The organism is Ruegeria sp. AG1, from assembly GCF_056541705.1.
The window spans coordinates 230,687-288,357 of sequence record NZ_JBQFYU010000006.1; the positions used below are offsets into that span (position 1 = coordinate 230,687).

General features: G+C 55.2%; 51 protein-coding genes and 1 tRNA gene (2 of these 52 running past the window's edge). 30 read left to right on the forward strand and 22 right to left on the reverse strand.

The window, feature by feature from the left end; genetic code table 11:
* Window positions 1-648, forward strand: partial view of a LysR family transcriptional regulator gene (locus ACR0B5_RS11260; RefSeq protein WP_480540427.1) — the 3' portion only. It extends 252 nt beyond the left edge of the window; 648 of the gene's 900 nt are visible here — the last part of the coding sequence; its start codon lies off the left edge, out of view; its stop codon occupies window positions 646-648.
* 16 nt (window positions 649-664) lie between these two features.
* Window positions 665-1,156 carry a P-loop nucleotide/nucleoside kinase family protein gene (locus tag ACR0B5_RS11265; RefSeq protein ID WP_480540429.1) on the forward strand — a complete coding sequence of 164 codons (492 nt, stop codon included), beginning with the start codon at window positions 665-667 and terminating at the stop codon, window positions 1,154-1,156.
* A 467-nt stretch (window positions 1,157-1,623) separates the two neighbouring features.
* Here the strand turns inward: ACR0B5_RS11265 and ACR0B5_RS11270 are convergent, their stop codons facing one another.
* Window positions 1,624-1,818, reverse strand: coding sequence for a hypothetical protein (locus ACR0B5_RS11270; protein WP_480540431.1), 195 nt, complete (start codon window positions 1,816-1,818; stop codon window positions 1,624-1,626).
* On the opposite strand from ACR0B5_RS11270, the gene ACR0B5_RS11275 reads away from it, so the two are divergent.
* From ACR0B5_RS11275 to ACR0B5_RS11295, 5 genes are all read left to right on the forward strand, one after another.
* A complete protein-coding gene (locus ACR0B5_RS11275; protein ID WP_480540433.1) occupies window positions 1,802-3,652 on the forward strand; it encodes a bifunctional 2',3'-cyclic-nucleotide 2'-phosphodiesterase/3'-nucleotidase in 1,851 nt (616 codons plus the stop codon). The genes ACR0B5_RS11270 and ACR0B5_RS11275 overlap by 17 nt on opposite strands.
* Window positions 3,653-4,047: 395 nt before the next feature.
* Window positions 4,048-5,175, forward strand: coding sequence for an efflux RND transporter periplasmic adaptor subunit (locus tag ACR0B5_RS11280; protein ID WP_480540435.1), 1,128 nt, complete (start codon window positions 4,048-4,050; stop codon window positions 5,173-5,175).
* 1 nt (window position 5,176) lies between these two features.
* Window positions 5,177-8,320 (forward strand): efflux RND transporter permease subunit, encoded by a 3,144-nt coding sequence (locus tag ACR0B5_RS11285; RefSeq protein WP_480540437.1) that lies wholly within the window; start codon window positions 5,177-5,179, stop codon window positions 8,318-8,320.
* Window positions 8,321-8,484: 164 nt separating this feature from the next.
* The gene (locus tag ACR0B5_RS11290) at window positions 8,485-8,946 is read left to right on the forward strand and encodes a Crp/Fnr family transcriptional regulator (protein ID WP_480540439.1); all 462 of its coding nucleotides are present in this window, start codon (window positions 8,485-8,487) and stop codon (window positions 8,944-8,946) included.
* A 554-nt stretch (window positions 8,947-9,500) separates the two neighbouring features.
* Window positions 9,501-9,689: a hypothetical protein gene (locus ACR0B5_RS11295; protein ID WP_480540441.1), complete on the forward strand. Its 189-nt coding sequence runs from the start codon at window positions 9,501-9,503 to the stop codon at window positions 9,687-9,689.
* 423 nt (window positions 9,690-10,112) lie between these two features.
* On the opposite strand, the gene ACR0B5_RS11300 is transcribed toward ACR0B5_RS11295, so the two are convergent.
* From ACR0B5_RS11300 to ACR0B5_RS11315, 4 genes are all read right to left on the reverse strand, one after another.
* Window positions 10,113-11,066, reverse strand: a complete 954-nt coding sequence (locus tag ACR0B5_RS11300; protein ID WP_480540443.1) for a BMP family protein — start codon at window positions 11,064-11,066, stop codon at window positions 10,113-10,115.
* An 89-nt stretch (window positions 11,067-11,155) separates the two neighbouring features.
* Window positions 11,156-12,088 carry an ABC transporter permease gene (locus ACR0B5_RS11305; RefSeq protein ID WP_480540445.1) on the reverse strand — a complete coding sequence of 311 codons (933 nt, stop codon included), beginning with the start codon at window positions 12,086-12,088 and terminating at the stop codon, window positions 11,156-11,158.
* A gap of 3 nt (window positions 12,089-12,091) precedes the next feature.
* Window positions 12,092-13,177: an ABC transporter permease gene (locus ACR0B5_RS11310; RefSeq protein WP_480540447.1), complete on the reverse strand. Its 1,086-nt coding sequence runs from the start codon at window positions 13,175-13,177 to the stop codon at window positions 12,092-12,094.
* Entirely contained in the window at window positions 13,174-14,733 is a 1,560-nt protein-coding gene (locus tag ACR0B5_RS11315; RefSeq protein ID WP_480540449.1) for an ABC transporter ATP-binding protein, read from the reverse strand. Before ACR0B5_RS11315 ends, ACR0B5_RS11310 begins: the two co-directional genes overlap by 4 nt.
* 133 nt (window positions 14,734-14,866) lie before the next feature.
* Between ACR0B5_RS11315 and gcvA the strand changes: the two genes are divergently transcribed.
* The 7 genes from gcvA to ACR0B5_RS11350 all read left to right on the forward strand — a co-directional run bounded on the left by gcvA (window position 14,867) and on the right by ACR0B5_RS11350 (window position 22,618).
* Window positions 14,867-15,793: a transcriptional regulator GcvA gene (gene gcvA / locus ACR0B5_RS11320; protein ID WP_480540451.1), complete on the forward strand. Its 927-nt coding sequence runs from the start codon at window positions 14,867-14,869 to the stop codon at window positions 15,791-15,793.
* 196 nt (window positions 15,794-15,989) lie between these two features.
* Window positions 15,990-16,574, forward strand: a complete 585-nt coding sequence (locus ACR0B5_RS11325) for a DUF1989 domain-containing protein (RefSeq protein ID WP_480540557.1) — start codon at window positions 15,990-15,992, stop codon at window positions 16,572-16,574.
* Between the two features lie 142 nt (window positions 16,575-16,716).
* Window positions 16,717-18,075 (forward strand): amidohydrolase family protein, encoded by a 1,359-nt coding sequence (locus ACR0B5_RS11330; RefSeq protein WP_480540453.1) that lies wholly within the window; start codon window positions 16,717-16,719, stop codon window positions 18,073-18,075.
* 15 nt (window positions 18,076-18,090) lie between these two features.
* On the forward strand, window positions 18,091-18,978 hold the full coding sequence (locus ACR0B5_RS11335) for a polysaccharide deacetylase family protein (RefSeq protein ID WP_480540455.1): 888 nt from the start codon (window positions 18,091-18,093) through the stop codon (window positions 18,976-18,978).
* Window positions 18,975-20,246 (forward strand): amidase family protein, encoded by a 1,272-nt coding sequence (locus ACR0B5_RS11340; protein ID WP_480540457.1) that lies wholly within the window; start codon window positions 18,975-18,977, stop codon window positions 20,244-20,246. The genes ACR0B5_RS11335 and ACR0B5_RS11340 overlap by 4 nt, the downstream gene beginning before the upstream one ends.
* 95 nt (window positions 20,247-20,341) lie before the next feature.
* Complete coding sequence (locus ACR0B5_RS11345; RefSeq protein ID WP_480540459.1) at window positions 20,342-21,001, forward strand: FMN-dependent NADH-azoreductase; 660 nt, start codon at window positions 20,342-20,344, stop codon at window positions 20,999-21,001.
* Between the two features lie 270 nt (window positions 21,002-21,271).
* A complete protein-coding gene (locus ACR0B5_RS11350; protein WP_480540461.1) occupies window positions 21,272-22,618 on the forward strand; it encodes a dihydrolipoyl dehydrogenase family protein in 1,347 nt (448 codons plus the stop codon).
* 292 nt (window positions 22,619-22,910) lie between these two features.
* On the opposite strand, the gene ACR0B5_RS11355 is transcribed toward ACR0B5_RS11350, so the two are convergent.
* The gene (locus ACR0B5_RS11355) at window positions 22,911-23,831 is read right to left on the reverse strand and encodes an SMP-30/gluconolactonase/LRE family protein (RefSeq protein ID WP_480540463.1); all 921 of its coding nucleotides are present in this window, start codon (window positions 23,829-23,831) and stop codon (window positions 22,911-22,913) included.
* 126 nt (window positions 23,832-23,957) lie between these two features.
* Here ACR0B5_RS11355 and ACR0B5_RS11360 point away from each other — a divergent pair, with 126 nt between their 5' ends.
* From ACR0B5_RS11360 to ACR0B5_RS11370, 3 genes are all read left to right on the forward strand, one after another.
* On the forward strand, window positions 23,958-24,239 hold the full coding sequence (locus tag ACR0B5_RS11360; protein WP_170336851.1) for a winged helix-turn-helix transcriptional regulator: 282 nt from the start codon (window positions 23,958-23,960) through the stop codon (window positions 24,237-24,239).
* Between the two features lie 213 nt (window positions 24,240-24,452).
* Window positions 24,453-25,754 (forward strand): DUF3300 domain-containing protein, encoded by a 1,302-nt coding sequence (locus ACR0B5_RS11365; protein ID WP_480540465.1) that lies wholly within the window; start codon window positions 24,453-24,455, stop codon window positions 25,752-25,754.
* A 1-nt stretch (window position 25,755) separates the two neighbouring features.
* Window positions 25,756-26,646 carry a DUF2950 family protein gene (locus ACR0B5_RS11370; protein WP_480540467.1) on the forward strand — a complete coding sequence of 297 codons (891 nt, stop codon included), beginning with the start codon at window positions 25,756-25,758 and terminating at the stop codon, window positions 26,644-26,646.
* Between the two features lie 795 nt (window positions 26,647-27,441).
* Here the strand turns inward: ACR0B5_RS11370 and ACR0B5_RS11375 are convergent.
* From ACR0B5_RS11375 to ACR0B5_RS11385, 3 genes are all read right to left on the reverse strand, one after another.
* On the reverse strand, window positions 27,442-28,212 hold the full coding sequence (locus ACR0B5_RS11375; protein ID WP_237217125.1) for a VOC family protein: 771 nt from the start codon (window positions 28,210-28,212) through the stop codon (window positions 27,442-27,444).
* 4 nt (window positions 28,213-28,216) lie between these two features.
* Window positions 28,217-29,299 (reverse strand): ribosome small subunit-dependent GTPase A, encoded by a 1,083-nt coding sequence (gene rsgA, locus ACR0B5_RS11380; protein ID WP_171181864.1) that lies wholly within the window; start codon window positions 29,297-29,299, stop codon window positions 28,217-28,219.
* A gap of 390 nt (window positions 29,300-29,689) precedes the next feature.
* Window positions 29,690-30,325 carry a cation efflux transmembrane domain-containing protein gene (locus ACR0B5_RS11385; RefSeq protein WP_170459099.1) on the reverse strand — a complete coding sequence of 212 codons (636 nt, stop codon included), beginning with the start codon at window positions 30,323-30,325 and terminating at the stop codon, window positions 29,690-29,692.
* 72 nt (window positions 30,326-30,397) lie between these two features.
* Between ACR0B5_RS11385 and ACR0B5_RS11390 the strand changes: the two genes are divergently transcribed.
* Both ACR0B5_RS11390 and ACR0B5_RS11395 read left to right on the forward strand, forming a co-directional pair.
* Window positions 30,398-30,814: a MerR family transcriptional regulator gene (locus ACR0B5_RS11390; RefSeq protein WP_480540469.1), complete on the forward strand. Its 417-nt coding sequence runs from the start codon at window positions 30,398-30,400 to the stop codon at window positions 30,812-30,814.
* A 375-nt stretch (window positions 30,815-31,189) separates the two neighbouring features.
* On the forward strand, window positions 31,190-34,978 hold the full coding sequence (locus ACR0B5_RS11395) for an autotransporter domain-containing protein (RefSeq protein WP_480540559.1): 3,789 nt from the start codon (window positions 31,190-31,192) through the stop codon (window positions 34,976-34,978).
* Window positions 34,979-35,264: 286 nt separating this feature from the next.
* Here the strand turns inward: ACR0B5_RS11395 and ACR0B5_RS11400 are convergent, their stop codons facing one another.
* Window positions 35,265-35,387: a hypothetical protein gene (locus ACR0B5_RS11400; RefSeq protein ID WP_480540471.1), complete on the reverse strand. Its 123-nt coding sequence runs from the start codon at window positions 35,385-35,387 to the stop codon at window positions 35,265-35,267.
* Between the two features lie 353 nt (window positions 35,388-35,740).
* Complete coding sequence (locus ACR0B5_RS11405) at window positions 35,741-36,673, reverse strand: LysR family transcriptional regulator (protein WP_480540473.1); 933 nt, start codon at window positions 36,671-36,673, stop codon at window positions 35,741-35,743.
* A 333-nt stretch (window positions 36,674-37,006) separates the two neighbouring features.
* On the opposite strand from ACR0B5_RS11405, the gene ACR0B5_RS11410 reads away from it, so the two are divergent.
* The gene (locus ACR0B5_RS11410; RefSeq protein WP_480540475.1) at window positions 37,007-38,686 is read left to right on the forward strand and encodes a BCCT family transporter; all 1,680 of its coding nucleotides are present in this window, start codon (window positions 37,007-37,009) and stop codon (window positions 38,684-38,686) included.
* Between the two features lie 295 nt (window positions 38,687-38,981).
* Here ACR0B5_RS11410 and ACR0B5_RS11415 read toward each other — a convergent pair whose 3' ends face one another.
* The 10 genes from ACR0B5_RS11415 to ACR0B5_RS11460 form a co-directional block, all read right to left on the reverse strand.
* Window positions 38,982-39,761: a methyltransferase domain-containing protein gene (locus ACR0B5_RS11415; protein ID WP_480540477.1), complete on the reverse strand. Its 780-nt coding sequence runs from the start codon at window positions 39,759-39,761 to the stop codon at window positions 38,982-38,984.
* 402 nt (window positions 39,762-40,163) lie between these two features.
* A complete protein-coding gene (locus ACR0B5_RS11420; RefSeq protein ID WP_480540479.1) occupies window positions 40,164-40,799 on the reverse strand; it encodes a hypothetical protein in 636 nt (211 codons plus the stop codon).
* Between the two features lie 31 nt (window positions 40,800-40,830).
* Window positions 40,831-41,358 carry a helix-turn-helix domain-containing protein gene (locus ACR0B5_RS11425; protein ID WP_480540481.1) on the reverse strand — a complete coding sequence of 176 codons (528 nt, stop codon included), beginning with the start codon at window positions 41,356-41,358 and terminating at the stop codon, window positions 40,831-40,833.
* A 514-nt stretch (window positions 41,359-41,872) separates the two neighbouring features.
* Window positions 41,873-42,085, reverse strand: a complete 213-nt coding sequence (locus tag ACR0B5_RS11430; RefSeq protein WP_480540483.1) for a MerR family transcriptional regulator — start codon at window positions 42,083-42,085, stop codon at window positions 41,873-41,875.
* A gap of 122 nt (window positions 42,086-42,207) precedes the next feature.
* Window positions 42,208-43,239, reverse strand: a complete 1,032-nt coding sequence (locus ACR0B5_RS11435; RefSeq protein WP_170663026.1) for a hypothetical protein — start codon at window positions 43,237-43,239, stop codon at window positions 42,208-42,210.
* Window positions 43,236-44,420 (reverse strand): tyrosine-type recombinase/integrase, encoded by a 1,185-nt coding sequence (locus tag ACR0B5_RS11440; RefSeq protein WP_480540485.1) that lies wholly within the window; start codon window positions 44,418-44,420, stop codon window positions 43,236-43,238. Before ACR0B5_RS11440 ends, ACR0B5_RS11435 begins: the two co-directional genes overlap by 4 nt.
* A 148-nt stretch (window positions 44,421-44,568) precedes the next feature.
* Window positions 44,569-44,645: transfer RNA gene (locus ACR0B5_RS11445), tRNA-Arg, on the reverse strand.
* Window positions 44,646-44,709: 64 nt separating this feature from the next.
* Window positions 44,710-46,092, reverse strand: a complete 1,383-nt coding sequence (locus tag ACR0B5_RS11450; RefSeq protein ID WP_425083726.1) for an ATP-binding protein — start codon at window positions 46,090-46,092, stop codon at window positions 44,710-44,712.
* 18 nt (window positions 46,093-46,110) lie between these two features.
* Window positions 46,111-47,529, reverse strand: coding sequence for a dihydrolipoyl dehydrogenase family protein (locus ACR0B5_RS11455; RefSeq protein WP_480540487.1), 1,419 nt, complete (start codon window positions 47,527-47,529; stop codon window positions 46,111-46,113).
* A 5-nt stretch (window positions 47,530-47,534) separates the two neighbouring features.
* Window positions 47,535-48,293 carry a TVP38/TMEM64 family protein gene (locus ACR0B5_RS11460; protein WP_480540489.1) on the reverse strand — a complete coding sequence of 253 codons (759 nt, stop codon included), beginning with the start codon at window positions 48,291-48,293 and terminating at the stop codon, window positions 47,535-47,537.
* A 269-nt stretch (window positions 48,294-48,562) separates the two neighbouring features.
* On the opposite strand from ACR0B5_RS11460, the gene rpmH reads away from it, so the two are divergent.
* Genes rpmH through yidD form a run of 3 tightly spaced genes read left to right on the forward strand, consistent with a single transcriptional unit; the run spans window position 48,563 to window position 49,382 of the window.
* Entirely contained in the window at window positions 48,563-48,697 is a 135-nt protein-coding gene (gene rpmH / locus ACR0B5_RS11465; RefSeq protein ID WP_005980833.1) for a 50S ribosomal protein L34, read from the forward strand.
* Between the two features lie 26 nt (window positions 48,698-48,723).
* Entirely contained in the window at window positions 48,724-49,149 is a 426-nt protein-coding gene (gene rnpA / locus ACR0B5_RS11470; protein WP_480540491.1) for a ribonuclease P protein component, read from the forward strand.
* A complete protein-coding gene (yidD, locus tag ACR0B5_RS11475) occupies window positions 49,146-49,382 on the forward strand; it encodes a membrane protein insertion efficiency factor YidD (RefSeq protein WP_480540493.1) in 237 nt (78 codons plus the stop codon). The genes rnpA and yidD overlap by 4 nt, the downstream gene beginning before the upstream one ends.
* Here yidD and ACR0B5_RS11480 read toward each other — a convergent pair.
* Window positions 49,379-50,314, reverse strand: a complete 936-nt coding sequence (locus ACR0B5_RS11480) for an alpha/beta fold hydrolase (RefSeq protein WP_480540495.1) — start codon at window positions 50,312-50,314, stop codon at window positions 49,379-49,381. The two genes, yidD and ACR0B5_RS11480, sit on opposite strands and share 4 nt — an antisense overlap.
* 113 nt (window positions 50,315-50,427) lie before the next feature.
* Here ACR0B5_RS11480 and ttcA point away from each other — a divergent pair, with 113 nt between their 5' ends.
* The 7 genes from ttcA to ACR0B5_RS11515 all read left to right on the forward strand — a co-directional run.
* On the forward strand, window positions 50,428-51,321 hold the full coding sequence (ttcA, locus tag ACR0B5_RS11485; RefSeq protein WP_170768333.1) for a tRNA 2-thiocytidine(32) synthetase TtcA: 894 nt from the start codon (window positions 50,428-50,430) through the stop codon (window positions 51,319-51,321).
* Between the two features lie 66 nt (window positions 51,322-51,387).
* Window positions 51,388-52,923, forward strand: a complete 1,536-nt coding sequence (locus ACR0B5_RS11490) for a putative bifunctional diguanylate cyclase/phosphodiesterase (RefSeq protein ID WP_480540497.1) — start codon at window positions 51,388-51,390, stop codon at window positions 52,921-52,923.
* A 126-nt stretch (window positions 52,924-53,049) separates the two neighbouring features.
* Complete coding sequence (gene yidC, locus ACR0B5_RS11495; protein WP_170644162.1) at window positions 53,050-54,879, forward strand: membrane protein insertase YidC; 1,830 nt, start codon at window positions 53,050-53,052, stop codon at window positions 54,877-54,879.
* Window positions 54,876-55,613, forward strand: a complete 738-nt coding sequence (locus ACR0B5_RS11500; protein ID WP_480540499.1) for an MOSC domain-containing protein — start codon at window positions 54,876-54,878, stop codon at window positions 55,611-55,613. The genes yidC and ACR0B5_RS11500 overlap by 4 nt, the downstream gene beginning before the upstream one ends.
* On the forward strand, window positions 55,610-56,263 hold the full coding sequence (gene yihA, locus ACR0B5_RS11505) for a ribosome biogenesis GTP-binding protein YihA/YsxC (protein WP_170375944.1): 654 nt from the start codon (window positions 55,610-55,612) through the stop codon (window positions 56,261-56,263). Before ACR0B5_RS11500 ends, yihA begins: the two co-directional genes overlap by 4 nt.
* Window positions 56,260-56,628, forward strand: coding sequence for a DUF2946 domain-containing protein (locus ACR0B5_RS11510; RefSeq protein ID WP_425083735.1), 369 nt, complete (start codon window positions 56,260-56,262; stop codon window positions 56,626-56,628). The genes yihA and ACR0B5_RS11510 overlap by 4 nt, the downstream gene beginning before the upstream one ends.
* A 105-nt stretch (window positions 56,629-56,733) precedes the next feature.
* Window positions 56,734-57,671 carry the 5' portion of a PepSY-associated TM helix domain-containing protein gene (locus ACR0B5_RS11515; protein ID WP_480540501.1) on the forward strand. The gene runs 430 nt beyond the window's last position, so 938 of the gene's 1,368 nt are visible here — the first part of the coding sequence; its start codon is at window positions 56,734-56,736; the stop codon falls past the right edge of the window.

Genomic DNA, 57,671 nt, shown 5'->3' on the forward strand with positions numbered 1-57,671 from the left:
ATTTCTCTTACTGCGACAAGCCAGTCGCAAGCTGTTGAAGGGCAAGTCAGGATTACTGCATCCGATGTGATGTCTGCCTACCAGCTGCCACCGATACTGAAAAAGATTCGACTTGCAGCACCTCGACTAGAGATAGACATCGTTGCTGCAAATGACATACGAGACATACAGCGACGTGAGGCTGATATCGCGATCCGACATGTACGCCCAACTCAGCCGGATCTGACAGCAAAGCTTGTCGCCGAGGCCAGCGCCCATTTTTACGCGGCACCTTCGTATCTTGATCAGGTCGGACGGCCTAAAAATGAAAATGAACTTGCGAAATTGGACTTTGTCGGGTTCGGGGACATCGACACAATGATCGGCTTTCTCGATCCGGCGGGCATTAAAGTCACCCGAAAAAGCTTCAGGATTGGCTCACAAAGCGGGATAGTATCCTGGGAATTGGTGCGCCAAGGGTTTGGCATAAGTGTAATGTCGGATGATGTGGCTGCCTTAACGCCGGGTGTGGAGCGCGTGCTTCCCGACCGCGAGCCGTTTAAGTTCCCGATTTGGCTGGCGACGCACTCCGAATTACATACCGCACGAAGGATCAGGTTGGTGTTTGATCAACTGGCGGACCAACTTAGCGCAGTGACCATCAGGTAATCCGGGAGTTCGCTTTATGTCACAGGCTATTCCAACGCTTCACTTGCTATGCGGCAAAGTAGCTTCCGGGAAATCAACTCTGGCAGCAGAACTCGCCGAAAGAGACGCGGCTGTGCTTATTTCAGAAGATGAATGGCTTAGCACCCTGTTTGGCGACCAGATGAAGTCCCTTCAGGACTATGTGAATTGCGCTTTAAAACTGCGACCGGTCATGGGGCGTCACGTGGCTTCTCTGCTGAAGGCTGGCGTTTCCGTTGTTCTCGATTTTCCAGCGAACACAATTGAAAATAGAGCCTGGATGCGCGACCTGCTGGAAGACACTGCTGCGAAGCACTACCTTCACTTTTTGGATGTGCCAGATGAGGTTTGTCTGCACCGGCTGCGCGAGCGCAACAAAGAAGGCGCGCATGCCTTTGCAGCAACGGAAGATCAATGTCGCCGAATTGCGCGGCATTTCGTGCCACCATCACCCGAAGAAGGTTTCAACATCATAACTCACCGTCAGTAGTGCCCGAAATTCAAAGCGTCGCGGCGGCTCCAAACATTGTTCCGCCCCCTGCTCTGGATCGACGGATGGCGAATGCTCACAGACAACTTTCACGGGGTCTTAAGCCCGGATTTCGCACGATAATAGGAGTCGCATGCCAGTGGGTCCTTCATGGGTCAAGGCGGAGGCAACACCGGCAATGTTGCTCACGCCGACTATCGGTCAACGTACGCCACTGGCGGGCCTGGGCAACACACCGGCCAGAACAAGCTCCAGCAATCCCCTTCAGAATAGTTTTGCGCCATCATTGCAGCACGGACAATGTTACGAAGCACCGAGCAAGTTACACATAAGCTATCAAAACACTCATGGCTTGGTTTCACCTGAGACAATCACTGAGCAACTTCGAAGGAGTAGGTGCATGGTGCTTGTCCAAACCCCCTGAAATAAGTCTGCAAAGTGTGGTAGAAAAAACTGTCATAAGATCGTTATGCAAAAGCGGCAACAATTCTCGTTGCCAGCCAATTCGAAAGGTCACCCATGTCATTTTCCAGCCGCTCGTCAATTTCGCGTCGCCAATTTCTTGCAACAACTGCCGGAGCAGCGGCTATAACCTTACATCCTTTTTCAGTTTTGGCTGCCAACAACCAAGCGCATTTGCGCATAATGGAAACAACGGACATCCATGTTCATGTGTTCCCTTATGACTACTATGCTGACAAACCCCGTGACACCGTGGGCTTGTCCCGTACGGCCTCAATCATCACCAAAATTCGATCTGAGGCGACGAACTCGATCTTGGTCGACAATGGTGACTTTCTTCAAGGGAACCCAATGGGCGACTACATCGCCTATGAGCGCGGTATGAAAGAGGGGGACGCCCACCCTATAATCACCGCGTTCAACACGGTTGGCTATGACGCCGCCACTCTGGGCAATCACGAATTCAACTACGGGCTGGATTTTCTGGAAAAATCACTCGCAGGCGCAGAGTTCCCAGTCGTTTTGGCCAATGTTTCAAAGGCACAAGGCGCAACGCCTCGTGACGACAAAACGCTGATCAAACCTTATGCAATCATCGACCGTGAAATCGAAACGGGCGACGGGGCCAAACACTCAATCAAAATCGGCGTAATTGGCTTTACACCGCCGCAGATCATGAACTGGGATCGAAAGCACCTGGAAGGCAATGTTCAAGCCCGTGATATCGTCGAAACTGCTCGGGCATACGTGCCAGAGATGAAAGAACAAGGGTGTGACCTAGTCATCGCCCTTTCACATTCTGGGATCGGCGACGCCAATCATATCGACGGTATGGAAAACGCATCCGTCGTTTTGGCGGGTGTTGACGGGATCGACGCATTGGTCACCGGCCACAATCACCTTGTCTTCCCCTCGCCGACATTTTCAGACCGACCCGGAATCGATGTCGAAAAGGGCACCCTAATGGGCAAACCAGCTGTCATGGGCGGCTTCTGGGGTTCACATCTTGGTTTACTGGATTTGTTGCTGGAACGGGACGGAAATGAGTGGCGCGTGGTTACCACGACGTCAGAGGCCCGCGCGATTTCTCAACGCAATGAAGACCGTTCAATCACCGCTTTGGTCGAAGACGATCAAAAGGTTCTCGACTCGGTTGCGAAGGATCACGACGAAACGCTCGCCTATGTCCGTCGCGCAGTCGGAAAAACATCTGCTCCATTGCACAGCTATTTCGCACTGGTTGCTGACGATCCGTCTGTACAGATCGTTTCAATCGCGCAGAAATGGTATGTCGAAGAAATGCTGAAAGGCACCGAGCACGAGGGTTTGCCGATCCTGTCAGCGGCGGCGCCGTTCAAGGCGGGTGGTCGCGGAGGCCCCGACTACTACACCGACGTCCCTGTCGGGGACGTTGCTATTAAAAACGTGGCTGATCTGTATCTCTATCCAAATACGGTGCGCGCGGTGCGCGTGAACGGTGTTCAGCTGCGTGGTTGGCTGGAGCGTTCGGCCGGAATGTTCAACAAGATCGAGCCAGGCTCAGAGGACGCGGTTCTACTGAACCCAGAGTTTCCATCTTACAATTTCGATGTAATGGATGGTGTGACATACCAGATCGACCTTTCACAACCGTCGCGCTTTGGACCAAAGGGCGAAGAGGTGAATCCCGACGCAGCCAGAATTGTGAATTTGTCCTTCCAAGGTAAACCGGTCACTGATGACATGGAGTTCATCATCGCCACCAACAATTATCGTGCATCGGGCGGAGGTTCATTCCCCGGCGCACTGGGTGATACAATTGTATTCGAGGCCCCGGACACAAATCGCGACGTCATTGTGCGCTATATTGTTGAACAGGGAACGATCAACCCAAAAGCGGACGCCAATTGGTCTTTTGCACCTCTTGAGAACACAACCGTGCTTTTCGAGACCGGTCCTAAGGCCCGAGACTACATTGGCGAAGTCAAAGGCGTTTCAATCGAAGACACCGGAAATGGCACAGACGGTTTCGCGGCTTTCCGCATCAAGCTCTAGTGCAATCTCATTTGCATGTTTTCAGGAAGCTAGGGGTCAATTGAAGCAGCTACCATCGGGCTTGTGCTGACCGCCCTCCTGCGATGTTCAAAGGCTATTACTGACCAGCAAGAACGACTGCTTTGGGCTCGTAGCAGTCATTACTTGAGTTCAACGTAGTGTCTGCTCTGCGGACAGCAGCTGTAGCACCAAGCCTCGGGTGTGCGCGCCCGCTTTGGGCCAAACTTATGGTTCGCTCACTGCTAAAAAATTGGTCGTAGTTCGCTGAATGCGGTCCAGAAATGGAGCAGAATGATCACTAACATCAAATCAACTAGACCCTTTGTGCTAGAACACTCTAAAGTGTTCGATGGCAGATTTGACCTTAAGTCATCATCTATCCCGGGGGCATGAGCATGATCATCAGGGTTTTTCCTATCGCCACCGTCATTTTGATCGCCCTCTCAGGCGCTCTTATGGCTCAGCAGGGTCCTCCACCCGTGACGGTGGCAAAGCCGGTTGTGAAGTCCATAGTTGAAGATGATGAGTTTGTCGGTCGCTTCGGCGCCGCGGCTGACGTGGACGTCCGAGCGCGGGTTTCCGGTTTTCTGGACCAAGTGCATTTCAAGGACGGAACTCTCGTCGAACAGGGCGATTTGCTCTTTACGATCGACCAGCGTCAGTTTCGCACCGCACTAAGACAAGCCCGGGCACAGATCAGCATTGCTGAAGCAACAAGTGCCTTTACGACTGATCAGCTCGAACGTGCCGAGGCTTTGATCAGAAATGGCAACATCGCGGAGAGCGTGGTGGACCAACGTCGCGAAGCTTTTCTTGCAGCGCAAGGTGTTCTGGAACAAGCGCGCGCTGCACTGGAATTGGCCGAGCTTGATCTGGAGTACTCGGAGATCCGAGCACCAATGTCAGGGCGTATCGATCAGGCCCGGGTTGATCCTGGAAACCTGATCATAGCCCAAGATACCCTTTTGACATCAATCGTCTCGACCGACCCGATTTATTTCTATTTCGACATAGATGAACGCTATTTTCTGGCATACGCGCGAGACGCGCGTGCCCGGGGTTCCGTTCTGCAAGAAGGCGCAGACAATCTCCAAGTTCAGGTAACAGTGGCTGACCGAAGCATACCGCCTCAGAACGGAATACTGGATTTCTCAGAAAACCGCATTGATGACGAAACTGGCACGATGCGTGTACGCGCAGTTCTGCGAAACCCGGATGAGCTTTTGACACCTGGTCTGTTCGGACGCGTCAACGTTCCGGGATCGCTTCCCTATGAGGGCATTCTGATCCCGGATGAGGCGATTGCTTCTGATCAGAACCGAAGACTTGTGATGACAGTGGACGCTGAAGGCAATGTCATACCAAAGGAAATCCGACCGGGCCCCAGAATAGACGGCTACAGGGTCGTGCGTGAAGGTTTGGATGGGTCGGAGACGCTGGTCATCGAAGGTCTTGTTCGTGCTCGTCCGGGCACCGTCGTTGCTGCGGAATTGATCGAGCTGCCGTTAGTCGCAGAAAACTGATATGGGGCGTTTTTTTGTCACCCGCCCCATCTTTGCGATCGTTGTCGCGGTTGTGACAACCATCGTTGGGTTGCTCGCGTATTTCGAACTGCCCGTTGAGCAGTACCCGGAAATCGCGCCTCCATCGATTGTGGTCAGGGCGAGTTACCCCGGAGCAGACGCTGAAACAATTGCCGCCACGGTCGCAACCCCGTTGGAACAAGAGATCAATGGGGTTGAGGGCATGCTCTACATGTCTTCCTATTCGACGGCTGACGGGTCTATGTCGCTGACGATTACGTTTGAACTGGGCACCAATCTCGACGCTGCCCAGGTTCTTGTCCAAAACCGCGTTTCCATCGCTGAACCCCGCCTTCCACAAGAGGTAAGAGCGCTCGGCGTGACGACGAACAAGTCTTCACCCGACCTCATGATGGTCATCCATATGCTCTCGCCCGATGAGACTTTTGACCAACTTTATGTATCCAACTACGCCCGTTCGCGTGTCAGAGATCGCCTTGTGCGTCTTGATGGTGTTGGCGATCTGATTATTTTCGGTGAACGGGAGTTTTCGGCGCGCGTGTGGTTGGACCCGGACCGGCTTGGCTCGCTAGGATTGACGTCCGGAGATGTCGTCGCGGCGCTGCGCGAACAAAACGTTCAGGTTTCGGGCGGTTCCTTGGGATCACCGCCCAATGCGACCGACAGCGCCTTTCAAGTGACGCTCACAACGCAAGGTCGATTGGAAGATCCACGCCAATTCGGTCGCGTTATCGTCAAGTCGACTGACGACGGGCGCGTCGTACGAGTTAGGGATGTGGCGCGGGTTGAAATCGGAGCACGCTCCTACGTGACAAACTCGTACCTTAACAACAAACCGGCTGTGGCCCTTGGCATTTTTCAGCGACCGGGTTCGAACGCATTGGCATCGGCAGATGAGATATTGACCGTAGTTGAAGAGCTGTCACAGGATTTCCCATCCGGGCTTGAGTATCAGGTGGTCTACAACCCTACAGAATTCATCGAAGCCTCGGTGAACGCGGTCTATCGAACTTTGTTCGAAGCCGTATTGCTGGTTGTTGTTGTGATCGTTGTTTTTCTTCAGAGCTGGCGAACGGCCATCATACCGTTGATTGCCATTCCCGTATCGCTTATCGGGACATTTGCAGTGATGCTGGCGCTTGGATACTCTCTGAATTTGCTGACGCTGTTCGGGCTTATTCTGGCGATCGGGATCGTCGTGGATGATGCCATCGTTGTGGTCGAAAACGTTGAACGAAACATCAAAAACGGCATGTCTCCGAAGGATGCGTCTGCCCGCACCATGGACGAAGTCCAAAATGCAATCATCGGAACGACACTGGTTCTGATTGCTGTCTTTGTGCCAGCCGCTTTGGTTCCCGGCATTACCGGCCAATTCTACAGGCAATTTGCTGTTACGATTTCCGTCGCAACAGTTATTTCGACCATCAATTCACTTAGCCTTTCGCCAGCGATGGCCGCCGTGATTTTGAAGCCAAACTCGAGTGTACCAACAAGAAACCCGCTGGCCTTTGTCACAGACCCACTTAGCAACGGTTTCAACAGGGGGTTTGACGCAATGGCGTCCGCTTATGGTCGGACCGTGCGCGCATTGTCTGGTTCAACCGGGATGCGCAGCATCGTTCTGTTGGTTTTTGCCGGATTGATGGGCGGAACATATTGGATCACGACAAAAGTACCGACCGGGTTCATCCCGGAAATGGACCAAGGATACGCCATCGTCGTGGTGCAACTGCCAGATGGTGCAGCACTGGACCGGACCGACGATATCATCAGGCAAGCGACTGAGATAGCATTGGAAACACCCGGGGTCACAAATGCTGTGGCATTTGCGGGTTTCTCGGGGGCGACGTTTACCAATGCAAGCAATCAAGGTGTTATTTTCACCACCTTCGAGAGCTTCGAAAGCCGTCAGGAAAACGGGCTGACTGCAGGTGCTATTGTGGGCCAACTTTTTGGCCGGATGCAGGCCCTGCGCGAAGCCTTTATCATCGCCATTGCACCTCCTGCGGTCCGCGGGGTTGGCACTGGTGGCGGTTTCAAGCTTCAGCTTCAGGAACTTGAAAGCGCAGACATGTCCCGCGTGTTGCAATCTGCCTATGCAGTCATGGGCAGTGCAAGCCAGTCGGACAAGGTTCAGGGCGTGTTCACAACCTTTTCGTCCGGATCACCGCAGCTGTACCTTGAGATCAATCGCGTTCGGGCACAAATGCTCAATGTCCCGATTGGCGAAATATTCGAAGCACTCTCGATCAACCTCGGGTCTGCCTATGTGAACGACTTCAATGCTTTCGGGCGTCTTTTCCAGGTGCGCGCGCAGGCGGACGAGCCGTTCCGTCTGAACCAGAGTGATATTCGAAGTCTGCGAGTCCGTTCCGCAACAGGAGCTTTGGTTCCGTTGGGCACCTTGGTTACCGTCCGCGAAACCGCGGGGCCCGCCTTGGTTCAGCGCTATAATCAACAGGTGTCTGTGCCGGTTCAGGGCTCGCCAGCACCCGGTGTGTCAACGGGTCAGGCATTGCTGGAGATGGAAGCACTCGCAGAAGCCGTCATGCCGCCGGGGTTGGACTTTGAATGGACCGAGCTTGCTTTGCAGGAACGAAATCAGGGCAATACGGCAGCATATATTTTTGCATTTTCGGTGCTGTTTGCCTTTCTTTTTCTCGCGGCGCTCTACGAAAGTTGGACGCTTCCGTTGGTCATTATTTTGATCGTTCCACTGGCTGTATTGGGCGCGATGCTGGGGGTGATGTTTCGAGGTATGGACAACAATATTCTGACGCAGGTTGGATTGATTGTTCTTGTGGGGCTTGCCGCAAAGAATGCCATTCTGATCGTGGAGTTCGCCAAACAAGCGCAGGAAGAACGTGGGTTGTCGGCTATTGATGCCGCTGTCGAGGCCAGCCAATTGCGCTTGCGGCCAATACTGATGACTGCATTCGCGTTTATACTCGGCGTTGTGCCCTTGATGATTGCAGTCGGTCCCGGTTCAGAGATGCGACAGGCTCTTGGAACGGCAGTATTCTTTGGCATGTCGGGTGTAACTCTGCTTGGACTGTTTTTCACACCTGTTTTTTATGTGGCCATGCGCACGGTATTCCCGATGCGGCAAACCACGACGTAGGCCAATGGTGCAGTGACCGTTGCATTGCATGGCTCATTGCACGGGAAACAGCATGCGAAACGTCGGCAGTTCTAAGGCGGAAGCCTTAGTGCCGAATGAAAGGGTGAAAATCTCGAAATAGCCGCTAGGTCTTGTAGCAGCGCTGATCGTCAGGAGAACTGCACATGGAGAGCCTAGCTGCCAATCTTCGCGAAATGACGCGAACGCCTTTGCACCAGAGCCATGTCGAAACCTTGAAAGCGTTAGGCACTGAAGTGAGTTTTGAAGCAGGCCAAATGATCGCTGAGGTTGGCGATCCAATGGACCAGTTCATCTACATTGTCAGCGGTCGGGTTGAGGTAATTGATCCACAAACGCGAGAGGCTTATCTACCTACGTCCCTTGGGCCGACGCAGTTCCTGGGAGAGATCGCGTTTCTCAGCGGCGGGGTCTATTCGCTGCCTATGCGTGCCAGAGAGAACACACGTGCCATCTCTGTCCCGCGCGAGAAGATGCTGGACGCAATGTCGCGCATTCCGGAGATGTCAGATATCGTCATCACTGTCTTTTCCGCGCGCCGCCATCTGGGTCCTCATCGCTCCATTGTCCAATTTCGTAAACACCCTGCTTTTTCATGCGACGTATGAACGCTAGGTAGTTAACTACGCGGTCGATCTCATCCAATTCTCCAGTGGCATAGGCGACCGCAATCATCTTGAATTGGGCCTCAAGATCTTCCGCAATTTTTTCGTCTCGTCGAGCCAGACCCTTTCCAGCCCTCAAAGAAACAGTAGTTGTTTCGTCTTCGCTCCACATCTCATCGAGATAGGCCTTTAGATTAAGCTCGGGACTATTCGCGCCCAGCTTGCCTACGGCCTCCCATATTGGTTGAAGCCGTTCAGTGAGATTTCTTCGACTGCTAGTCATGTTTCTTTACCTCGCAGTACAGCAGTTCAACGTAGTTGCCCCAATCGATAGACCGCCACTTTTACCGATGAGCATGTGTGGCGGAGCATCAACCTTTCTCCGCCGCCTGCTTATCTTGGTTCCAACTGTCGTGGAGACAGTCTGTTTGGATCGAAGTTTTGCCCCCCATCGTCATTTCCCGAACCACGTCCCGTGTCTCGTTCGGGTACGCACGAACAAACCCAGCCTCGCAGGGGATTGTCTCAACTTCTCTGCGATCCAGTGCTGGACCCAAATGGATCGCGGCGATCTCAAACTGCTCTGCCATTTGGCCCAGCGTTACATAGTGTTTTTCAAAAGCCTGAATACTCTCTTCAGTGATGTAGTAACGATAGTGCTGCGTGTCCGGGTTTCGCAGCTTTACCTGCTTCAGGTAAATTCAAAGGCGTTTGCTTTCCTGAGCGATGCTTTTTCGACCACCTAGGCCAGTTTCTCACACGCCCGAAGTTCTTAAAGGGCTGACTGGTAAACCTGACGGTATGAACAACTCCTGCGGTCCCATGGCCAAAGGTCCACAAAGCAGACAATCGAACCTGGCGCAGCGAACGACCATATTGAGCCCAGTTCGACCGATGCTGCAATGCGCAGGAATGTCTGGTCACAGATTTTGCAAGGACGATGTTGATTGAGCGTTTTGCATGGTTGGATCTTAGGCAGTCCTGGAGTTGTTTATTTTCGGACATTGCAGAACTACAAACCATCAATAGAAAGCACAGCGACTCTGACGAAATCGGGGAAAACACAGTCCCACGCGGTACAAGCGAAAGGCTTCAGTCATTGATTTCTCTGACAAAAAAGCCCCCAGACTTGGAGGCGAGAGTAAAAGGAGTAGCGATTATTGGGGACGCTATTGTGGATTTACAACCAAAGTGCCTGACTTCATGGCGTCGATCAGATTGTTGACTTCATCCACAACGTCCACCGGGATATCTGAATGGAACGACCCGATTCGCATGGCCAATTCATTGCCCATATCCGCCCGGTAGAGTGCACCTTCCAGTTTTCCAGCAGCTGCCAGTTCCAGGTAGGACCGCATGTTGCCTCGGACATCCAAGATTGCGGACTGTAGGATTTCCGGCCATTCGTTGATCGCATCACGATAGATGCCGATGCCATAGACACCTTTTTCCTGAACGGCCTGCATGGAGCCCAGCGTCGCACTGTCCATTGTCGGCCAGACGACATCGGCGCCTTGGGAAATTTGGTTCAAGGCAGCTTCTTTGCCCTTGGCGATGTCATCCCAGTCGCCGGTCCAGGTAACCAGAACTCTGACGTCCGGATTGGCCGCTATGGCGCCCGCTTCGTAGCCAGCAACCGTGTCGGTCGTAAACTTGAACTGCTGCGCTGCGATGATGCCGATGGTGCCTGTGTCTGACATGGAGCCTGCAACGTAGCCCATCAGATAAGCTATTTGGCTGAAATAGAAATCCGCGTTGGCAATGTTATCTTTGGTGCCCAGTCCGTTGTTCACCATGAACATGGTTTCCGGGAAGCGTGCAGCGACACGTTCCACGGCGTCCTGGAATTCTCCGCCGTGACCGATCACAAGGTCATACCCCCGGCGTGCGTAGTCGCTCAGGACTTCGATTTGTTCGGGCTGATGCACGCTTTCGGAAAAAGCGGCTTCAAAGCCGAGCGCTTCACCTGCCTTGGTGAGGCCTTCAAATCCGGCTTGGTTCCAGCCATTGTCAGAAATCGATCCGGGCATAACGATCGCGGCGCGTTCGATCCCGTCAGCAACCGCAGAACCTGCCAACATCAGTGCCGCAAGCCCTGCCAATAGTTTGGACTTCAATTGCATTGTTGTTCTCCCATATTGGATATGTGTTGTTAGAGTGACGGGGGGATCGCGACGTGAAAAACGATGGTTTCTCACGTCACGGCTGAGATTTATCGATGCTCCCGGTCGTAGGGCAATCCGACGCTTGCAGGTGCGCTGGCCTTGGCGGCGAGGACCACGAGTGCGATGAGCGATGCCAGGTAAGGCAAGATCAGGAAGAGCTGATAGGGAATCTCTGGCGAGGTGAATTGCAGTTTGAACTGCACTGCATCACAGAAGCCGAAGAAAAGCGCCGCGCAGATCGCGCCGATGGGCGACCAACGTCCTAAGATGATTGCCGCAAGCGCAATGAAGCCCTTGCCCGCGCTCATGCCTTCTGCAAACACATAGACTTGCGACAAGACCAGATGCACTCCGGCCAGCGCCGCGAGGGCACCACTGACTGTAATTGCGAGATATTGCATGCGAAAGACAGGAACCCCGGCCAAGTCCGCGGCCTTTGGGTTTTCGCCAACGGCGCGCAGGTCCAAACCCTTGTAGGATTTCATCAGCCAGAACCAGGCTGCTATTGCCAATCCGATCAATAGGTAGAACAGCGGATCTTGGGAAAAAAGGGACGGGCCAACAACCGGCAAATCTGACAAGAAGGGAATATCGATCTGCGAAAACCCGTTTACCCGCGCCCCTCCGGCCTGAGCTCCGAATATCTGACGGGACAGAAAAGCTGTTAGTCCGGCCAGCAGCAGGTTGAGCGCGATACCGCCAACCAACTGGTTGATGCGCAGCCGGATCGACATATACCCAAGCAGCAGGCCAGAGATCAGGCCGCAAATGATCCCGCATCCGAGCCCGATCACGGCGGAGCCCGTTGCGAAAGAACCAGTAGCAGCGCCAAGCGCTCCAGCGAGGATCTGACCTTCGAGGCCGATGTTGTATAGCCCGCCACGTTCCGCGATCACCCCGCCAAGGGCAGCAAAAGCAATTGGCGCACCCAATCGGGCGGTTCCGGCAAGGACGTCGCCCAGTAAAACAAGATCAATCATAGCTTATGCCTCTTTCTTTTGGCGTTGTGTTTGGCGGCGCAGCCGCAGGTTTTTTGCCAGTAGTTTCAGAATGGATTTTGACCTAGTTCGCGGTGTCACGAGGGCGGCAGCGACAAAAACCACGACGAGCCCCTCGACCACTTCGATGACAGAACTGTCGACCCCGACGGCACGTTGCATCGTTCCCGCCCCGGAAGAGAGCCCGGCAAGGAACAGCGCGGTCAAAGGCGCGACAATTGGATTAAGAGCCGCAAGGAAGGCGACGACAATCCCGTCATAGCCGTAGCCATCGCTAAACAGGTGGAATAGGCGGTACTTCAACCCGATCACCTCGATCGCGCCGGCCATACCGGCAAGGCTGCCGCCAATCAACATGGCGCGAATGATGGTCTTTTTCTGGTCCACACCGGCATAGGCCGCAGCGCGCGCATTGCGCCCCACAAGGTCCAGTTGGAAACCCGATGGCGTGAAGCGCAGCCAGAAATACAAGATGATCGTCATGCCCAGCCCGAATACAAAGCCCGCATGGGTATCAGATTGCGGCATCAGAATAGGCAGGCGATAGGCTTCTGAGACTTCCTCCGAATAAGGATAGGGCGCGCCTTCAGCCAATAGCGGCCCAGCCACGGCATAGCTGACGATGTGTATCGCAATGAAGTTCATCAACAGCGTGACAATGACCTCATTCGTGTCCCGATAGGCTTTGAGGTACGCAGGAATTGCCGCCCAGAACGCCCCGCCGCCAGCGGCGGCGATAAATATCAGCGGCACGCCCAATAGACCGGGCAGATCGGGGATCGCCAAGGCAAAGACGGCACCGAACAACCCACCAATATAGATCTGCCCCTCGCCACCGATGTTGAACACACCGGCGCGCATCGGAATGATCACGGCCAGCCCCGCTAGAAGCATCGGCGAGGCTTTGACCAAAGTATTGGAGAAACCCCAGTAATTCAGGAAGGATTCCAGAAACAGAATCTTATAGGCCTCAAACGGGTTGTGCCCGTCGAGCAGGATCAGCACGCCGCCAACGCTCAGCGCTAAAAGTAAAGCAATCGCAATCCGGCTTTGCATGGTGAATCTGTTCATTGTACCTCCTCCGGCGCTGCGGTCATCAAGAGCCCGATGTCTTGAAGAGTTGTGTTTTCTGGATCGACAACACCCGTGATCCGACCAAAAGCCATCACGACGACGCGGTCAGAGATGTCGAGCACATGCTCAAGTTCAGTGGAGATATAGAGAACGCCCACGCCGCTTTGGGCGACAGCACGGATCTGGTTCTGAACAAATTCCGTTGCGCCGACATCAAGCCCTTTTGTCGGCTGTACGACGACCAAGAGATTGCGCGCCCGGGCCACTTCGCGGGCCAGAACGATTTTTTGCTGATTGCCGCCGGACAAAGCTGAGGCGTTCAATTTCGGGTCTGGGGGCCTAATGTCAAAGGCCGCGACCACGTCGCACGTGATCTCGTGCATCGCGCGCCGGGAAATCAGACCGCCAGACATGAACCTGTCTTCGCCAATGGATCGAAAGGCCATATTTTCTTCGACACTGAGCGACAGGACCAAGCCTTCGGCATGGCGGTCCTCGGGCACAAAGCCTATCCCATCTGCAATGCGCGAAGCGATGGAGGCGCTTGATATCTCCGTGTCATTAAGGTGGATGGCGCCGCTGGTTTGTCTTTTGAGGCCGGTGATCACCTCGCTCAACTCCGTCTGGCCATTGCCGTCGATCCCGGCGATTCCGAGAATTTCGCCAGCCTTCACGGAGAGGGACACATCCTGCAGGATTTCCACGCCGCCTGGATCGATCAGGCAGACATCAGATACAACCAGAGCGTTCGGTGCTGAGCTGGTGTCGTTGCGCGCCTTTTGGGCCTTGGGTGTCTCGACCGTTTCGTAGGTCGACTTTTCTCCCATCATAAGCGCTGACATCTGGGCCATAGGCGTGGTTGCAACCGGAAGAACTCCCTCGACACGCCCATGGCGCATTATCATGACGCGATCGGCAATTTCGCGGATTTCATCGAGCTTGTGACTGATGAAAAAGACGAGGCAGCCGTTGGCGACCAGCTTGCGCACCCCCTTGAGAAACGGAGCGACTTCAGTCGGGGCAAGTACGCTGGTGGGTTCATCTAGGATCAGGATCGCTACATCGCGAAACAGCGCCTTAAGGATTTCCACCCTTTGCTTCATACCCACAGGCATTTCCGTGACGCGGATGTCGAAATCGACGTTAAAGTCAAAGTCGCTGCAAAGCTGCCGAATGCGCGCCCGCGCTTCGGCACCCCTCTTTGTGCTGGGCAAGCCGATGAGAATGTTCTCTTCGGCTGTCATTGCGCCGACCAGGCTGAAATGCTGGTGGATCATGCCGATCCCATGCTCAATAGCTTTTGCTGGGCTGGTCACCGAAACAGGTATTCCGCCCAGTTTGATTTCGCCGTTATCGGGCTGATACAGACCGATCAAAACGCTTGCGAACGTGGTTTTCCCCGCTCCGTTCTCGCCCAAAATCGCAATGCACTCGCCCTTCGATGCCAGCAGATTGACGTTGTGCAATGCACGAACGGCGCCAAATGACTTGTCGATGCCGGTGACTTTCAAAAATGGATCCAAGACAACCTCCCAACTTTCACCCAAATTCAAGAGAGAATGCCCTGTCTTCTCAAATTAGATGTTTTCACCTCACAGCTGAGAATTTTGCCCACATATGAACTGGCAATCCGGTTAGAGTGGAGTGACGAAATAGCATCGCATCAGGAGAGCAAAACCGCGCGTCATGGCGAAGATACCGTCGTTGAAAAGCATTCAGGCCTTCGAAGCAGCCTGCCGGCATCTGAGTTTCAAGGATGCCGCCGATGAATTATGCGTCACTCCGACTGCCGTTTCCCATCAGATCAAATCGCTGGAGGATCAACTTGGGGTGCCCCTATTTCACCGGCTGACCCGCGCCTTGAAACTGACGGAGGATGGGGCCAACTACGCGCCCCACATCATTGAGGCCTTCAAGAACATCGAAGCCGCCTCGCTCGCGCTGGAGGAAGACGACCTTGCGGGCACATTGACAATCTCAACCACCGGGTCTTTTGCCGCCAACTGGCTTAGCCCGCGACTGCGAGCCTTTTACGAGAAATACCCGGAGATTTCGGTAAGGGTTCTGTCAAGCGATCAGCTGGCGGATTTCAAGTCCAGCGATGTGGATGTGGCCATCCGGTATGGCTTTGGCGATTATCCTGACAGCAATGTGGCATGGGTCTTGAATGACTGGGTGGCACCTGTCTGCAGCGTGGAAAAGGCGAAGTCACTGAGTTCCGCCGAAGATCTTCTGAAGTCTCGTCTGATCGAATACCAATGGAGCGGGTTTTCTGATGCGGATCCGAGTTGGGAGCGCTGGATGGACGCGGCTGGCTTGCAGACTGGTGATGTCGAGCCCTATGTCACCTATTCCGAGGAACATATCTGCTTGCTGACGGCAAGCGATGGTCATGGTGTGGCCCTGGTCAGCCTTTTGGCCGCTGCGCGTTTTCTGGAACGTAATATGCTGGTCGCCCCCTTTGACACGGCATTGAAGAACAAGAGCTATTTTCTCGTCTGCCCGGAGACTTACGCCAATCGTGCACGCGTTCGTGTGTTCCGGGAATGGCTATTGGACCAAGCAGATGAGTTTCGCGACAGCGCCGTCGGTCAAAGGTTTTTTGAAGATTAGCGCGTCCGTAACGATCTAATCCGTCGCTTGAATTTTTGTCATTTCTAAATTGCCAAGAACCATGCGTTTCTGAACCCCTAATTAGGAGTTCTTACGCATGCAAAGTTTTGACCCGTCCCAACCCGATGTTTTCAATCAAACACTGGACAGCGCGGTCTCTTCCGACGGCGTCCCGGTCATAGCAGTACGGTATACAGTGCCAGCACGTTGCGGTGTCGCAGTACGTTTGACAGCCGGGCAGACTTTGACCATCACCAATCCGACCGGCTGGCAAGTCTGCGATTTCTGGGCGTTCAATGCGGCGGAGCTGCATGAATATTTGTCTATGCCGCATGTGCATACGGATCTTCTGTCTGTTTTCCCAAAGATCGGTGACAGGTTGGTCAGCAATCTGCGCAATCCTCTTCTGACGCTGACCCAAGACACATCGCCGGGTGTTCATGACACAACGATCGCCGCTTGCGATGCCAACCGGTACAAGCAATTGGGCGTCACTGATTGCCACGACAATTGCGCCGACAACTTGAGGCAGGCCTTGCTTGCTATCGGGAAAAAAGCACCACAAGTGCCAGCGCCCTTCAATCTGTGGATGAACGTACCAGTTCACCCTGATGGCAGCCTTGCTTGGGCTGCGCCAGTGTCAAAGCCGGGGGATAGCATAACCTTCAAAGCTGAGATGCCAGTCTACGCCGTGATGTCGGCCTGCCCGCAAGATATCACTCCAGTCAACGGGGACGAAGGCAAGCCGAGCGCGCTGGAATTTGTTGTTCATGACGGATGATGGCGGCGACATATTTTCTGCCCGCTGGATCATCGAAGATGCTTTTCACAGTCACAACGACTTCGCTCTTTTTGTTCTAGACGGTAGAATAGGTGGCTTAGCACCTCTGGCCGTATTGAAGTCACGTTATCCCAGCGCAAGGGTGCACTCGGACACGAACACGGCGATCCTGCCCGGGTTTGTGAATGCTCATCACCATTGTTATGGGGTGAACCTGATCAACCAAGGGATACAGGATGACCTGTTAGAGCCTTGGGTTTTCGCCTCCGCTGGCGCAGCCGACATTGCGCCGCGCCTCGCCACCGAATACGCGGCAATGCGCTTGCTGAAGAATGGGGTAACGGCTGTTGTGGATGCTGGCACCGCGGGTCAGACAGCGGCCATTGCCGAAGCGAAGATAAGGGACAAAATCGCCGTATATAATGGGCTTGGCCTGTCCTGTGCCATCGCGCCGGGCGAGAGATGGCACAACCAGCTTGTGCATCCATATGGGCAAAGCCAGTCGTTTCTGACCACCTTGCCCGAAGTTCTGCGATGCAAACTGCAACGCCAACACGTTGCGCGTACACGTATTGCACCGCAAAGCTTTGTGCGGCTTCTGTCCCGGATGCATGACGAATACGCGGCATCTGAATGCGCTGATGTTTGGTTTGGCCCCACGGCACCGCATTGGACGGGCCGAGAGATCCTTCGCGACATTGCCAGGGAGGTTCGCGAAAGCGGCCAGCGCATTCACACCCATGCCGAGGAGTCTCGGCTGCAACACCTGTCGGCTACAGCCTGGAGTTTTCAGGGTGCCATCGCAGAATTGGGCAAAGCTGGCCTGTTCACTGACGGCTTGTCCTTGGCGCATATGGTCTGGGCGGACGAAAAAGATTTGGCGCGAGTGGCCGAGGTGCGCGCGCATATCGTTTGCAATCCCAGCTCCAATTTGCGGCTGCGCTCCGGCATCGCACCCGCGCCATTAATGAAGAGGATGGGCATCAACCTCGCACTGGGGATGGATGGGACCAGTCTGGCAGGCGATGACGATATGTTCGCCGAAATGCGTCTGGCGCATAGCCTTTATTGGTCAAGTGATCGGGCAACCCCTAGCCTGACCGCGAAGGATGTTTTCGACATGGCCACTTTGGGTGGCGCGCGTTTGATGGGAATGGATCACAGCATCGGAAGCCTGTCCGTCGGCAAACGCGCTGACTTTGTGATCCTGCGCCTGGACCGTCTTGAAGGTCCCTGGTTGGACCCCGGCATTGATCCGGTTGAGCTGTTGATCAGCTCGGCAAAATCCACGGACATCCAGAGCGTTTTCACCGGCGGACAACTGGCCGTTTCGCACGGCGAGGCCCAAAAAGGCGACGAAAAGATAATTCTTCAGAACATCACCGACGGCATGCAGCGCGCCGCGGATCAAAGGCTGAGCGCCAGTGATTATGCCGCCGTCAAATCCGCATTGCAGCGCTGGTATGACGATTGGCTAACGAACAACGCCCCGCAATTATGACAGAGGAGCAAAACCATGCAGAAGAAGATAATCTGGCCAAACGGCGCGCGATGCGCCTGTGCGATCACCTTTGATATAGATGCGGACAGCCTTGTCCATATCGCAAAGCCGGTCGACGGGCATGATCGCCTGTATCCGATCTCCATGGGACGATACGGGCCGACGGTTGCCATCCCTCGGATTCTAGAAACCTACAAACGTCTCGGGCTGAAACAGTCCTTCTTCGCCCCCGGATGGGTCGTGGAGCAATATCCGGATGCTATGCAAGCCATCCTGAAAGATGGTCATGAAATCGGCCATCATGGCTATTTGCACGAAGACCCGACAAACCACAGCGCGTCTGAACAAGTCTATTGGTTTGAACGCGCGCTGGAGTCGCATAAGCGGGTTCTGGGCAATGTGCCAAAAGGCTATCGCGCACCGGTTTATAATGTGACGCAAACCGTCATCGACCTGCTGAACAAGCATGACTTCGACTATGACAGTTCGCTGATGGCGGATGATGTGCCATATCTCTTGCGATCCGGCGGGCGGACTTTGGTCGAACTACCATCGCATTGGGGAACCGACGACTGGCCGCAATTTGCCCATTTTGAGGAGATTGGCTACATGATGCCCGTCGCCGGGCCACGCGCCGGGCTGACCCCATTTTGGGAGGAATTCGAAGCCCAATACGAAGAAGGTGGCTTCTGGATCGGCATCTGGCATCCCTTCCTGACCGGGCGTTTGGCGCGGTGGCGGCAGGTGGAAGACTGGATGGAAACCGTCTTGAACAGGGGTGACGTCTGGTTCGCCACTCTCGGAGAGATCGCGCAGCACGTGCGCACGCAATATGAGGCAGACCGGCAAAGCGTACGGGTTGAAGAACTGCCCTATTATCAGGCTCCGGTCCTGACGACATGAATATCCTTCGACGGGCGCGCGACTTCCTGGCTTCGCTCGACGCGCAGCGCGAGGTATTCCTTGGCGTTGCGCCAGATAGAGTGTTGCAGGATGCCCGATCCGCCGCCGCGCGACAGGCCGCAGGGAGGCTGCTTGGCTCGTTGGACGGCCAGTTTCTTGCGGTGAAGGCCAATATCGACGTGCATGCACTCCGCAGCAATGCGGGATCGTTGGCCATCGATCCTCAACCAGCAGACACTGACGCCCCGATCGTGGCCAAGCTACGTTCTGCGGGCGCGATCATTCTGGGTCATGTGAACATGTCGGAGTTCGCCTTCTCCGGGCTCGGAGTTAATCCGCATTTCGGCACCCCCCTGAATGCGTTGGATAGCACACTGGTGCCCGGAGGGTCCTCGAGCGGATCGGCGTCAGCCGTTGCCTTGGGCTTGGCCGACATCGCATTGGGCACAGATACCTCCGGCTCCGTGCGCATTCCGGCCGCCTGTCAGGGCCTGGTGGGGTTTCGCCCAACTATGGGCCGCTATGAAAGCGCCGGGATTTTACCACTGGCGCCTTCTCTGGATACGCCAGGCTCACTCGCTTTTAACGTCAGTCAGATTTGCGCTGTAGATCGCGTTTTGTCGGATTGCAAAGAAACCGGGCACGCCTGCCGTCATATTCTGTGCCTGAGGGAAGACGCCCTAGTGGGATTTACCCCGGAAATCAGGGCTATGTACGAACAGGCCCAGCAGCATTTGTCCGATCATGGCGTCGAATTGGAAAGGGTTGATATCCGTAGTTTCACTCGTGTCACGGAGATCTTCCAAACCTATGGAACGCTGGTGAGCGCCGAAGCCTTTCGTCTTCTGCCAAGTTTGGTCGGAGACCAGCAGGCCAGACTGGACCCAAATGTGCAGGATCGCCTTACTCAGGCGGCTTCAATCCTTGGCACAGATCTGCAAGCATTGCTGGAAATCCGGCGGGCCCTCATCCTGGACTTTGGCAGGGAACTGGCTGGGAAGATGCTGCTTTATCCGACATTGCCGTCGTACCCGCCGTCTGTTCTGGCTGTGACCCGCGATAAAGGTGTCTTTGCACGGGAAAACGCCCTTATCCTGTCGGTATCGATGAAAGCCGCTTTCCTCAATGCCCCAACAATTTCCGTTCCATTTGGGGACCGGAGACCGGGGGTCAGCCTATCCTTGAGCGGCGGCGCAAACAGGGACGCGGATGTACTTGCGACGGGGTCTTACCTTGAGAAGATTTTTTCAGCGACTAGAGATGGCTGAGGTCAGTTCATTCTATTCAGAATTCTCTTCATTTGTACCTGCGCATCACTGGCTTCACCTTTGAATGGTTCATTGCAAACTGACTAGGTGACAAGATGACCACAATCCTGAGAATTGACGCCAGCGTACGCCGCACCGACAACCCCGTTTCGGCCTATAACTCCATTTCCCGCGCTTTGGCGGACAGTTTCGTAGAAGAATGGAAAACGGTTGATCCGGACGTCGAAATTATTCTGCGTGACGTCGGAATGGCACCACCAGATTTCATTTCCAACGATTGGATCGCGTCTGTCTTTACAGCAGAAGAAGAACGCACTCCTGAACAGAGCGCTTTGGTCAGCTTGTCTGACACGCTGATTGAAGAACTCGACCGCTCCGACATCCTGCTGATTTCGACGCCCATGTACAACTATGGCATGCCCGCAGCCCTGAAGGCTTGGTTTGATCAGATCATCCGGATCAACAAGACATTTACGTTTGATTTGGCGCGCGGCGACTTCCCTCTGGAACCGATCATGTCCGGAAAAACACTGGTGCTGCTGACATCGGCTGGCGAATTCGGCTTTGAGAACGGTGGGATTCGCAATGACTCGGGTCACCTTTCTGCGCATATCAGCACATTGCGCAAGTACCTGGGCGCAGAACGCATGTTCGAAGCTGCGGCCGAGTATCAGGAATTTGCCGATGAGCGTCACAAAGCTTCGGTTGCCTCAGCTCAGGCCCAGGCACGTCATATTGCGCGTGAGCTTGCCTAACCGTTAGCAGACCGGCAACTGGAGATGTCTATGGCCACGAATACAATTCCCGGGGACGCTTCACCGGAGCGTTGCTTGCTCGACTGATCGAAAAACCTGACGCGCATTACTTTTTGTGCGTACCAGTCAGTTTCATGGGCGACGTGCAGGCTGACCTGGAAAGCCAAGGCGTTCCAGCCGAGCAGATCCACACCGAAAGGTTCGGTTCCGCCATGTGATCTCTATAGACGAAGATCTGCAATCGGAAATTAGAACGAGAGGAGTAAGAATATGCGCGAGCCATATGATGTGATCATTATTGGTGGGGGAAATGCAGGGTTCGGTGTTTCCTCCGTGGCACATGAAGCCGGAAAATCCATTGCCTTTATCGAAGCGCGCGATTTTGGCGGGACCTGCCCCAATCGCGGCTGCACGCCAAAAAAAGTTCTTGTGGCAGCTGCCCATGCAATGCACGAGATCGAACAAGCGCCCATCCACGGGATCGAAGTCAGCAAGCCAAAGCTCAATTGGGCGAAACTGATCGAGCGAGAGAAGAATCTGATTGGTTTCATCCCTGAAGCCATGCAGGGGCTGGCCGAAAAACGCGGGGATGTCTTTCGAGGCACTGCGCGTTTTGTCGGGCCGAACGAGGTTGAGGTCGACGGTCAGATTAAACATGGCAAGGACATCGTTATCGCAACAGGATCGAAGCCAAGGCCTCTGCCTATCCCCGGCACCGAGCACATGATCACGTCCGACGAAGTTCTTTCCGATGTGACATTGCCGAAAGAAGTTGTCTTCATTGGCGGCGGCGTCATTGCCATGGAGTTCAGTCATGTCTACGCGCGAGCCGGAGTGCAGGTGACAATCCTTGAAGCGTTGCCACAGTTGCTGCCACGTATGGACAGCGACGCCGTCTCGGCTCTGCAAGCGGAAACCGAACGGCTGGGCGTAGCGGTCAAAACCGGAGTATCGGTGACGGCAATCGAGAAGACTGCCGACGGGTTACGCGTTGAATTCGAACATGACGGCAGAAATCAAAGTCTTTTGGCCGAGCGGGTCGTCAACGGCGCAGGCCGCGTCGCCAATATCGACGGGCTTAACCTCGATGCCGCCGGTGTCGAGCATGACGGACTGCGCATTCTGATCGACGATACGATGCGGTCCACCTCCAATCCTTCAGTCTGGGTTGCGGGCGATGCTGTCACCAGCTCCGCTCAACTTTCCCCCATCGCAACGTATGAGGGTCAGATTGTCGGCCACAACATCGTGCACGGACCAACTAAAAGGCCGGATTACAGCGTGATCCCCAGCGCCGTCTACACCGTTCCAGCGCTCAGCACTGTGGGCCTGACTGAAGCCGAAGCGCGGGAAAAGGGTCTCGACGTTTCAGTTACGGTTTCTGATATGTCCGGGTGGTTTTCCACTAAGACCTACGCGGAAACGGCAGCCTGGTCCAAAGTTTTGGTCGACAAGAGTACCGATCAAGTCTTGGGTGCTCATATTCTGGGCCATCACGGTGACGAACTGATCCATCTCTTTGCCATGGCCATGCGTCACAGCATCTCTGCCAGCGATCTCAAATCCTCGCTATATGCGTTTCCGACATTCGCGGCGGATATGAAATCTTTGATTTAGAGCGGCTTGATACAAGCTGAGCTTTCCCAAAGGAGAGCCGCCATGAACGATTAAGTCTGTCTGATTCCAGGTGTCGGTGACGGAACCGGAGCATCGGTTGCCCGCCGGTTTGCACGGGACGGATACCGTATTGCCTTGCTGGCCCAGAACGCGGTTAAATCGATGTCAACAGCCATGAACGCCCGCGCGCCGATAACCTGAGAGCCGAAGGTATTGGTAACTCTCAATTGTGCGCCTTGGACAAGACGAAACGCGCGACCTGTTAAGGCCTTCAGCATAGTAGCCTCTGCCATCAGAACAGAAAAGCGCCAGTTGTTGGCAGGAGGACTGCATATACGCTTGTGGAGGCGGTAATGAACAGGCGATTGCGTTTCGGCCCGCCAAAGCAAACATTCGAGACCTCTTCTGGGACGAAAATCTTGCCCAGCAGCGTGCCATCCGGGTGGTAACAATGAACGCCGTCCTTTGCGCTCGTCCAGATACGGCCTTGGGTATCGAGCCGAAATCCGTCAAAGACGCCTTCTTCGCATTCAGCAAAGACATCCCCGCCTGAGAGCTTGCCGTCTGCACTAACGGAGAACGCGCGGATATGACGCTCTCCGCTTGCGTAACGCGTGCCACCACTGTCAGCGATATACAGCGTTTGTTCGTCTAGCGAAAATGCAAGTCCATTCGGACAGGCGAAGTCAGTAGTCACTTGTGTGACATCGCCGGTGGCCGGATCGAGACGATAGACATGTTCACCATCAAGCTCTGGGTCTGCCTGAAACCCTTCGTAGTCAGACTCTATCCCGTAGGCCGGGTCACTGAACCAGATCGTGTCATCTGATCGCACCACAACATCGTTGGGGCTGTTGAACCGCTTTCCCTCGAAATGACTGGCCAGAGTCGTAACCGACCCATCATGCTCAATCCGGGTGACACCGCGCGTCCCATGCTCGCATGCCACGATCCGCCCTTGCCGGTCGAGCGTTGAGCCATTCGTGTAGCATCCGAGGCCTGAGCGGATGTCCCCGACTGCTCCGGTTAGTTCGTCCCAGCGGAGCCGTCGATCATTAGGAATGTCGCTCCAAATCAGGCATCTGAACGCCGGAGAATACACCGGTCCTTCTGTCCATTTGCCGCCTGTCCAGATTTGATCGATCCGCTCATCCAGTTTGATGCTGCGTTTGAATCGATCATCACGGATTTCGTAAGTATCTGTCTTGATCATTGGCAATACCGGCTGGGGTTGCTACAAATTGCATAGCAATATAGGTTGCTACAGAAAGTATAGCAAGTGACTAAGATACCGATACCAGGTCAGCCTGTTCGTGGTTCAAAAAGCGGCGCGCCCATTATGGCTCTGTTCGACCTGCTTGGACGGCACTGGGCTATGGGAGTCCTGTGGACGTTAAGCGAGGCTGGCCCATGCACATTCCGAAAGCTGCAAGAAGAGTGCGAAACAATCTCACCTGCGGCACTCAACACCCGACTGAAAGAGCTTCAAGCGGCGGGATTTGTTCATCGCGTTGCCGAAGGATATGCGTCGACTGATCTGGGACAACACCTCTATGATCATCTCTGTCCACTCGGAGACTTCAGTAAGGAATGGGCGAAACACTTACATGCTCGAGAATAGGAGAGCGGACGTTCAGAATCATTGATTGAAAGTTCATTTTGTCCGCAAAGAAGACTTTGAGCAAGTTGAAGCGAAGGTCTGCTTCGAGCCCAAAGCGAACACTCGCTCAAACTTGGTTTGGGGGCCATTGTTATCCCACAACCGTCTATTTGACTGATCGGTTGCCAGAATCGCAGTCTTAGGTGATCCTTAAAGAAATCGAAGGATCGCAATATGTTTAGGTTTCTTTTAATTGCATTGGGTATTTGCGTATCTACTTTCGCGTTAGCGCAAGAGTCGTCCGAGGATGCGGGAGGAAAAGATGATACCTCGGCGACCTCGTCCAGCCTGCTAACTGACGCTGAGTTGCAGACATTGGTCGCCCCGGTTGCTCTTTATCCCGACACGTTACTAATACAGATATTTGTCGCGGCCACCCAGCCATTGGAAATTGTTAAGGCCGAGCGGTATTTGCTGGATAACGCCGACCGCGACCCCGTTGAACTTGAGCCGGAAATCGAAGCAATGGGATGGGATCCTTCTGTCAGCGTGTTGGCGACGGCTTTTCCTGAAGTTGTTGGTCAGATGGCCACCCATATCGACTGGACCGAGACAGTCGGCACAGCCATGTTGGCCCAGTCCGATGATGTGATGGATGCGGTACAGGTCATGCGGGATCAGGCAATTGACAGCGGCGCTCTTGTTTCAGGTCCCGAGCAAACTGTCGAAGTGTCTGACGACGACACAGTAGTAATTACACCGACAGAACCCGAAACGGTATACGTCCCACAATACAATCCCGAGACAGTTTATACTGGCCCGTCAACCGGGGATGTTGTGGGCGCGGCACTACTGACTTTTGGTGCTGTTGCTTTGATCGACGAAATTTTTGACGACGACGATGATTGGTACGACTACTGGGGGTGCAAAAATTGCGGTGGTTGGGGCGGTGGTCCGATTTATAGAAATCCAAACATCGACATAGACGTCGATGGCAACGTCAATATCGGCAATGATATAGATTTAGGTGACCGAACGGATACCGGATGGAACCCCGATCCTGACCGGCAACAGGAGGCCCGGAACAAAATAGCGGACCATAAAAGACCTGAAGGTGGCCGTGGCGACTTGCCGGTTAACCGTCCTGATGGTCGCACAGATGAACTGCGTGCAAAGTTGAGCCGAGAATCTGGTGCTGCAGATATTAGCCGGGACCGCGGCGCGGCCGCAGCTGTGGTTGGTGCCGGTGCTGGGGCTGTATCAGGCGGGGCTTTAGCGAATCGGGGCAACGCTAATCGGGACAAGGCCGCCGCAAAGCAACAGGCCATTGATCGTACCAAACGTCCAGATGCAACGAAAAAGCCAGTCGCACAACGACCGCAGACCTCTAAGAAGCCGCAGGCGAAGAAAGCCGCATCGACACAAGGCAAGCCTAGGGCATCCAAAGGGCAAGCGATGGAGAAAAAAGCGTCCGGTAGCAGAACTCAAAGCGCGTCCAAGCGTGGACACGCCGCTAAAGGCACGCGGAGACGGTAAGATGCGAAGATTAGTATTTGCAATTTTGTTGCTCGCGGGGACTTCAAGCCCGGCCTTCTCTGACGGAGCCAGCTTTGATACGCCGCAAACCGCACTGGATGCTTTTGTTGATGCGTTGAAGGCTAATGATCAGAGCAAGCTGATCAAAATTTTCGGGCCTGAAGCCGAGGATCTGGTTGGAACGGGTGATCCGGCGGAAGATAAAGAAAGAAGGCAGGAAGTGCTTGGCATGTATGCCGAGGGGTATCGTTTCCGGCCTGAGGACGATGGCGTTGTACTTCTTCTGGGTGAAGACGGTTGGCCTTTTCCTATCCCAATTCTGCGTAAAGATGACGGTTGGCGCTTTGACCTGGAGGCTGGGATCGAGGAACTTTCAGCTCGTGAAATAGGCTTGAATGAGTTGGAAGTGATCGAATTGCTTGAGGCCTATGTTGACCTGCAGGCAGCTTTCCGGCTTGTGGACCATAACGGGAATGGCGTTATGGAATTCGCTCAGACGATCATTTCTGATCCCGAAGAGCAAAACGGACTATTCTGGCTTGGTAAAGACAGCTTTGTCGGTGCAGCGCTCGCCCGCGCTGCAGCTTCGGGGTGGAGTGACGGTCAGGCCGACTATGAAGCCGAGCCGTTTCTTGGCTATTATTACACAATCCTGCAAGAGCAGGGCCCTAACGCTCCTGGGGGTGCCTACCCTTATTTCGTCGGGGATCACTTCGTTGCAGGACATGCCTTGCTGGCAATACCGGCAGACTACGGAGAAACTGGTGTCCATTCCTTTTTGGTTGGCGAAAACGGCATAGTCTACGAGGCAGATTTTGGCCCGGAAACACTCAGTATTGCAGCTGAAATTACTGCCTATGATCCAGACACTAATTGGTCACCGGTCGAGTAATGTTTGGATTGATAGTGGCGCTTAAGCTCTGCTGCTTCGCTGAGGCCACTGTTTGCGGATCGTGTGACACGCTTCAGTTCGATGGTTACGTGTACCCGAACAGGTTCAGCCTGGATCGCTCTTGCAACACACATTGTGACTGCCAGCAAATTGCCAATCTTACGAGACTTTGCCAAGTCCGCTTTTAGCATATTGCTGCGGTCCACAGCGATCAGTGAGGCAGGACCGGCGAACGGCCACTAACTGGCGTCGAGGATTTTTCGATAGCTGAGACGAAATTCAACGTAACAACGTTCAGTCAAAAAAGTGGTACATCGTCGTTGCGCGCCTGCATCTTATTTGAGCTACCCGCTGTCATAAAAAATGTAGCCAGGTCGAATCATCGCCATCTAGTAGTATTCTTGTACTGGGCTTCACCGACTGGCGCACAGCGAAAGAACGAAAAAATGAAGGGGGTTATCGGCAATGGAACGACTATGGGTGCCAAATGGTAAAACTATGTGTCGTCCCACAAGAAACCAGCGGCGGACCGAGGAGCAACCAAACATTTTATATAACTTATTGTTAAAAATTTATAAAGTCTTAGAAACAAAAACGCATACCACTAAATATACCACACCAGTCATTGGAACTGGCGCTTCAAAGCCTCAGGTTTGAGCATGACGGAACGACCGGTAACTAAGAATAGCAGACACTCATACAAAGTGCAGCGAACGTCTTCTTCGAGCCCTGAGTCACGGATGCTGCAGAGCGGGCAAATGTCCGCTCTGCAATTCCTGTGAAGAATTTGGCAAGCTAATAGAGATTCGTTGTCTGCTTAACGCCGAGAGCAAACGGCGCACCGTTTGGATCACACAGGATGGGGCTATCGGCTTGAACGGTTTCATTATCATTCACAGAAGCCAGACGCGCCCCTTTGGTTTCGGCAGCACGGGAGGCATCGGAGACTGAAGCAACCTTGATGCAAGGAACCCAAGATGCGTTTGAGGCAGTTGACCAAGTCGCGGCATGCTGGATTGCAACAAGTTGGCCCTGAGGCTCGAGGAGGGTGACGCAATCCTTGCCCCGCTGGGGAGAAACCTGCCATCCGAAGAGTTCGATGTAGAACGCTTGCGGAAAGTCATTCCCGTTGCTGACATACACTTCAGGGCCGAACTGCCTTTGCGGTACGGGGAAAGTGTGCCGAGACAAAGAAATCCCCACTAGAGCACCGAGCGGATCGCGGACGAGCGCATTGCGACCGACACCCGGCACCTCGAATGGCTCCCGAACGATCTTACCTCCGAGTGTACCGACGCGGTTGATCGCTATGTCCACATCGGGAACTTCGATGTAAGAGATCCAGCCATTTTCCTGCTCCAGGGGCGTCTCAATCAATCCCGCACCCGCTTCGTCACCGGAAAGGGCAAGGACGAAATCCTGCTCGCCGCCACCCCATGCAAAATCCGATGCCCGCTCGACTTCATACGTCCAGTTGGCGACGTGCTGGTAGAATGCCATCGAACATGCCCTGTCCGATGTGAAAAGGTCATGCCATACGAATTGACCTGCTTTCGACTGTGTCATCGTCTTACTTCCTGACATCTTTGAGCTTTTTGACACCGCGGACCATCTTCCCGAACGCCTTGTCGCGCGACCTTCGTTCCGCAAGACTCGCGGAATTGAAGGCGTCTTCGGCCATGAGCTTGCGCCATCTGCTAAGACGACCGCCATCAAGAGCACCCTCATCGATAGCCTTCAGAACAGCGCATCCCGGCTCGGATTCGTGCTGGCAGTCCCTGAATCGACACCGCACGGCCAACTCCTGAATGTCGGCAAAGAGATCATCAATGCCGTCAGCTGCATCGGTGAGCTGCAATTCCCGCATACCCGGGGTGTCCAGTATCAGACATCCATTGGGCATTGCATGGAGCTCGCGCCGCGTTGTCGTATGCCGCCCCTTGGCGTCGTCCTCGCGAATAGATTGGGTCTCGATGGATTGGCTCTGGAGCAATGCATTGGCTAACGTCGATTTCCCAACGCCAGATGAGCCGAGAAACGCCACCGTCTTGCCGGGCCTGCACCAAGAAGTCAGTTTTGTCCGGGGCGCGTCTCCGCGGGCGTCAAGTGCGACCACATCGATCATGTCCGACACCGTGCGGGCCGTGTCGATGTAGCTTTGCGAGTCCGTCAGGAGGTCGGTCTTTGTGACGACGATGACAGGCGTGATCCCTGCCTCAAAAGTGAGAGCTGCATAGCGTTCCAGCCGGGCCACTTTGAAATCCTGATTGCAGGACGTGACGATAAAGGCGGTATCAATGTTCGCCGCGATCAGTTGTTCCTGCCGGTCGGTTCCGGGCGCACGCCGTTTGATGAGGCTCGTGCGCTCTAGAACCCGACTGGATCGCGGGCGCAAAGGATCCAGCATCAGCCAGTCCCCTACAGTTACATCGGCTCTGGGCGGAAGTATCGTATCGATGCCGTCACCGAGGGCGTGCAGGCCATTGCGATGCACTTCGACAATTCGAACGGGCGGTGTCACCGACAAATCTTCTACGCTGATCTGCTGGGCGAAAAACGGTTGCCATCCCAATGCCTGAAGAGGGTTGAAGTCGGAGTGTCTTCCGGCGTTGCGTGCGCGAAGCGGAAGGAAGTCTGAGTAATCCCTTATCATAGGGTGTCACTTTCATGTCTCTGGCCCAAGTCTGATCTGGGCGCTGTTGGTGAGAAAAAAGTTTGCACATCAAAACTCACCGTCGGCCATAATGTGACGGTGTTTCTTCAGATGTTGAATGTGCTCCGGGAGGCGCGCTGCCTCCCTTCCTTACCGGGACATGAAATCTCCATTTCAGATTATGTGCACATAGGATGAACGCGTGCACAACACAACAGTTGACGGCTGATTTGGAACTCTTCTTCAGTAACCGTAGCAGCAATTCAACAGGAAAAAGACTATGTCAGCTTTGTCCGCTGAGCAGTCATTTCACGAATAACTACTTCGAGCCTATACCCCCCAAGAAGCCGCGCTATGGCGAAGGTCTGTTTTTGCGCTTGGTCGGCAGCATCATGCTTCCGCGTGCTTATGGTCGGTCATTTCCCGGCGCTCAGCCAAGGCTTGGCGCACAATTTGGAAGGCAGACGACAGAAAGAGCCCGGCCATGACGGTTGCCACGACAAGATCAGGCCAACCTGTTGACGTGCCCCAGACACCAAGTGCTGCAAACATCACTGCCACGTTCCCAATCGCGTCATTGCGCGAACACAGCCAAACCGACCGAACATTGGCATCACCATCTTTGTAGCGGACCAAAAGCAAGACGCTTGCTAGATTGGTAAGCAACGCGAGAAAGCCGACGCCCCCCATTATCTCTGCAGTTGGAACGCCCACAAAGAAGACGCGATAGACAGTCGATCCGAACACCCAAAGGCCCATCATCAGAAGGCTGATGCCTTTGAACAGTGCTGCATTCGTTCTTGCGCGGAGAGAGGCCCCGATAACAGCAAGCGAAATGCCGTAGGTGAGCGCATCGCCCGCGAAGTCGAGTGCGTCTGCCTGCAGCGCTTGGGATTTGGCCAAATGACCCGCTGTCATCTCGACAAAGAACATCGTCGCGTTGAGCGCGATCACGATCCAAAGCCGTCTTTTGTAGTCATCTGAAACACCGTCAAACTTGGCGTCATGTCCGCAGCAACCAGCCATAGGAATCCTCTTTCATCTTTGGTTGTTCATGATGTAATGTCTCTAGCGACTAGAGGTTCAAGAGGTTTCTTCATGTTTTCCATTGGCGAGCTTTCTAAGCGCACAAAGGTCAAAGTTCCGACCATCCGGTATTACGAGGAAATGGGACTACTGCCCGAGGCAGAGCGCACGTCAGGCAACCAAAGACGATACGACCAAGCTGGGTTAGAGCGGCTGAGCTTCATCCGCCATGCGCGTGATCTTGGGTTTTCAATTGAAGCAATTTCTTCGCTGATCGAATTGCAGGAGCACCCCGACCGGTCGTGCGAGGCTGCGACGGATATCGCAACATCTCAACTTGAAGAGGTCCGCACCAAGATCAAACGCCTCCGAACACTTGAAAAGGAACTCAACCGGATATCGAAGGGCTGCAATGGTAAAGGCGTTTCCGAAGACTGCTACGTATTAGCATCGTTGGCCGACCACGGCTTGTGCGACATAGACCACTAGAACACCGAGGGAAGCGGACATTTGACCGCTAAAAGTTAACGGCAGCTAAGTCCGCAGAGCGGTCATTCAGACGGCACGCAACGAACGACCGCTCTGAGCCCAAAATGGCAAACGTCGCGCAACATGTTAGCTGGCGGCAACCACGCACTTCTGTCCTTGACGTGACAAAGGACGGTCTAATGCTGCCGCTCATCGTTTTTCAGATCATACATGTGATCAAATTGCATCATACAAAAGGCCATTCAGAAGTTTGTTAACACATCGTTAATTGGAACATCAAAAAGCCATCATTTTTTTGCCTCTGACATGTGCGCGGAGAGTTCCGCGCAAAAAAAACGGTAGTGGTTTCCAAACCACCCTTAAGTGGTGAACAAGATGTTTCGAGTATGCGGTTTGAACCGTAGAGCGCGCCGTCATGCGGCGGCGCTTTCCAAAGCACAGCCCAATAACAACCATCGGGTTAGACCTACCTTATTTTGCGTCTTCGCGGTACCGGTTGCGGCCGGTTCAATAGCTTTGGGGGCAACGATCGGAGTGGCAACTCCATTGGGCGCACAAACGGTTGTTCCTCCGTCTAGCGGTCCGTGCACTGTTGCGGGGGACGTCGCCACCTGCACGGGAGATGTTTCTACGGGTGTCCAGGCAAGCGGATCCACAATCGAAACGCTCAATATCAATAGTGTTACTGCACCAGGAATTGCACCTGGCGGTGGAACCGACGGCGTTGCCTTTGCCACACCATCAGGGAACGCAACCCTTAGTATCCAGACGAATGGAACCGGCGGCATTGTTACCACGGGCAATGGCGCGGATGGGATTGTTGTAGATGCAAACGGCGCCGGGGAAGTTTCGATCACTTCGACCGGCGACATTACAACAAACGGACGGCGCTCCTTTGGTATTCGATCCGAACTTGAGGGTGACGGCACCGTTTCGGTGAACTCGACTGGCAACGTTACAACATCCGGACGCAGCCGAAGCGTCGGAATCGGCGTCACTCAACAAGGTGGTGATGGCAACGTGTCAGTCGTATCAGATGGTCGGATCAACACATCGGGCAGCCGTTCAGACGGAATTAACGCCAATCAAGCCGGTGGAGACGGCGCGGTATCGGTCAACTCAGTGGGCGACATCAGCACAGCTGGAAGTCGGTCTACAGGCATCACCGCTCTTCAGAGTGGTGGCGAAGGGGATGTCTCGGTGGTGTCGGATGGCAATATCTCGACGGAAGCTAACAACTCTGGCGGGATAGTTGGACAGCAAAGCGATGACGATGGCGATATCACGATCCAATCGAAGGGAAGTATCACAACAGAAGGCAATAACTCAAATGCCATCTTGGCGCGCCAAAATGGCGGCGAGGGGAATATTACCGTTGAATCCGAGGGCGACCTCTCGACTTCCCGTAGAAACGCCCGCGGGATATTTGCCCGGCAAGACAACGACGATGGATTTATCACAATCCGTTCAACCGGAAACATCACGACGTCCGGGAATAACGCTGATGGTATCTTGGCGCGTCAAAATGGCGGCGACGGGGATATCACCGTTGAATCTGAGGGCGACCTCTCGACTACCGGAAACAACGCCCGGGGGATATTTGCCCGGCAGGACGACGGCGACGGTTCTATCACAATCCGTTCGACCGGAAATATCACGACAACCGGGAACAATGCGGATGGTATCTTTGCCCGCCAGAGGGGCGGAGAGGGTGATATCAATGTCACCTCTTCGGGCAACATTTCGTCCGCACAGGACGCCATCCGCGCGCTTGTGACCAATGACGGCGACATTTCTATTACGAACCGGGGCAACGTCAGCGGTGAAGCAGCAGGCGACGGCATCAACGCAACTGTGAATGGCGTGGGTGACGTCGTCATCGACAGCTCCGGGGATGTTACCGGCAGGGAATATGGGATTTACGGTGCAGCCGATGGAACGGGCAACGTAACGATCACCTCCAACGGCAACATTTCGGCTGATGAAGAACATGCGATCTTTGCCAACGCAGAGGACGGGAACGTAACCGTCGATGCGACGGGCAATATTGAATCCCGCGACAGTGATGCGATTGATGTGGAAACCGGCAGCCCCGGAGGCGTGATTGACGTCACAGTGGCGGGCAATATCTCTGGAAGCGCTATTGGCATTGACGCAGACGCCGAGGATTCCGGCGATATCAGTATTCAGGTCACGGGCGATATTCTGGCTGGTTCGGATGACGGTATCGAAGCCGAAGTTGATGGAGACGGCAACATCTCGATCACGATGAATGGCGATATCGATGCAAACGAACACGGGATCCGCAGTTTTGTGGCCGGTGACGGAAACATCTCGGTTGAAGCGTCTGGTGATATAGCGGCTGATAGCATTGACGGCATCAATGCGGAAATTGACGGAAGCGGTGATATTGCCATTTCGGCAACCGGCACCATCGATGCCGAAGTTGACGGACTCTTTGCCCATGTGACCGACAACGGAAACATACGCATTACAAATTCCGCATCCATAACCGCCAGAAACGACGAGGGAATTGACGCAGAAATCTTCGGAGACGGCGATGTCTTCATAGAAAACTTGGGTCAGGTAACCTCTCGCGAAGACGATGCGATTGAAGTGGATGTCGAAGGAAGTGGCAACGTCAGCATTGAAAACTCTGCCCAGCTTACCGCCGATTCCGACGCGATTGACGTTGAGCTAAACGGTGACGGCAACGCGAGGGTCACCAACAGCGGGGCGTTGCGTTCGCTGGACAATAACGGGATCGAAGTGGACGTAGATGGAATGGGTTCGATCACCATTTTGAACACAGGAAATATTGACGCGTTCGAATACGGTATCGAAGTCGAAGATCGTGACAACAATGCCGCCGCAACCATCACAAACTCGGCTCGCATCACCGGTCGCGAAGGCTTTTCCATCGTATTCGGCGGGGACGGGAACGACACGTTGACGCTCGAACCCGGCTCAGCCCTGACCGGTTCGGTCGATTTCGGCAATGGCAATGATGGCATGGGGGGCACGAACCCGAATGACATTGACACGCTGAACTTTGCGCCCGGGGTGAATGCGGTTGTTAACTTTGCCGATGCATCGGGTAGCGATAGTGATCTTGCGTCCGCCCCCGAAGTCGTCAACTTCGATGGTGCAGGCGTTTTGATCAACAATGGCCTCACGGCGGTTTCGGTGGATACGACAGGATTTGTGGCCCAAGGCACCTTTATCAGCGATCTGACCGACGCAGTGTTCAATACGATTGAAACCGCCAGCCCCTATGACTTTGGCTCATCCGATGGTCAGGTCAGCAGGAACCGGAGTGCCTTCGGGTATGCCGAACAGGATGGTGGTCCCTATGTTTGGGGTACAGCCTTCGGCGGAGATCGCGATGTTGAAGAAGAAGGCTCAAGCCTTGGTTTCAGCCATAGAATGTACGGTTTTGTGGTTGGTGCTGAAACGAATGAGTTCATCGGAAACAGCGATTTTGGTGTTCTTGTTGGCTACGACGATAGCCGCATCTCGCTGGATCAGGATGCAGGTGATACTGATATCGAGTCATATTTTGGCGGCGTTTACCTCGAAAGGGACTACGGACAATTTCGCATCAACGCAGCTCTCCTTGCTGGAATAACCGACAATGAAGTGACTCGAAACGTTGATGGCGGCGAAGCGCAAGGCGATTTTGATGGGACGTTCGTTGCTCCATCGCTTTCGATCTCGGCCCCCATCAACGCTTTGCCAATACCTGCCTTCTTCAGTGCTCGCGCAAGCTATGTATTTCTGAAGCTTGACGAGTATACCGAAACAGGAACCGCGTTTCCTCTAACGGTCGAAGATCGGAACGTTTCAGTCTTCAACACGCGGGCGCAATTGAACTTCCCTCGCCTCTACGAGGGTGCAAATGGATCGAGCACCTACCTGAACTGGACAGTTGGAGTTGACGCAACTTTCGATGCAGGTTCCGACGATGTAGACGCGATCGTAGCGGCGACGCCGTTTTCTTTCGTAGCGTCCACAGAAGATGCAGCTGCTGGGTTTCTTGGCTTTACGCTTGAACATATTTCTGCAGATGGAAACAGGTCGGTAGGCTTCAGCGGTGAGTTTCAATCAACCTTTGGTGGTGGCTCCAGTATTGTTGGAGAACTCACAGCTTCCATAAGGTTTTGAACCTATGGAGGGCTTCTCACTTGGTCGATTGTTGTTGCCGAAAAGCCTTTTCAATCGGGCTGGCTTCCCAACCAGGGGAGCGCCCGTTTCGTTTCGTCAGGCGTGATCAACAACCGGCGTGAATTTGTCATTGATGCGCTCAAAACGACGGCAGCTCAGTTACAAGCCAGCGTCGCGACCCGAATGCCACTGCCCCGCACGCCTTGGTATCAATTCTCCTGACAAACTACAGGTGAAAGTGTCCGGCCCAACGATAAAGCAGGCCGGACTGTGAGTGTCGTTCTCCTCAATCGTACAAAACGGCCGAAATCTTGGGGCCATCAATGTTCGAGGCATCGTAGTAGTAGAAGCCTGTGTCGATAAGACCTGGAACCTCTTCGCCGTACGGAGCCGCAACCGCTGCTTTCACTGTCTAAAAGCCGCAGCTTGCAGCACGCCCGCTTTGATCGGCGCAATTCGAGGCCAAAACCGCATCTTGGTTTCGGATGTTCATCGAGAAGTCGAAACTGGCTGGTTTGGGCTCGGAGTGGCCGCTCGCGGCACTAGGCCTAAATGACGGCTCTGCTGACAAATTTCCCGTGGGCTCACTGGGTGCTGAGGACCGGTCTCAGCCCGTAGCCGACATTGGCGACCAGACCTTGCAATAACGCAAAGCGTGAAGAAAGTAAGTTTTCAATACCCCCTCAAGTTGTTTTTGTATTGCCGTAGTCTTCGAAATGATCTGACTTTGTGGCAAAGCTGGCTGAACAACTCAGCGACATCCTATTTCGAAGATGCTGCGATAACTTGTTCTGCAATCCAGTCGAACACAAGCCTGGGACCTCGGCCCGAGTTGGTGTGGCTCCGAGACATCACATAACCGGCATCGCTGAAAACGAGATCGTCCGTAACAGCCACAAGAGAACCCTTGTTGAGCAGATCATCAATCAATCCAATCCAGCCTAATGCAACGCCTTCACCTGACAAAGCGGCCTGGGTGACCATGTCGTAGTTGTTGAAGCTAATGTAGTTTTTCTTTCTTTCGCCCGTTACGCCTAAGCTATCAAACCATCCTTGCCAGGTTTGCCACGCCGCGGTTGCGGGTTTTGACAGACTCAAGAGTTGAACATTGAGCAAGTCTGAAGGATTTTGGATTGGCCCGATCTTCTCTAACAGCTGAGGAGTGCAAACAGCAGCTACAACCTCTTCTAAGACCATTATTTCATCAGGTTTGATCTGGTCTTTGGGCGCAACATGAATACGAATGTCGCAATCAGTATCATCCAGACTGGGCGGCACATTCGAAGCCAGAATCTGAAACTCAATTTCATCCCCGATTTCCTCCCGGAGATAACCAAGACGAGGCAGCAACCAGAATGTTGAGAAAGCAAAATCGGCTGAGATTCGAACACTGGGTTTAGTTTTGCGTTCCAGCAAAGAGTTTACCGCATAGTTCATCTGAGTCATAGCTGGTCTGACCACATTCAAAAGCCTCAAACCCTCGTATGTCAGTGAGACGCCCCGGTGCTCCCTCTTGAAGAGGACGACACCCAAATCAACCTCCAAACCCTTTATCCGTTGAGAGATAGAGGACTGGGTCAACCCGAGAGCGTCTCCCGCACTCGTAAAGTTTCCATGCTTTGCGACCATTTCGAACGCATAGAGCGCCACGAGGTTCCGGCTTAGATTGGTATTAACTCGATTAATGTCATCCATAACTACTCAGCTACTGCAAAAGAAAGAAGAATTATACCAAAAACTATGCCAATGGGCGCGAGTGCAGCCCTGTGAAAGCAACACGGGAGCCAACGATAACAAAACAAAGTCACGGCCATAGGCTCGGACAGCCAGCCGACTAACGAAACTTACATGCGTACGCAGGCTCAAAGAATCTAATAATTTTAGAACGTTGTAACTCTTCAGACCCGTTGAGGTTGACGACGCGTTTTTGTGCATCGTTGGGTTCACTGGTTTCTAGGCAATTTGGGCTGTCGGACCAAATCTAGCAGACAGCCCCACTACAACAACCAAAACAGGGAGAAGTTGACTATGGCGATAAAGCCACCTCTTTCAGAACTTCCGATTAAGACCGCTGATAACGGTTTTTATCGGGGGTTCAGTGTAAACGTCACGGTTATCAGTAAGATCATCATCAGTTTGTTGGTCGTCTGGTGTATCGTTTGGCCAACCCAGGCTGGCAGAATCCTAGGCGATTGGAACGCAGCTATTCTGGCGCAGTTTGCGGCTTGGTACATCTGGGTCGTAACCGGATTTGTTGTCGTCTGTATTGGTTTGGCCATCTGGCCAGCTGCGGGACGTTTGAACCTTGGTGTCGAAGGTGAAAAGCCAGAGTTCTCGAATTTCTCCTGGTTTTCGATGATGTTCGGCGCAGGGATCGGGGTCGGGATGTTAACTTGGGCGGTTGCAGAACCCGTAGCTCACTTCAAGAACAACCCTTCGGTTATTCAGGGTGTCACTACAGCTCTAGATGCAGACAATGTGCGCACCGCCTACGTGTGGTCCTACCTACATTGGGGATTAGGCGCCTGGGCGTGCTATGCGATTGCTGGTCTGGCACTGGCATTCTTCAGCTACCGCCGCGGGCTTCCGCTTACAATCCGCTCATCCTTGACACCGCTCTTTGGCAAAGCACTGTCGGGCAACCTTGGACACCTGATTGATATCGTTGCCGTTGTTGCGACAATCCTCGGCGTGGCACAAACCTTGGGATTTGGTGTCGAGCAATTCGTGGCAGGTCTGACCCGTATCGGCATTGGTGGATTGGCTAATGCAGACGGTTCAGCCACAACGTTGGGTATCATCGTCGCCTTGCTGGTCATTATGGGTGCCTCAACGCTGTCGGCTCTGTCCGGTGTGGGTAAAGGTATTAAGTGGCTGTCAAACATCAACATGGCTTTGTCGATCTTCCTTCTGGGATTCTTCATCCTGTTCGGAGCGACATTCTTTGGCGCCAAGGCCTTCTTTGTCGGTATCTGGGATTACTTGATCGCTTTGCCTTGGCTCAGCTTCAATGTTTACGCATCAGATGGCGTTGAGGGCTCCGAGGCTTTCCTATTAGCACAGTGGCAAGGCTGGTGGCCGGTGTTCTACTGGGCTTGGTGGATCGCGTTCGCACCCTTCGTCGGGTTGTTTTTGGCGCGCATCTCGCGCGGTCGGTCCATCCGTGAATTTGTGCTGGGCGCAATGATCGTACCCTCGCTTATGTGCTTTGTCTGGTTTGCGTGGGCCGGTGGTACGGCCATCGACCTGGAACTGAATGGCGGTGCGAATGGCGTGATTCTGGACGCAGCCAATGGTGACAAGATCTTTGCCATGACTACGTACATGCTCGCACCAATAGCGGAGTTCCTTGCCTGGGCAATGGCAGTGGTGATCGTGATCCTTTTGATGACGTTCCTTGTAACTTCCGCTGACTCGGCAGTGCTGATTGTGAACACAATCAACGCTGCTGGTGACGAAGGTCCCAAGGCTCGACCGCACATCATGTTCTGGGGTGCGGCGCTGGCATTGGTCGTTGGTGGTTTGCTAATATCAGGTGGAACGGGAGCAATCCAGACTGCTATGGTGATCGGTGCATTACCTTTCTCCATCGTCATGGCGCTGATGTGCATCGCGTTGATCAAAGCGATCTGGAACGACGGGCGCCGCGAAGCTGCCGGCATCGCATCAACGATTGATCCAGAAACATCATCGATGCCAGCCGAATAGTACTCGCGTATCCAACTGTGACCCCGGATTGGAAAAACCGGGGTCGCAAATATGATGGCAGCCGAAACAAAAATCTATCAAGAACGCGTGTTTTAGCACTGTATTCTGACTACTTGATAGTATCCGAAAGCGCCTAACGGATGAACTTAGCAAAGTCCGCTTTACCGCGCAAAACTGACCTTCGTACCCTAAGCACCACTGGCAACTTTGGGCTCAGTGCAGACGTTCGCACAGTTGCTGCGAATGACCGCTACGCTGACATTTGTGTCGTTGACCAACCTTTCTGGTGCCCACTTCAGACCGATTTTCGAGCCGTTACTACAAAGTGAGTTAGCGAAAAGAAAAAACGCCCGCTTTCTGCCAGCAAACGTTGCTCTTCCGCCCAATTCCAGGCTTCCTCCGCTGGAACAAGGTTCTTGGCTTCGGCAAATCCACGCATCAAGACAATCATCATATTCGCCAGCCCATCGGGCTTCAGTTGCGTATCACAAATTGTGATTGGCGTGACACTTTCCACCGAGAAGCCAGCCTTTCTCAACAATGGTGGCAAGAGGGCTGGAACGCGGCGTTCGGCGAAATGATGGTCCCAAGCCTTGACCATTCGCTCCATTCTGTCCGGAGCGTCGCTGTGCCAAATCAGACTGTCAAAGTGAATATCGCCGATGACGAGTATTCCGCCGGGTTTGAGCACGCGATGAATTTCAGACAAAGCCGAAAAGATATCGTCCAAGTACTCAAAGACCTGTACCGAAACCGCCTTGTCTATCGTACTGGACGAAATCGGTAGACTGTCTGCTGAACCGGCGGCAAGCTCAACCCAGCTTTGACCTTGGCACCGTTTTTGAGCCGACTGACGCATGTCTTCACTTGGGTCCACGCCAATAATACAACCGCTGGTCCCCACCGCCCGGGCAAGCTCTAGGGTCAAAAGTCCGTTGCCGCAGCCAACGTCAAGGATCGTTTCACCTGGACCTGGCTTAAGGGCATCAAAGGACCCCTGACGCCGTCTTGTGACATCAGCGCCTTGGTACACGCTGTCCAGAAGCCGGGTGGTTTCTGCATCGAATTCAAGCATGAAGTGTTCTCATTCGCTTTAACCAATGCAAAAGCACTATCACATCCGTGCATGAAAGTCTGCTTCGGGCTCGAAGCGGCCGTCGAAACAGCTCTGTCGAATGACTGCTTTAACCCTGCTTGCGAGGCAGTGCCTGATCAGCCGATCAATTTCTGCAGTTCCCTGTCAGCGCGGATAAGTTCATTGATCGTCTTGCGCATTTCCTCGGTTTCTCTCGATCGTTCTCCGTGCTTCCATGACGGATGGCTTGGCCCAGCGGCTTGCCCACCTCCAGCCCCATGCATGCGACAAACACTCCAGCCTTGAACGGCGGGCGCGCGGCACGGCTTGCCAGTGGACTTCGCCGTTGCTGTGCACCTGGGCGCATCATTGAGTCTTTTCGTAGGGTCCATGAGGTTGTCGTTACTTTTTGTCATCCGACTGCCCCCCGTTGTGCACGTTTCCAACAATTGCCTGACCACCTTCTTTGACTTCAACGCGTTCGACCCGGACAGTTTGATCTGCCTTGGAGCGATACCGCTTTAGGGTTTCAACCTGGCTGGTGAAAGTGCGCGCAAGCTTGTTAAGCGCGCGTTCCGCTGAATCTTGCTGCGGGAGAGTTTTTACGTGGTTCAAGCGACGTGCCATCATCATCGTTGCCTGGTGGATCGCGCCCATCTGGATCGCAAGCATTGCTTCTATCTCGTCCTGCGGCTTGACCCCGGCAACAACGGACATCACGAAGTTCGATGCCGTCTCGGAGACAGGCCTGTCGTGTTGCCCGAGAGCCGCAACTTGATCCATGACGCCTTCGAAGAACCGAAAATCAACAGTCCCCAGCTCATGCATCGCCAAAGCGCAGGCTGGCGTTGGGTCTTTTCCTTTGTGACCGACAGTGAGCCTCCGGGATTCTTCATCGAAGTCCAACTTGATATCGGGTGCCCGGACACGGGATTTCTTCCGTTCCATCAGATCGGCAATTGCATTGGTTTCCGCTTCGGTAAGCTCGAAGTTCGTTGTCTGAAGATCGTTGCTTTTGTCTTTCTGTGCCTTGCTCATGTTCGCCTCGCGTAACAGGGAGTGGTTAGTATTAGTGTTCCGTTTCAGAACCGACGGACCGGCGAGAAACCGGTTTGACGGGTTCTGATTTGGAACCATGGGAAGTCTTTGGGTTCTCAAACGGAACCACGGAGGATGCTGACGGGTCCGTCTCAGAACCGCGTTTTGTTTTTTCGGGCTGCCAGAACCGCCAGTCGTTGGTGGCTGCTTTCTTGCCGGACCGGGTCTGCGTCGTCTTGGTCGTCAACCGCCATTCGTGGGCCCGACGGTGGTACCAGTTGCCTTCACGCTCAAGAACAAGGAAGCCTTTGTCCTGAAGTTCTTCGAAAGCCCGCTGAACAGTGGCCTTACCCAATCCTAGGATTTCTGCCGCCTCGTTCATCGACAGAAACAGCTTGCCGTTGTTGCTGCCGTTGAAGCGGGTGTGAAGCTCCAGCCAGAGCTTCACTGCAGGTCCCGACAAAGCCCGCCACGCGAGAGATTTGATCATTGCGTAGGGCAGAGGGATGTATTGCCCCTCATCCGACCGTTTGCCCTTGGGAGACCGCCGTCTACTCATCGCGACACCTCCGCTGGAAACGCTCGGGAAGGGCATCCAACTCCGGAACGTCGCAGCCGATATGCGCCCGGACGAGCCGGATTAGGCCGGATTTGGTCACACAGTACCCGAGCGTGTCCCACGCCGCTCCCCCGGCCGGAAATTTGGGTCTCTGGCGCTGAAACAGCCATTGGATACCATCCCGGCATACGGCGACGCGGTAGATACCATGGCGAAAGAGTTCGCCGCCGTAGTTCTCAGCAGTTTCCCGATGATCGGTTCGTGAAAGAAGGCCAGTGTCTGGCCCCCTGTCGAGACTCGTGCTGTTCGGCTTGGAAAAGGATATATCAGCCATGCTTGATCCGTCCTTTCCGTATGATCACCCGTTCGACCGAGTGGCTCAGGGGCGACCAGTAGTACCGGCGCTCGTTTTGTCTTGTCGGCGCGGGACATCCTGTGGCATCAACTGGACTTGCTAGGGTGGCAGTTGATGTCACTGGAAAAGCCCCATCTCCGCGCTTGGAGTTGGGGTTTTTCATTTTGCAGCCTCGTTGTTGGGATCGGTGCGCCGCGCTTCCAGCCAGGAGTTCAGATCAGCACCGTGATAGGCGATCCGCCGACCGATGCGGATAAAGGCCGGACCACACATGCGGTGACGCCATTGAGCCAGCTTCTCGCGGTTTCCCAGCAATTGCATTTCTGGGTCTTCTGGGAAATAGACCCGGTCGTCATTGAAGACGTTTGCCATCGTTGAAATCCTCTTGGATCAGTTGCGATGGCTATTGTTAACTTTCGACCAATGGCTGTGACGATACCAGTTCAGGCCCGAAAAGCCCGCCCCAAAAGCCTGTATTCAGGCGCCCAAAGGACTTAATTACGGGCATAGTGCCTGTCTAGCGAATGCTTCAAACGTGTTTGCACGGTCGTTCTACCAACTCTCCTACCAAGTACCTTTTGTGCATGTTCTATCAGTTCTTGAATGCAAGCATCTTTCTTCGATGGTAGTGAGCCGAGTTGGTGCATTTCCTCCAATCTTGCTTCCATTTTTTTCCAGTCCAAGGCGAATGGTGCGCCTCTAGATCGTTTGCTAGGAGTACTCCCTACGCTGTCTAAGGTCCCATCCTCCAGAACCAATGCGTGTCCAAACGATCTAGCAGTCAGAGACTCGCCCATCTGGAAGCGACTGCCCCAAAACGTGATTAGCTGTTGCGTATTCACTCGTGTGGCTACGAAAGTTCTTTGCCCAAATGTCAATTCATCTTGCTTGAAATCGTGAGCAAGCCTAAATGCCTCCGCCGGCACTTTTTCGAACTCGCCTGCCTTCTCGTATTCATCGGCTGCGGACAGTGCATCCCACCGCTCAAGATGCACAGCTTCAATAACCAAATCCCCCGAATGAATTCCCGAGAAAAGCTGACCCCAAACCTTCTCTAAGTGGATTTCAAATAGGGCGTTGGTCTCTTCAAAGAGAATTTCTTTTGGACCAGCTTCACTGACTACCTTCTTTGCCGCCTTATATTTATTCAGCTGAGTAGTTCTTTCTAAGGGTTCCCAGTCTATCCGATCGAAATACTCCTCATGGAATTTCAGAGTATGGTACGCATCCCAAATTTGTCCCCAAAGTATTGAACTAGCCGCTTCTCCGTAGCCCTTGGGCATATCCAGGCCCGCAGCAGCGAAGTCTTCTGGTTCGTAGAAATCAAAACTAATCAAGTTATTCTCGAAATTGTCAGGCATCTCCTTCCAATAAAATCTTGCGTCTATACCAACGGGCGAACCACGCTCGTCAGGTATCGGCGTGTCATACCAGATAACCTCTGGAACCTTCCCGAAAGCTAGGAAGTGCACGGCTTCCGACAGATAACACCACTCCGGCAGTTCAACTGCACAAAAAAATCTCACAGAGACGCTCCTTGGCTTGATGTAAATCTACTCCATTTCTCGCCAAGCTTTCGTCGCCGTTCTAACAAATCCGACCGCGCATAGGCCCGCTCCACATCCGATCCAACCTGATGTGCCAAAGCCGCCTCAGCCAGCTCGCGCGGCGCGTTTGCAGCTTCGGCCGCCCAATCCCGAAACGAACTGCGGAAGCCATGCACGGTGACGCCATCCTGTCGCATCCGGCGCAACAGCATCAGCATGGACATGTTCGACAACGGCTGGTGCCGTTTTTGCCCCTCGAACACATAGTCAGAGGCCAGCGCGCGCAGCGGCTCCAGAATAGCCAGCATTTCGTCGGTGAGAGGTACACGATGGACCTGCCCGCCTTTCATGCGCTCCGCAGGTATGGTCCACAGGCGCGCATCAACATCGACCTCGGGCCATTTCATCTCCAAGACCTCTGAGGTCCGGCAGGCGGTCAGAATGGTGAATTGCAGCGCCTTGGCGGCCATAGCTGAGCGGGTCTGCAACTCGGCATAGAACGCGGGGACCTCCTGCCACGGCATCGCGTCGTGGTGTTGGACCTTGGCTTTGACGGTGGGCAGCACTTTGCCTTCGCGGATAGCGGTCACCGGGTTCTCGCCCGATCGGAAGCCTTTGGACTTTGCCACATCGAGTACCGTCTTGATCCGCTGCGACAGCCGCTTTGCGGTTTCATGTTTATCGGTCCAGATCGGGGACAGGCACATTAACACTTCAGGCTGATCAATGCTGTCGACTGGCATGCGCCCGATCTTTGGGAACGCATAGTCGCGCAAGGTGTTGAGCCACTGCTGCCCATGCTTGGCATTCCTCCATGTTGGCAGGCGGTCGATGTGGACCAGTCGGCTGAGCTCCTCGAAGGTTGGGATTTCGCGCTGGGAATTGAACCGAGGGTTCAGCCCTGACTTTGCCATTCGTCGATACTCGAGAGCTCTTTCGCGGGCTTGATTCAGAGTGACAACATCAGCGCCACCCAACCCAAAATCCGTGCGCAGCGGAGCGCCCTTGCGGTTCTTCTGCCCTTTGACGGTTACGCGCACGATCCAGCGCCGTGCACCCGATGGATCAACAACAAGATACAGACCAGAACCGTCGCCATGCCGACCCGGGCCAAGATTCTCTACCAGCTTCTTTGTCAGCTTCCCGCTGAGCGCAGCCATGAAAATACCACAAAATATACCACTCAATAAAAGAATACGGGTATAATCGGATAAAATCCAACGAAACCAGCCAACGCGGCGATAGCCATAAAACACATAGGTTTAAGCAACCTAGTGTATCTCATTGAGATTTGGGAAAATCACCAAGTGGCGGACCGAGGAGGATTCGAACCCCCGACCCCTTGATTCGTAGTCAAGTACTCTATCCAGCTGAGCTATCGGTCCGCGTTGGTGAAGCGGTGTTTAGACCCGGTGCGGGAGACGTGCAAGCCGATTCTGCAAAAAATCTTCAAAAAGTTAGATCGCCGCGTGGGAGGCTTATTTCAAAGGTTGTACCGGTGGGTCCGGTCTCTTTCAGCACAAGATCTCCACCATGTCCGCGCACCAGTTCCTGTGAAATCGCAAGCCCAAGGCCCGAGCCCCCCTTGCGTACGCCGCCTTGGAATGGCGTGAACAGATTCTCGCGTGCTTTGGGCGGTAGGCCGGGGCCGGTATCGCGGATTTCGATGCACCAGCTGGCCTCCATGGCGCAGCCGGTGACAGTGACGCGCCCGGGTTTGCCTGAGGAGACCAGAGCCTGCCGGGCATTGCGCACAAGGTTCATGATCACACGGAAGAGCTGCTCTGGGTCTGCGCGCACGACCAGATCCTCGGGCACCTCGTTCACGATTTCGACGCAGGCATCGGCAACGGCCAACTGCTCGCTGGCGGCAACATCTTCGGCGATGTCGCGGACGCGCACCATGGTCAGGGTCGGCGCAGGCTCTTCCGCCCGACCGAAGGCAAGGGTGCTTTCACACAGCGAAACCGCGCGAGTGATCGAGTTGACCAGCTTGGGTGCCATACGGCGGACCAAGGGGTCATCGCTGGCTTCGATCCGATCCGTAAACAACTGCGCCGAGGTCAGGATATTGCGCAGGTCATGGCTGACTTTGGCGACAGCGCCACCCAGTTGCGCCAGACGTTCGCGTTGTTTCAACGCCTGCGTCAGGTCGGTTTGCAACATCTTTAAAGCCTCTTCCGCCTCACGCAGTTCGGTGACCTTGGAGTTGGGAGTGATAATGCCGCGTGCATCCTCGGGCGCGCTGGCATAGCGCTGCATATAGCCGACAACGCTTTTGATCGGACGCACCAGCACAACGCGCACCGCAAGGAACAGGAAGAAAGCGGTGATGATCGAAATAACAAAAGACAGCCCCAGAATGCGCAGCCCGTAATCGACCATCGCCATGCGCAAAGGCATGCTATCAATGGTAACCTCGATAAGCAGACCAGCGCCTTTGACCGGCTCACCGATCACACGGATGACCTCATTTTCAGTGGTAAAAATACGGGTCATCGCATCGCGGATCAGGATCCACGGGCCCGCGTCTCGCAGGTCATAGGTGTTGGTGATCTGTTCCGGGATGGGCGAAGACAGCATCAGCTGCCGCACCTCATCGCGCCGAAGGACAACGTTGTAGACACCGGCATTTGCCAGAAGCTCGGCCTCAAGATCGTCAGCGAGCATATCATCGGCCAGCAGCGCCAAAGACGCGATCTGTGCGCGTTCCAGCCGGTTCAGTAGGAAGTCTTCTCGAAAACGCGCGATGGACGGCACAAAGATCAGGACCTCGGCCAACATCACGAAGACCGTCGTCAGGATCAGAAATCGGCCGGACAGCGAGTTCAATTGGCGCTCCTCTTCCGGTCAGGGGATCCAGCGTTGCACGAACCTGACCACGCGTTTAACCGTCTGATTCTCAAACAGCCTTGGCGAGAAATAAGCCCCCGCCACACGTTTGTTAAGCTCTCCGATCGTCGGATAGGGCGAAACCATCGCGGCGATCTGCCCCATCTTGAGGTTATTGGCCAGCGCAAGGGACCACAAGTTGATCAGCTCTCCAGCCTGATGACCGACGATTGTCGCGCCCACGGGGCGACCCTTCACGACCATGACCTTGATGAACCCTTTTGTCTTACGCTCGGAAATGGCACGGTCATTGTGGTGGTAGTCGAAACGAGCAACCTCCATCGCATCGCCATGCTGTTCATGGGCCTGCGCCTCTGTCAGGCCGATCTGAGCCAGTTCGGGGTCCGTATAGGTGGCCCAGGGGATATGCGCCGTCTTGGCCTTAGACGGCAGACCAAACAGGGCCGAGCGGATGATGATGCCCGCGTGATACCCCGCCACATGGGTGAATTGCAGACCACCTGCCACATCACCAATGGCATAGACCTTGCGGTTGGTCGTGCGCAGGGCGTTGTCCACCTTGATCCCGGTGCGCGTGCGGTCGATGCCAGCGGCCTCAAGATTCAAACGTTCGACATTGGCCTTGCGTCCGGCCGCCATCAGAAGATGGGTACCGGCAAAGATGTCTCCGTTCTGGGTGACGACTTCAATCGCGCCAGCCGAGCCTCGGATTTGCGCGACCATGGCTTCTTCCTGAATATCGACCCCTTCGGCCCGCAGGGTCTCCAGAACAAGGGCCGCGGCCTCGGGGTCATCCTTGCCCAGCGCCTTTGCGCCTTCGATCACGGTGACCTTGCAGCCCAGCCGGATATGGGCCTGCGCCATCTCCATCCCGATGGGGCCACCACCGATAATCAACAGGTGGTCGGGCTTATCCTTCAGATCAAAGATGGTTTCATTCGTGTAGAACGGCACCGAGTCCAGGCCCGGGATCGGCGGCACAAGCGGCGATGATCCGGTGGCGATGACAACACGCCGGGCGGTGATCACGTTCTCACCCGCCTGAACCTGTTTCGGAGACAGGAAGGTGCCAAATTCGCGGATCACCTTGACGCCGAAGCCCTCGAACCGTTCCTGACTGTCCATCGGCTCGATCTGAGCGATGACACCATGCACGTGATCCTTGGCGGCGGCATAGTCCACTTGCGGCACAACATCGGCCACACCAAAGGGCGCTGAATGGGCTTGCCCATAGGCCATCTTGCCACTGGCGATCAGGGCCTTGGAAGGGACACAGCCAAAGTTCAGGCAATCCCCGCCCATCTTGTGACCTTCCAGCAGGATCACATCGGCCCCCATCTGCGCTGCCCCTACCGCAACCGACAAACCGCCCGACCCGGCGCCGATGACCAGGATATCTGTTTTCAGCTCTTTCATGGAATTCAGGCGTCCTTTTTACCGCGCAGGGCTTTGATCAGAATGGGCAGAGCGGCCAATACGCACAAGCCTATGATCGGACCGATAACAAACGGTTCCCAAAGCAGCGAAACATCAGGCGTTTCGCCACGATCAAAGACACCGCCCAGGCCAACACCGATCCAGGTGTAGACAATACCACCCGGAATAATGCCCAGCGCCGTCGTGAACAGGAAGTTGCGGAACTTCACGCCCACCAGCGCCGGGACCAGATTGGCAACAAAGAACGGAACTACGGGCACAAGACGCAGCAGGAACAGGACCGAGATCTCATTCTCGCGAAGGCCGTCCTTGAGTTTCTTGATGGTCCCTTCCGAGGATTCGAGTCGCGCCGTCAACGACTCACCCAAGCCCCAGCGCGCAGCCAAGAAGATGGCGGATGCGCCGATGGTTGCCGCGAACACATTGAACGCGGTGCCTGCAAACAGGCCGAACAGGAAACCTCCGGTCATCGAGGCGACGGCGGCCCCGGGCAGGGAAAACGCCACGATCACGATATAGATCCCAACGAAAGTTGCGGCCATGGCCCAGTAGTACTCATCCCGCCAGGCCAACAGAGCCTCGCGATTGTCGCGCAGGGTTTCAAAACTCAGGTAGTCCCCAAGGGTGAAGAACCCCACCGCGGCAACGGTCAGGATCACAAGCAATGGAATATGGCGCGCAAACCCGCTGCGCGGTGCTTGGGTCGTTTCGCTCATCTGGCTGTCCGGCTTTGGTTGTTTCATTCTGACCCCAACATGCGCTGCCTCGTGGTCCTGCAACAGGCCCCTCACGCGGCCTTGAACTCTACGGTAGGGAATGTGAGGGTTCGGGGCGCAAAAAACCGGATTCTGAAATCTTTTGACCGGCCAGGTTACAGAATTGTTGCAAAAGGCGCGAAAACCCGTGCCTTGGGGTTTGACTTACCCCCCGCTTGGCAGTAGAGGACGGGCTTCGAACACTCGGGCCAGGCGAATCCGCGCCGCACCCACCGCTATAGATTGGAGACGGAGCGATGAAACGCACCTATCAGCCTTCGAACCTGGTTCGCAAACGCCGCCACGGTTTCCGCGCGCGCATGGCTACCAAAGCCGGCCGCAAAATCCTGAACGCACGCCGTGCACGCGGCCGCAAATCGCTGAGCGCGTAAACCGCCTCACCGATCAGGTTATGAACATGACGCCGCCGGAGGCCCCTGAGGATGGTATCAACCAACCGAGGGTCAAGCCCCCGGCGGCGTCCGTTTGCGCGCCCAAACCTCTGACCATTCTCAAGAATCGTTCTGATTTCCTGAAAGCGGCAAGGGCGCGTCGACAAGGCACATCCTCGATGATGGTGCAGGCGCGCAGGCGCGCTTCGGACGAGGGCGCAGGCATTCGCGTCGGGTTTACGTGTTCCAAAAAGGTCGGCAATGCGGTGGCCCGCAACCGCGCCAAGCGCCGCCTGCGCGAAGCCGCCCGTGCCGTACTACCCAAGCAGGGGCATGACGGCTGGGACTATGTCCTGATCGGCCGCGCCGAGGTCACCGCCGGGCGGGCGTTTGACGCCATGCTCGACGATCTGCGCTATGCGCTGCGCAAAATCCACGCCCCTCGCAAATGACCCTGCTGGCGCGCATATTCGCCCTGCCCGTGCGCGCATACCGGTTGGTTTTCAGCCCGTGGGTCGGATTTAATTGTCGCTACCAGCCGACGTGTTCGGCCTATGCGTTGGAAGCGCTTGAGAAACACGGCGCGATCAAGGGCGCGTGGCTGGCCGCCCGTAGAATCGGGCGCTGCCACCCATTGGGCGGCACGGGGTATGACCCGGTGCCCGAGAAAACAGACACCGATTAGACCAGCGCCAGATTGCCCCGGTCCGTAAACCTTCGGGTCGGGATGACCTCACGATCCAGTTTACCCAGCAGAGTGTGGTGCAAATCCTCGTAGAATCGTGGCGAGTCGAAATACCAGCTGTGGCTGGCGGATGGTCCATCCGGGTAATCCGCGCGATTGTCATTGAAGAACTTGCCGCAATATAGGTTGACCGCCTTTTCAGGGTGGTCTGAGGGCATACCCACACGCCCCAACCGGCGCGAAACGCCCACGCGCTTTACCTCAGAGATCGAAAGAACCTCATCAAACGGGCTGTAGTAGCAGGTCAACCTCGTGCAACGCCGCATAAGGGATGAGGTCTTGGCGCTACCTTCCCGGAAAGACTTGGCCGAGACATCCGCCGCAACAAAGGCGATCTGGCTGGTGGTCCAGCTGTGCTGCGCGATCTCATGGTCGTCATCGGCATAGTCCATGGCCTCGCGCACTAGAAACGTCCCCATCGAATGCGCCAGAACATGAACATTATGGGGGCAATCCGGGGTCTGCATTTTGGACAGGCGTCTGATCCCGTCATTAAACAGCTTATCCGCCGAGCGCCGTGCATCGGCCCTGTCCGAGCTATAGCCCAAGACGGATCCATCGCTTGGCCAGTCAAAGCTGACGATCACACCTTTGAACCCATGGGCCTCAAGCCCTTTGCGGATCTTGCGATGCCGCTCCAGCATCTCGAACTGCTCGGTGTTGAATCCATGCACGAAAAAGACGATGTGGCCCTTTTCATGATCCGTCGCCCCGGCGGCCTCCTGCACCTTGTCCAGCCAGTCAGAGATTCGGATTTCATGTTTACGTGCTGGTGTCTTTACGTTGGACGGGATCACCAGATAGCGCGCCTTGCCCAGTTTGTTTGAATAGTGATTGCCGCTCCGTCCGCGGACGGTAAAGAAATAGTCCATTTTAAACTCCGTCGGTAAATCCGTAGAGCATAGCACAGGCGGCGTTTTCCCCAAAAACTGGCCCGCATTCGCGACACCTTGCCCGCGCGCATCCTGCGCTGTAATCACGGCCCATGTTTGATGAAGCCGACGATATCCATCCGCTGTTTGCTGGCGCGCCCTCGACGACCGAGTTCAAGAAGCTGCGCAAACGCATCGTGCGCCAGACCCGTGAGGCGATCGAGCAGTACGGGATGATCGACCCCTCCGCCCATGACAAGGATGGCAAGCCGCCACGCTGGCTTGTCTGCCTGTCAGGCGGCAAGGACAGCTATACCCTGCTTGCCGTGCTCTATGAGCTGAAATGGCGCGGGTTGCTGCCGGTCGATTTGCTGGCCTGCAATCTGGATCAGGGGCAACCCGGCTTTCCCGCCACCGTCCTGCCCGAGTTTCTGGAACGGATGGGTGTTCCCCACCGGATCGAGTATCAGGACACCTATTCCGTTGTGATGGACAAGGTCCCTCAAGGCCGGACCTATTGCGCCCTGTGTTCGCGCCTGCGCCGGGGCAACCTGTATCGCATCGCGCGGGAAGAGGGCTGCTCGGCCGTAGTGCTGGGCCATCACCGCGACGACATTCTGGAAACCTTCTTCATGAACCTGTTCCACGGCGGGCGTCTGGCCACCATGCCGCCCAAACTGGTCAATGAAGAAGGGGACCTATTCGTCTTCCGCCCGCTGGCCCATGTGGCCGAGGCCGATTGCGAGAAATTCGCCAAGGCGATGAATTACCCGATCATTCCCTGCGATCTGTGCGGCAGTCAGGACGGTTTGCAACGACAGCAGGTCAAACAGATTCTCGATCAGTGGGAAAAGAACAGCCCCGGCCGCCGTCAGGTCATGTTCCGCGCCCTGACCAACGCCCGCCCCTCCCATTTGCTGGACCCAAAATTGTTCGACTTTTCAGGGCTTTCCCTGGATCTTGGCAAAAAAGACGAAAATTCGGCTGAAATTCCGCAGTTGCGTTAACGTCTGACTCAGACTGGTTTCCTACGGTTCACCTTGAGCGCTCGATGCCCAAGGCCTGGAATAGCTATGCGGAAACTTCCTGATTTTGATTGTTTTCTCCGTCCTGTGACCTCTGCCCTCAACGGGCCATCTGCTCTGGCCTTTCTGCCAGCGCTCAGCCTTGGGGCTTTTTGGTTGGGCGGCGAACGTGCGCTTGTCAGTGTGACGCTTGGGGTACCTTTGATGTTCGCAGTAGCTGGGATTGTGAGCAATCAGTCGAAAAGGCGTGCAGTGCAGGCAATCTGTAGTGTGCTGCCGAACGACCAGTTCAATCTGGCACTGACAGAAAAGTTAGAAATCGCGCGAAAGCAGAAGGCTGGCACAGCCTGCATCGCCATTGCAATCGACGGCTTTCCCGAGGTTGTGGATATTCACGGCCAGGCCGCCGCCGATCACATCCACCAGCAGTTCTGTAGCCGGGTTCTTTCGATGATCCGCGACGATGACATTGCGGTGTTGCTCGGGTACGATGGCTTGATGATCGGGCTGCACCCGTCGCAGCAGCTGGATCTCGAGGCTTGTATTCAGATGTCCGGGCGCATCCTGTCTGTGGTGGAAGAGCCGATAATGCTCAATGGAATCGGCCTCTACCTGACCTGTTCAATTGGGTTCAGCATGAACAAAACAATTGCCGGCGATACGGTCTCGGACTGGAAAGCCGCCAGCATCGATGCGCTGACCGAGGCACAGCGCAGTGGGCCCTCGACGATTCGGGCCTATTCTTCTGAGACTCGTCGCAGGTCACTGGTAAGAAGCAATCTGCGCAAGGAGTTCGAGGCGGCGCTGGATCATGGCGATATCCGCCCATGGTTCCAACCACAGGTGTCCACGGATACCGGCCGCGTCACAGGTTTTGAGGCGCTGGCTCGGTGGGAACATCCGCAGAAAGGCGTGCTAAGCCCACAAGTCTTCCTGCCCTTCGCCGAACAAGCCGACTTGATGGAGCGTTTGGGTCAGGCCATCCGGCACCACGCCTTCACCGCCATGCGGGCCTGGGACAGGGCGGGCGTTATTGTGCCGCGTATAGGCGTCAACTTCTCTTCGGATGAGCTGCGCGCACCGGGTTTGATCGACCGCCTCAAATGGGAGCTTGATCAATTCGATCTGACCCCCGACAGACTGACCGTCGAAGTGTTAGAGACCGTCTTTTCCCGCCGCCCCGACGACGTGATCACCCGCAATGTTACCGGCCTTGCAGCTTTGGGGTGCTGTATTGATCTGGATGATTTCGGCACCGGCCATGCCTCGATCGCGTCGATCAAGCGGTTCAATGTCACGCGGATCAAAATCGACCGCTCATTCGTTGCCAAATCCGATCAGGACCCCAGTCAGCAACAGATGGCCAGCGCCGTCCTGACCATGGCCGAACGCTTGAATCTGGAGACGCTGGCGGAAGGGGTCGAGACACCGGGGGAGCATGCCCTGATGGCCCAGCTTGGATGTGATCACGTGCAGGGCTTTGGTATCGGCAAGCCAATGCCGTTCGAAAAGACGCTGGACTGGATGGCCGCGCATAACGGCAAGATGAACGGGGTTCCGAAAATCGGACGCCAAACCGGCTGAATTCCGTGAAAGAGTGCCCCGGAATGCCACGGCGCGACGAATTTGCAGCCGATTCCGCTTGACCTTTGGGCCTGCACTCTGTTGAACCCTGCGGGTGTCTTTCACTGCTCAAGGTGGCTGTCCCAGATGGACGATCAGAACAAGAATCTCATCCTTGCAACCGCGCTCAGCTTTCTCGTGATCCTGGTCTGGTTCGTGTTGTTCCCTCCGCCGGAACCCACGCCCGGAACGGAACAGACCGAGATCGCAGCAACCGAAGGGTCAGAGATTCAAACGCCCAGCGCAAGCGGCACCGGAACGGTTGGCGAGTCAACCGCGACCGCGGAAGAGGCTCAGCCCGAAGAGCAGGCCCCGCGCGTTGCGATTGATACGCCCCGTCTGAAAGGCAGCCTGTCGCTGTCGGGCGGCCGCATTGATGAGCTGTTCCTGAAGGACTACAAAGTCTCGCTTGAGGAAGACGCACCGATCGTCGAACTTCTGGCCCCGGTCGGGTCGGACTCGGCCTATTACGCCCTCTATGGCTGGGCCCCCGGATCCGGTGTTAGCGGCACGGACGTTCCCGGCCCCAACACCCTTTGGACCCTTGAGCAGGGCGAGACATTGGGCGTGGACACCCCCATCACACTGGCGTGGGACAACGGCAATGGCCTGACCTTCCGCCGCACAGTCTCGGTGGACGAAAACTACATGTTCTCGGTGACCCAGTCGGTCGAAAACGCCACCGGCGCTGAGGTCAGTATGGCCCCCTACGGCATTCTGGCCCGCCATGGCATTGGCGAAGACGGCGATCTGCCGGGCCTCAAGAACTTCTTCATCCTGCATGAAGGGGTGATCGGCATGGCCGACGGGACTTTGACCGAGGTCGACTATGGCGATGTCCGCGACTTCGACATCGACCCGAACGAACGCGCTCAGGCCGAGGTCTATCAGGTCAAAGAGGACGGCTGGATCGGCTTCACCGATCACTACTGGATGACAACACTGATCCCCGAGCCCGGATCGGCCTTCAAAGCAGCCGCAAAATACGACTCGCGCCGCAAAATCTATCAGACCGAAACCGTACTTCCGACCCTGACAGTGGCTCCGGGTGCAACGGAAGAGGTCAGCACCCGCCTGTTCGCGGGCGCGAAGGAATGGGAAGCCATTCGGGAATACCAATCCGAAGGCGTTCAGAAGTTCATCGACAGCATCGACTGGGGTTGGTTCTTCTTCCTGACGAAACCGATCTTCTGGCTGCTGCATAACATCAACCTTCTGATCGGTAACATGGGTTGGTCCATCATCGGCCTGACGCTGATCATCAAGGCGATCCTGTTCCCGCTGGCGTTCAAATCCTACGTCTCGATGGCGAAGATGAAGGAGCTTCAGCCGCAGATGGAGGCCCTGAAAGAGGCGGCTGGCGACGACCGTCAAAAGATGCAGCAGGGCATGATGGAGCTGTACAAGAAGGAAAAGGTAAACCCCGCTGCGGGCTGTTTGCCGATCCTGATGCAGATCCCGATCTTCTTCTCGCTGTATAAGGTGATTTTCGTTACTATCGAACTGCGTCAGGCCCCGTGGTTTGGTCCTTTCCAGGACCTCAGCGCGCCGGACCCGACCTCGATCTACAACTTGTTTGGCTTGTTGCCTTGGGCCGCACCCGCGCCTGAAAGCTTCCTTGCGCTGATCTTTATCGGGATCCTGCCCCTGCTGTTGGGTATCTCGATGTGGCTGCAGCAAAAGCTGAACCCGGCACCAACCGATCCGACACAGGCGATGATCTTTGCCTGGATGCCGTGGGTTTTCATGTTCATGCTGGGCGGGTTTGCCAGCGGTCTGGTGGTTTACTGGATTGCCAACAACACCATCACCTTCACCCAGCAGTATCTGATCATGCGCAGCCAAGGGTATAAGCCGGACGTGTTCGGCAACATCAAATCCGGCTTCAAGCGCACGCCGAAAACGGACGGCAAATGAGCGGGCAGGTCTCAGCCATCTGGCGGCACCCGATCAAGAGCCATGGGCGTGAAGCCCTGACCGAGATCACTGTACTCCCCGGGCAGACCATGCCCGGGGATCGTGTTTGGGCCGTCGCGCATGAGGCTGCCAGGACCGACGGCTCGGAATGGGCACCCTGCGTAAATTTCAGCCGCGGTGCGAAGGCACCCAAGCTGATGGCGATCTCGGCTGAGACGCAGGGCGACCACGTGACCCTGCGCCACCCTGATCGTCCGGACCTGAGCTTTGCACCCGATACCCAACAGGACGTGTTTTTGGAGTGGGTCAAACCCCTGATGCCTGCGGATCGCGCCGCCTCCGCACGGATCGTGCGTGTGCCCGGTCGGGGCATGACCGACAGTGATTTCCCCTCAATCAGCCTGTGCAACATGGCCAGCCACCGCGCGGTCGAACAGAAGCTGGGTCGTGACCTGTCGCCTATCCGCTGGCGCGGCAATATCTGGTTCAATGGCCTGCCCTTGTGGGAGGAGTTTGATTGGCTCGGGCGTGAAGTTCAGATTGGACAGGCCGTGTTCCACGTGCGCGAACGGATCACGCGCTGTCTGGCAACCACTGCCAACCCCGACACGGGCGAGCGGGATGCGGACACGCTTGGTGCCTTGAACAGCTGGGACCATCAGGATTTCGGCGTCTATGCCGAGGTGATCCGAGGCGGTGAAATCCGCATTGACGACAAGGTTCAACTGCTATGACTGCCCTGCCTTTCCCTCTTGCCGAAGATCCTGACGCGTTCGCGCTGGAGCTTGGGCGCAAGCTGTTTGCAGGTGAATCCGAGTTCGTCAAAGGCGTCGTCGCGATGAATGGCCTGCCCGCCCCCGACCGGCTTGAGGTCTGTTTTGCCGGACGCTCGAATGTGGGGAAATCCAGCCTGATCAACGCGCTGACCGGCACCAAGGGCCTGGCACGCGCCTCAAACACACCCGGCCGCACGCAAGAGATCAACTTTTTCACCCAAGGCCCCGAGCTGTATTTGGTGGACTTGCCCGGCTATGGCTACGCCAATGCTCCGGTCAAGGTGGTTGAGAAATGGCAGCGGCTGCTGAAACAGTACCTTAGCGGCCGGCAAACCCTGCGTCGGGCCTTTGTTCTGATCGACTCACGCCATGGGGTGAAGCCTGTGGATGACGAGATCATGAAGCTGCTGGACACGAGCGCCGTGACCTTTCAATGCGTCATGACCAAGGCCGACAAGGTGAAGGCCAACGACCGCGAGAAAGTGCTGAACCAAGTGCGTACAGCCCTGTCCAAACACCCTGCCGCATACCCTGAGATCGTTCTGACATCCTCGGAAAAAGGGGATGGGGTGCCGACGCTTCGCTCGATCATCGCCCATCTGGAATGACCCTGATCCTGCGCGTCTTTGGTGTTCTGACCCTGCTTGCACTGCTCGCGACCAGTGCAATTCCGCAGGGATGGATGCCAGCGCAAGGCAATGACGGCAAGATCCTACTGGTGCTTTGCACAGGTGAGGGAACGGTCGAGCAATGGGTCGATCTGAACCCGGACGATCCGATCCATGATGAGCATGACACGCGCTCCATGTGCCCTTTTGCGGGGCTCACTGCGGATGCCAATCTCCCTGGATTTGAGTTGATCATTCCAGCGGATTTCCAATTGCAGCCGCGCTGGGATCAATCTGATTTCACCCATCGCAGTGCAGGATTTTACGCCCGCTATGATGCGCGGGGACCACCCCACTCCTCCTGAAACAGCGAAACCTTGTTTTGGCCCTGCGCGCACCTGCGCGCGAGGGATGTCTGTATATGGAGATTTCAAATGGCAATGGATAGCCAAATATCGGGCACAGCCCCGATGCAGAATACAGCTGCGCAAAAATTCTACTTCGCCGCGTGGCGGTGGCACTTCTACGCTGGGATTTTCGTAGTCCCGTTTCTGATCATCCTCGCCGTCACCGGTTTGATGATGATGTTTATCACTCAGTTTGACGGGCGCGATGGTGAGAAGATCGCTGTCAAGGTCGAAGGCAAAGGGCTACCCGTCTCGCAACAGGCCGAAGTCGCTTTGGCCGAGGTTCCCGGGCAGGTCGTCGAATGGATCGGTCCCAAGGCCGAGGATCTCGCCACCGTCTTCCGCATCAAAACTGATGCAGGTCAACGCTTGGTGGCGGTTGACCCCTACGCAGGTCAGGTTCTGGAAATCTGGGATCGCCGCACCGGATGGTATGATCTAGCGGACAATATCCACTCGACCCTTCTGATCGGTACCACTGGCGACCGCATCCTTGAAATCGCCGCAGGCCTGAGCCTCGTTCTGGTGTTCACCGGTCTCTATCTATGGTGGCCACGCAGCAATGCGATGGCGGCATTTGTACCCAACCTCAAGGCGCGAGGGCGCGCGTTGTGGAAGTCCTTGCACGCAGTGGTCGGCTTCTGGATGTCGTTGTTGCTGGTCGTCTTCCTTATCTCGGGCCTGTCTTGGGCCGGGGTCTGGGGCGGTATGATCGTTCAACCCTGGAGTAGCTTCCCAGCGGAGAAGTGGGACAATGTGCCCTTGTCGGATGAAACCCATGCCAGCATGAACCACGGTCATCAGAACGACGTCCCCTGGGCGCTAGAGCAAACACCCATGCCTGCATCCGGGTCTGACGCCGGAATTCAGGGCACGCCAGAGGGCACTGTAATCGACATCGACGCCCTGGTCGCATTGGGGACCGCATTGGAGATGAGCGGGCGATTCCGCGTGGCCTATCCGGGCGGCGAGGATGGCGTTTGGACACTCAACCGCGACAG

Excerpts from the sequence above, each read along its gene's own strand:
- rsgA (WP_171181864.1), bottom strand. The coding sequence starts at position 29,299 with ATGATAAGGGATTACTCAGACTTCCTTCCGCTTCGCGCACGCAACGCC.
- ACR0B5_RS11265 (WP_480540429.1), top strand. The coding sequence starts at position 665 with ATGTCACAGGCTATTCCAACGCTTCACTTGCTATGCGGCAAAGTAGCT.
- ACR0B5_RS11305 (WP_480540445.1), bottom strand. The coding sequence starts at position 12,088 with ATGATTGATCTTGTTTTACTGGGCGACGTCCTTGCCGGAACCGCCCGA.
- ACR0B5_RS11365 (WP_480540465.1), top strand. The coding sequence starts at position 24,453 with ATGTTTAGGTTTCTTTTAATTGCATTGGGTATTTGCGTATCTACTTTC.
- yidC (WP_170644162.1), top strand. The coding sequence starts at position 53,050 with ATGGACGATCAGAACAAGAATCTCATCCTTGCAACCGCGCTCAGCTTT.
- ACR0B5_RS11295 (WP_480540441.1), top strand. The coding sequence starts at position 9,501 with ATGGATCGCGGCGATCTCAAACTGCTCTGCCATTTGGCCCAGCGTTAC.
- ttcA (WP_170768333.1), top strand. The coding sequence starts at position 50,428 with ATGTTTGATGAAGCCGACGATATCCATCCGCTGTTTGCTGGCGCGCCC.
- ACR0B5_RS11285 (WP_480540437.1), top strand. The coding sequence starts at position 5,177 with ATGGGGCGTTTTTTTGTCACCCGCCCCATCTTTGCGATCGTTGTCGCG.
- ACR0B5_RS11290 (WP_480540439.1), top strand. The coding sequence starts at position 8,485 with ATGGAGAGCCTAGCTGCCAATCTTCGCGAAATGACGCGAACGCCTTTG.
- ACR0B5_RS11425 (WP_480540481.1), bottom strand. The coding sequence starts at position 41,358 with ATGAGTAGACGGCGGTCTCCCAAGGGCAAACGGTCGGATGAGGGGCAA.
- gcvA (WP_480540451.1), top strand. The coding sequence starts at position 14,867 with ATGGCGAAGATACCGTCGTTGAAAAGCATTCAGGCCTTCGAAGCAGCC.
- ACR0B5_RS11335 (WP_480540455.1), top strand. The coding sequence starts at position 18,091 with ATGCAGAAGAAGATAATCTGGCCAAACGGCGCGCGATGCGCCTGTGCG.
- ACR0B5_RS11390 (WP_480540469.1), top strand. The coding sequence starts at position 30,398 with ATGTTTTCCATTGGCGAGCTTTCTAAGCGCACAAAGGTCAAAGTTCCG.
- ACR0B5_RS11395 (WP_480540559.1), top strand. The coding sequence starts at position 31,190 with ATGTTTCGAGTATGCGGTTTGAACCGTAGAGCGCGCCGTCATGCGGCG.
- yihA (WP_170375944.1), top strand. The coding sequence starts at position 55,610 with ATGACTGCCCTGCCTTTCCCTCTTGCCGAAGATCCTGACGCGTTCGCG.
- ACR0B5_RS11385 (WP_170459099.1), bottom strand. The coding sequence starts at position 30,325 with ATGGCTGGTTGCTGCGGACATGACGCCAAGTTTGACGGTGTTTCAGAT.
- ACR0B5_RS11430 (WP_480540483.1), bottom strand. The coding sequence starts at position 42,085 with ATGGCAAACGTCTTCAATGACGACCGGGTCTATTTCCCAGAAGACCCA.
- ACR0B5_RS11310 (WP_480540447.1), bottom strand. The coding sequence starts at position 13,177 with ATGAACAGATTCACCATGCAAAGCCGGATTGCGATTGCTTTACTTTTA.
- ACR0B5_RS11440 (WP_480540485.1), bottom strand. The coding sequence starts at position 44,420 with ATGGCTGCGCTCAGCGGGAAGCTGACAAAGAAGCTGGTAGAGAATCTT.
- ACR0B5_RS11275 (WP_480540433.1), top strand. The coding sequence starts at position 1,802 with ATGGAAACAACGGACATCCATGTTCATGTGTTCCCTTATGACTACTAT.
- ACR0B5_RS11500 (WP_480540499.1), top strand. The coding sequence starts at position 54,876 with ATGAGCGGGCAGGTCTCAGCCATCTGGCGGCACCCGATCAAGAGCCAT.
- ACR0B5_RS11350 (WP_480540461.1), top strand. The coding sequence starts at position 21,272 with ATGCGCGAGCCATATGATGTGATCATTATTGGTGGGGGAAATGCAGGG.
- ACR0B5_RS11410 (WP_480540475.1), top strand. The coding sequence starts at position 37,007 with ATGGCGATAAAGCCACCTCTTTCAGAACTTCCGATTAAGACCGCTGAT.
- ACR0B5_RS11270 (WP_480540431.1), bottom strand. The coding sequence starts at position 1,818 with ATGTCCGTTGTTTCCATTATGCGCAAATGCGCTTGGTTGTTGGCAGCC.
- ACR0B5_RS11420 (WP_480540479.1), bottom strand. The coding sequence starts at position 40,799 with ATGAGCAAGGCACAGAAAGACAAAAGCAACGATCTTCAGACAACGAAC.
- ACR0B5_RS11415 (WP_480540477.1), bottom strand. The coding sequence starts at position 39,761 with ATGCTTGAATTCGATGCAGAAACCACCCGGCTTCTGGACAGCGTGTAC.
- rpmH (WP_005980833.1), top strand. The coding sequence starts at position 48,563 with ATGAAACGCACCTATCAGCCTTCGAACCTGGTTCGCAAACGCCGCCAC.
- ACR0B5_RS11280 (WP_480540435.1), top strand. The coding sequence starts at position 4,048 with ATGATCATCAGGGTTTTTCCTATCGCCACCGTCATTTTGATCGCCCTC.
- ACR0B5_RS11355 (WP_480540463.1), bottom strand. The coding sequence starts at position 23,831 with ATGATCAAGACAGATACTTACGAAATCCGTGATGATCGATTCAAACGC.
- ACR0B5_RS11300 (WP_480540443.1), bottom strand. The coding sequence starts at position 11,066 with ATGCAATTGAAGTCCAAACTATTGGCAGGGCTTGCGGCACTGATGTTG.
- ACR0B5_RS11510 (WP_425083735.1), top strand. The coding sequence starts at position 56,260 with ATGACCCTGATCCTGCGCGTCTTTGGTGTTCTGACCCTGCTTGCACTG.
- ACR0B5_RS11375 (WP_237217125.1), bottom strand. The coding sequence starts at position 28,212 with ATGACACAGTCGAAAGCAGGTCAATTCGTATGGCATGACCTTTTCACA.
- yidD (WP_480540493.1), top strand. The coding sequence starts at position 49,146 with ATGACCCTGCTGGCGCGCATATTCGCCCTGCCCGTGCGCGCATACCGG.
- ACR0B5_RS11405 (WP_480540473.1), bottom strand. The coding sequence starts at position 36,673 with ATGGATGACATTAATCGAGTTAATACCAATCTAAGCCGGAACCTCGTG.
- ACR0B5_RS11460 (WP_480540489.1), bottom strand. The coding sequence starts at position 48,293 with ATGAAACAACCAAAGCCGGACAGCCAGATGAGCGAAACGACCCAAGCA.
- ACR0B5_RS11455 (WP_480540487.1), bottom strand. The coding sequence starts at position 47,529 with ATGAAAGAGCTGAAAACAGATATCCTGGTCATCGGCGCCGGGTCGGGC.
- ACR0B5_RS11480 (WP_480540495.1), bottom strand. The coding sequence starts at position 50,314 with ATGGACTATTTCTTTACCGTCCGCGGACGGAGCGGCAATCACTATTCA.
- ACR0B5_RS11360 (WP_170336851.1), top strand. The coding sequence starts at position 23,958 with ATGGCTCTGTTCGACCTGCTTGGACGGCACTGGGCTATGGGAGTCCTG.
- ACR0B5_RS11340 (WP_480540457.1), top strand. The coding sequence starts at position 18,975 with ATGAATATCCTTCGACGGGCGCGCGACTTCCTGGCTTCGCTCGACGCG.
- ACR0B5_RS11370 (WP_480540467.1), top strand. The coding sequence starts at position 25,756 with ATGCGAAGATTAGTATTTGCAATTTTGTTGCTCGCGGGGACTTCAAGC.
- ACR0B5_RS11345 (WP_480540459.1), top strand. The coding sequence starts at position 20,342 with ATGACCACAATCCTGAGAATTGACGCCAGCGTACGCCGCACCGACAAC.
- ACR0B5_RS11490 (WP_480540497.1), top strand. The coding sequence starts at position 51,388 with ATGCGGAAACTTCCTGATTTTGATTGTTTTCTCCGTCCTGTGACCTCT.
- rnpA (WP_480540491.1), top strand. The coding sequence starts at position 48,724 with ATGACGCCGCCGGAGGCCCCTGAGGATGGTATCAACCAACCGAGGGTC.